Source organism: Nitratidesulfovibrio sp. 1201_IL3209 (assembly GCF_036763125.1).
GTDB lineage: Bacteria > Desulfobacterota > Desulfovibrionia > Desulfovibrionales > Desulfovibrionaceae > Cupidesulfovibrio.
This window is the reverse complement of the sequence record NZ_JBAIYT010000020.1, coordinates 1-57,671: the sequence shown is the minus strand read 5'-3', so window position 1 is coordinate 57,671 and position 57,671 is coordinate 1. Positions and strand designations below refer to the sequence as shown.

Sequence of the window (57,671 nt, the reverse complement as noted above, 5' to 3'; positions counted from 1 at the left end):
CTGTGCAGCCGTTCCGCCGAAACGTGCAGCCCCAGCGGGCGCGGGAACAGGTGGTAGTCGGTGGGCACCACGGTGAACAGGTTGCGGTAGGCCTCCATGTGCATGTCCGAAACCAGCGCGCCGTTGAGGTGGATGTCGCCCGTCTGCGGCGTGTACAGGCCCGAGAGCACCTTCATGAACGTGGACTTGCCGGAGCCGTTGCCGCCCCGGATGAACACCAGTTCGCCCTTGCGCAGCGTGAATCGGTCCACCCGGATGCCGAAGACCCGCATGCCGTTGGGGTCGTGGTAGTCGAAGCGGATGTCGCGCATGGCCAGCGATTCGAAGCCCGGCACGTCCGGGTCGGCGTGCTGCCAGCGCGCCTCCACGCCCTGCCGTTCGAAGGGTTCGGTCACGGCGTCCAGCCGGGCCTCCACGCTGGCCAGTTCCTGAAGGTTCATCTCCACCTTGGTCATCAGCGGCACGAAGGTGACCAGGCTGATCAGCGGGCTGAGGCTGAACATGCACAGCACCAGCAGGGTGGAGGTTTCCTCCGGCTCGATGCCCAGGAAGCCGGGCATGAGGAACAGCACCAGCCCCAGGATCAGCAGGTTGAACATGGCGAAGAACGAGATGCCGAGGGCGTGCCGTTGCTCGGTCCGGGCGCGCGCGTCCGAGGCGGCGTCCAGGCCGGGGATGATCTGGCCGCCGAACAGGTCGGTGGTCTTGGGCTTGTGCACCTTCAGTTGCTGCAACCCTTCGTGCAGGTCGCGCAGGCTGCCGCTGAAGCGCATGTCGGCCTGCATGGCCGGGCCCATTTGGGCCTGCACGCTGTTGATCAGCCGCAGGAACACCAGCAGCCCCATGGTCATGAAGGCGAACACCCCCAGGGTGCCCGCCAGGGACACGGTGGCCATCTTGACGCAGGCCACCAGGATCATGACCGTGTTGGCGGCAGAGGCCATGAGCATGCGCGCGGCCTCCACCACCATGTCCCGCCCGTCCAGCAGGGCGGCCTGGATGCGGCCCTTGTCCAGCCTTTCGTATTCCAGCAGCGGGATGCCGCGCAGCTTGGTGGCGATGCGCATGCGCCATTCCATGATGCCGCGCAGGGCGATCTGCGCCGAACGGCCGGTGATGTACCGGAACAGGAAGTAGAACGACCCCAGGCAGAGCAGGAAGGCCAGGAAGGTGTGGAAGCGTATGCCGTCGCCGGACAGCTGTTCCAGCCCATGCAGGACGGTGAACACGGCCAGTCCCTGCATCACCCCCGAGGCCAGGCACGCGGCGACGAGCCTTGCGCCCTCGTCGCCGGCCTGCGTCCAGAGCAGCTTCAGAAAGTGCGATTCCTTCAGTTGCAGCATGAAGTCCGTAAGCCTTGGGGTTCAGGTGCGTGCCGTCCGGCGTGGCGCGGCGTGCCGATGCCGGCGGATGCCGGGCGCGGCGACGGGCTCCGGGCATTGCCGTTCCGTGGTCCCGGCCTGGCCGGACCATGCGGAAAAGCCACCGGAAGGGCGGGCCGCCCGCCCTTCCGATGCTCTTTCAGAATCCCGTTCTGAAAAGGCTACGCGGGCGAAGCCGCCTGCTCTTCAGCCGTGGGCGTCCCGGTCGCTTCGGCCGCTTCCGGCTGGCCCTTGCCGATCTTCTGCTTCATGCGGCCCACCAGGTTCTTGCCTTCGTCCATCTTGGTCTTGAAATAGGCCTTGGCTTCCTGCGAGTCGAAGTTCTTCAGCGTGCCGCCGTTGCGGAAGTGGCGGTCGAACACCCAGCCCAGCGCGTAGGTGGAGGCCCCGCCCATGATGCTGATGGTGGCCGCCCCCGCCGTGAAGCCGATGATGGGAATGCTCTTGAACAGCGAGGCCGCCAGCGGCACGCTGGCCGTGGTCAGCACGCCCCCGCACAGCGAGGAGATGATGGACTTGACGCGCTCCTTCCTGAATTCCACGCCGTGCGCCTTGGACAGGGCATGGATCAGTTCCAGCTGCACGGCGGTCAGGCCCGCGAAGTCCACCAGCGGCACGGGAATGAAGCCGATGCCGACGGCCGCGTACACCCGCTTGCGGATGATGGCGTCGATGTCGCATTCCGGGGGGCAGCCGCGGGGGGCGGCTTCCACCGTTTCCGCCGTTTCGGCGGCTTCCGCAGCAAGGGCTTCCTGCCCTTCAACACCATCAGTCTGGGCATCCATGGTCTTTTTAGCCATTGTTCTCGCCTCGTTGTGATCGGTTGCAGGGTTTGTGGAAAATCTACCGGGGCATGGCCGCGTTGTGCGTGCCGACGAGCGTGGCGTCGAATATCTCGTCGGACGAAATGAGCAGCAGCAGGGGGATGTCCATGCCGAGGTTGTTTGCGGTGACGAGGTTGAGCGTGATCTTGGGGGTGTAGGCTTCCCGCTCCAGTTCGGCCGTGGGGGGCAGCAGCCCCAGCCGCTGGGCCATGCGGTCGGCGTAGAACCTGCCCAGGGGCACGTAGTCCAGGGTGGAAAGCCCCATCAGCGCCCCGCGCCGCACGTGCACGCTGCCGTCGCGGGCAAAGGTCCTGATGCCGTGGCTGGCCAGGGCGTCGAACATGGGCTGGGGGTTTTCCCGCGTCCAGTCGAAGCAGTTGAGCGCGGAAATGTAGAAGGCGTCTATGCCCCGGCCCAGCAGTTCGTTCACCCCCTGGGCGCAGGTGGCGCCGCTTTCCGCCTTGTCCAGGCGGGGATACTCCACCAGGGTGAAGCCGCGCTCGCGCGCCACTTCGCGCGCCTCGTGCACGTTGGAGTAGGAAAGCCCCTCGGGGCTGTCGTGGTACATGATGCCCAGCCGCTTGAAGGGCAACGCCTCGTGGAACAGCGCGAAGACCTTGTACCACTTGTCCCTGACGTAATGGATGGTGAGGTTGGGCGCCGTCCGGCCCGTGCGCGCGTCCACGATGCCCGCCCCCACCGGGTCGGCCACGTCGATGGACATGATGGGCGTCCTGCCGTTGTTTTCCGCCAGCAGCGCCTTGGTGGCGGCGGTGCCCATGCCCAGGATCACGTCCACGGACGGGTCCCGCATCAGCGTGCGGGCCGCGTCGCGGTAGGCGTCCTCCGTGGCGTCCCAGCCGGGGCTGATGTGCAGGACTTCGGGAAAGTCGATGCGCTCCAGCACCCCCCGTTCCTTCAGCGCCGTGATGATCTGCTCCCGCAGCAGGGAAAATTCCCAGTACGGACCGGCTTCGAGGTAGGCCGCCACCTTTCGGGGCGGCCGGGGGCCGGGCCGCGCGGCGTCCTCCGTGGCGCCGGCGGCGTGCGCCGGCCAAGCGGCCAGGCACAGCAGCAGGGCGCAGCCAAGCGCCGCGACGGCATGGAGAAGGGCACTGATGGTCCTGTTCATGGGCGGATACGGTTTCCGTTGCAGGTGCAGGCCGCGTCTCGCGGTGGGCTGCACGCAGGGTAACAGGATAAAAGCATTATCGTCCATACCCGGCCCCGGCCCCGCGTGGCCGACGGGCGTGGCGGGCCGCTCATGCCGCATCGTCTTCCACCAGATGCGCCGCGACGGGCAGATGCGCCGCCCGGGCCGCGACGCTGCACTGGTAGCCCGGCCCGGCGTCGATGTCGCGGGTGGTCCATGCCGGGGCGCACTCCTGTTCCGCGCGGCGTTGCGCAGGCGCCGGGGCCGCGTCGTCCCCCGCCTGCGCGTCTTCGCATGGCAGGGACACCAGCCAGTCCGCGCCCATGGCCCCGGTGTGCACCTGAAAGCCGTGCAGCGGCAGGCTCAAGCCCCTGCCCAGCGCCTTGAGCACGGCCTCCTTCCGGGTCCAGCACCGGTAGAAGGCGGCGGCGCGCTCCGTGGCGGGTAGGGCGCGGATGGCGTCGCGCTCGCAGGGGTGCAGTTGCGCCGCCAGTTCCGTCAGTTCTGCCAATCCCGCCAGATCTGGCCGGTCTGGCCAGTCTGGCCGGTCGGGCAGGACGCGCGTCTCTTCCACGTCGATGCCCACGCACCCGGCCCGGCAGAATGCCGCCCACACCATGGCCCCGGCGTGGGAAATGGAAAAATCGATGACGGCCGGTACGCCGTCCGCGTCCCGTCCGTCTTCGGCATGGCGGGGGGGACAGACCGGCTTTCCCCACCGGGTGCGCGGAAAGTCGCCGTCCACCGCCAGCGCGCGCCGGTCCGCCATCAAGGTGCGCCGGTCCGCCATCAACGTGCGGCGCACGATGGCCCTGCCCACCAGATGCCTGGCGGCGTCCACGGCATGCACGAAGCGCCCGGCATGGGCGCGCTCGCGCTCCGTGGTGAAGGGCGCCGCCGCAGCGATCCATTCCGTGGCGTCCCCGTCCATCCGCACCCCCACGCAGACCAGCGCGGCATCGTCCACCTGCGGCAGGCGGCAGCGGGAGAATGCGCGGGGGGCCGTCATGCGGCCGCCGCGCCGCAGGCGTGGGCGATGCAGGACGCCAGACCTTCCCAGTTGTCCTGCAAGTAGAAATGGTTGCCCTGGAAGATGCGGACGCGCAGTTCCATCGTGGTCAGCCGCTGCCACTGGCGGGCCATGTCGTCGGTAATGACGTCCCGGTGCCCCCTGAACACGGTGACGGGCACGGGCAACGGCTCCATGGGCGCGGGCAGCCAGGCTTCCAGCGCGGTGAAGTCGGCCCGCAGCACCGGTTCCAGATACCGGCGGAATTCGTCCGATGCGGCGATGCCCTGCGGCACCCCGCCGATGCCCACCACGCATTCCCAGAGCTTGCGGGGCGACAGCGACGCCACCGGAGGCACCGGAGGCCGTTCCCGGCAGCCGGGGGGCGAGGCGGCGGAAATGAACAGCGCCCTTGGCAGCGGCATGCCGCTTTCCCGCGCCCGCGCCGCGCACAGCAGGGCCAGCAGCGCGCCCATGCTGTGGCCGAACAGGGCGTAGGGGGCTGTTTGCGCCACGGGCTGGATGTTCCGGAAAAGGTCGTGCGTCAGCGCTTCCATGCTGGTGTGCGGCGCTTCGCGGTGGCGGCGGCCCCTGCCGGGCAGTTCCAGGGGGCGGAAGGCCACCGTTTCCGGAAGGCATTGGCCGAGCCTGGCGTAGTAGGCGGCGCTGCCCCCGGCGTGGGGAATGCAGAACAGCGTGGTGGCGTCGTGGGTCGCGGGCGCGTCCGCCACGGGGTGCCCCGTCTGCGCGGCGCCGGACGGGCAGGCGCCGGACGGGCAGGCGCCGGACGGGCAGGCGCGGGCGGGTTCCGCTCCGTCGGCCCGCCGGGTGCACGGCCTGCGCCCGGTCACAGCGTTACCCACCCGGCGTTGTCGTCCAGTTCCTGCATGATGATGCGCGAAGCCTGGTCGTCGTGCCCGGAGCGGGCGTGGATCTGCTTGAGCACGATCCGGTCGCCGGACATGCCGCAGATTTCGAGTTTTCCGACGTCGTGGCCGATGATGTACTTGAAGCGCTTGCCGTAGCCGTTGAGCCTGGCCCTGGCCCGGTCCACGATGTCGATGCCCTGGCGGAGGGGAATCTGGAAGTGGTGCCGCACGCGTGAAACGGGCATGCACTGGTAGAGGTAGTACGGGTTCACCCCGATGCGCAGCAGGCCGTTCATCAGTTCCACGATGCCGTCGGCGGTGTCGTTGACCCCGCGCAGCAGCACCGCCTGGTTGTTCACGGTGGCCCCGCAGTCGCGCAGCCGCCGGATGGCCTCCGTGGCGGTGGGGGTTATTTCACGCGCATGGTTGAAGTGCGTGGCGATGTACAGGGCCTTGAGGCCGTTGAAGCCGCGCAGCAGGTCGATCAGCCCGTCGTCGAAAAGGCGCAGCGGATAGGTGACCGGGGTGCGCGAACCGATGCGCACGAAATCCACGTGGCCGATGTCGGCCAGCCCTTCCAGCATGGCGCGCAGGGCCGGGGTGGAAAGCATCAGCGGGTCGCCGCCGGACAGGATGACGTTGTTGATCTCCGGATGATCGGCGACGTACCGCAGCGCGCCGGAAAAGTCGCCCCGCGCGCTGCCGTCGGGCCGCCCCACGATGCGCCTGCGGAAGCAGTGGCGGCAGTACATGGCGCAGCATTCGGTGGCCACGATGAGGGCGGTGTAGTCGTACTTGTGCAGCACGCCGTTGCCCTTGTCGTGCTTGTCGTCGCCGTAGGGGTCGGCCGTGGTCTCCCCCATGGCCCCGGCGACGACCAGTTCCTCGGCGCTGGGAAAGCACATGCGGCGGATGGGATCGTCCGGATCGGACCTGTCGATGAGGCTCAGGTAGTAGCGGGGGATGTTGACGGGATGGACCTGCGCGACCTCGCGGATCGCCGCCTCCTCCCCGGGGCCGAAGGCCGCGTGCTCCAGAAGCTGGTCGATGCTGACGACGCTGTTGGCGAGTTCCTTCTTCCAGTCGAGCTGCGTCCAGTCGATGTCGGCATGCATCATGGATTCCTCGTGTACCGGGCACGTGAGGTCGGCGTCGCGGTGTCGTGGTGGAATATCGGCTTGGGGGAATGTATGGTGCGGTGACGTACCTGTACCGAAGATGTCTGTTGTCTGTCCGGCGGAAGAAGCTCCGGGGCCGGATGGCGCGGCGGAGCGGGACCGGCGCGGACTTGCGGCTGGCGCATGGGGGGCTACCCCCGTATCCGCTGTGGCGCATGCTCCTGCCGGTGGGGCTTCCTCCCGTGAGCATTCACCTTTTCGTATCGCCGTATGGATACATCATAGGTGGGGGCAGGTACAGCCCAAAGTGATAGGTTAACCTTGCCAACAAGTTGGGAGGTGGGGTAGTTCTCGCATCATAGAGAGGTTGTTCATGAAAGACACCGTGATGGATGACGGGCTGGTAGAGATCGTTCCGCTTACCGGTTGCCAGAAGGAACTCTGGCTGGCTTGTCGGACATCACTGTCGGAGTATGCGGAAGTGTCCATCCGGGGCAGTTTTCCCATCGCCAATGCCGTCTGCCCGGAACGGCTGCGCGAGGCCATCCGCATCGTGCTGCGGCACACCCCCCTGCCGGGCGCCACGCTGTGCGAGGACGGCACGGACGGCGACGAGCCGCATTTCATCGTCGGCGGGGCGGAGAACGTGGATTTCCGCTTTCTGGACCTGCGCGACGCCGCGGATCCGGAACAGGCCGCCGGGGACTACGCGGACGCCTTTTTCGAGGAGCCCGTGGACAACCCTCTCATGCGCTATGCACTGCTGCGCACGGGAGAGGCGGAAAGCCTGTACCTGGTCAAGAGTTCGCACCTTGTCCTCGATGGCCTGGGCTTCTTCTACCACACCGCGTTCGTGGCCGAGGTGTACACCGAGCTTGCGCAGGGCCGCACGCCGGGGCCGTATGACCGGTGCCCGTGCAGCGAGGAATACCGCGCCGATGCGGAGCACGCCGCCTCGCCCCGTTTCGCCAAGGACATGGAGTTCTGGGAACGGCACCTGGAACGGCTGCCCGAAAAGCGCATCTTCCGGGCGCTGCCGGGCCGCCCCGACGTGCTGGGGAACACGCGGTACAGGAAGTACCTGCTGTCGGAGGAGACCTCTCGCCAGGCCGGGGAGTTGCAGGCCAGATACGGCGTGAGCCCCGCCGGGCTGTTCACGGCGCTGCACGCGCTGGTCCTTTCGTACATGTGCGACGAGAAGGACATCGTGGTGCAGACGCCCCTGGCCTTCGGCGAGCGCAAGGCGTTCCGCAAGCGGCAGGGGGCGCACATCTGCATGCCCCCCACCTGGCTGGACATGCGCCGGCACGAGACGTTCGCCTCGCTGCTGGCCGACGCGGGCGCACAGAGCGCCGCGTTCTTCCGGCGCGCCCGCACGCCGTTCCAGCTGGCCATGCGCAACTTGGGCCACAAGAACCTGGCCCACATCGCCGACACGTTCATCAACTACCTGCCCAACGCCCCGGAAGGCTCGCCGGATTTTCGCATATGCGAAGCCGTGCAGCACCACAGCGTGCACGAGCCGGTCCTGTTCGGCGCGCTGGTCATGGAGGAATGCCACACCCGGCGGCTTTCCCTGACGGTGCGCAGTTGCCGCAACCACCTCAGCGAGCGGGACGTGGACCGGTACGTGCGGCGCGTGGAACATCTGGTGGGCCAGTTGGCCTCCGGCGCGGACCTGCCGCAGCTCGACTACCTGCTGGAGGAGGAGGCGCGCGAACTGCGCGCCTGGCAGCGCGGTGACGAGCGGCCGTACCCCGTGCGGTCCATGCCCGGCCTGTTCGACGAGAAGGCGCGGGAGTTCGCGGGGCGCGACGCCGTGCGCGACGGGCACGGGGCGGCGCTGACGTACGCGCAACTGCGCGAAAACTCGCTGCGCTGCGCCGCCTGGCTGGCCGGGCAGGGGGTGGGCAAGGGCGACGTGGTGGCCGTGCTGGCCCGGCGCACGCTGCGCCTGCCGGAAATCGTCCTGGGCATACAGCGCCTTGGCGCGGTGTACCTGCCCGTGGACCCGGACGCCCCGGCGGAGCGCATCGCCTTCATCATGGCCGACGCGGGGGCCGCGCTGACGCTGGACGCGGACGGCGACGCGCACCTCGCGGCCCCGCCGGAAGACTGCCCGGCGGCGCGGGGCACGGAACCGGACCCGCGCGACGGGGCCTACCTGATCTACACGTCAGGCTCCACGGGCAGGCCCAAGGGCGTGCTGGCCCCGCACGGCGGCTTCGTGAACATGATCCTGGGGCAGATAGAGATATTCGGCGTGGGGCCGGACGACCGCGTGCTGCAATTCGCGCCGCCCGTGTTCGACGCATCCCTTTCCGAAATGTTCATGGCCCTGTACGCCGGGGCCTGCCTGTACCCGGTCAGCGACGCGTACCGCAACGCGCCGTGGGACCTGAAGGGGTACATGGCGGACAACGGGGTGACCGTCACCACCTTTCCGCCGTCCTACCTGCGCCTGTTCGACGGCGAGCCGTTCCCCGGCCTGCGCGTGCTGATAACGGCAGGGGAGCCGCCCGTGGCCGCCGACGCGCTGCACTATGCGGGCATGCTGCGCTATTTCAACGCCTACGGCCCCACCGAGACCTGCGTGTGCGCCTCCATGAAGCGCGTGGCGCCCGACGAATCCCTGCCCATCAGTTCCGGACGGCCCGTTCCCAACGCCGCCGCGTACATCCTGGACTCCGGGCTGCGGCCCCGGCCCGCGGGCATGGTGGGCGAACTGTGGGTGGGCGGGGCCAGCGTGGCCCTTGGCTACCACGGCAACCCGGAACTGACCGGGCGGCGTTTCCGCCATCTGCCCGGCCATCCGCCGGGCCTTCTGCCCGGTGGGGACGGGGGCGTGGCCTATGCCACCGGCGACCTGGCCCTGTGGTCCGAAACGGGCGAAATACTGCTGGTGGGGCGTGCCGACGACCAGGTGAAGGTGCGGGGCAACCGGGTGGAGCCGGGCGAGGTGGCCTTTCTGCTGGAGCGCTGCGAGGGCGTGCGCCAGGCATCCGTCCTGGCGGTCAAGGACGGCGACGGGCAGACCGAACTGGCGGCGTTCGTGATGCTGCACCCGGATGCGACGCAAGAGGCCGTGGCCCGCTGGAGCCGGGGCAACCTGCCCCCGTACATGGTGCCGTCCATCTGGCGGGTGCTGGACGCCATGCCGGTGACCCCCACGGGCAAGGTGGACCGCAACGCGCTGCGCCGCATGGCCGAGGCCCCCGCGCAGGCCCGGCACCGCGAACGCCCCGTGGACGGGCGGCTGCTGGATGCCTGCCGGCGGACCATGGGCGGCCCGTACGACCCGGAGGCCAACTTTTTTGACCAGGGCGGCAACAGCCTGAAGGGCATGCTGCTGCTGCGGGAAATCCGCAAGGTCTTCGGGGTGGATGTGGCCTTCCGCGACTTCGTCGCCTGCGAGACCCTCTTCGACGTCGAGGAGGTGTTGCGCCAACGGGGGGAGCAGGCCGCGCCGCCGCCATCGGCCACGGTGCCCCTCAGCCGCGCCCAGTACCGGATCTGGGCGTACCAGCAGGCCAACCACGGCACGGTGGACTACAACATGCCCCTTCTGCTGGAGGTGCGCGGGGAGAACGCGCGGCCCTTCACCGATGCGCTGCGCCGGGCACTGGGGGATCAGGAATTGCTTCGCAGCCTTGTCGGGGGCGACATCGACGCCCCGCATCTGCTGGATGGCGGCGGGGCCATTCCCGTGCGGGAGGAGGCGTTCGCGGACGATGCGGCGGCCATGGCGTTCCTTGACGGGCAGATCCACACCCCCTTCGACCTGCGGCGCGAGGCCCCGGCGCGCATGGCCGTGGCCCGGATCGGGGACCGGTTGCAGGTGCTGGTGGTGGTGCACCACATCGCGGGTGACGGCGAAACCCTGGACATCGTGCTGCGCAACGCGCTGGAATACCTGCGCGGCGGGCAGCCGGAAAGGGGAACGCTGGCCGTGCAGGCGCGGTTCTGCCACAGGGAGGCGGAATACCTGCGTTCGGATGCCTGCCGGGACGATGCGGCGTACTGGCGGGCGGTGCTGACCCCGCCGGTTCCGCCGGTGTCCACGTCCATCGCGCGCATCGGGGCCATGGCCGAGATCGGCCTGCCGCCAGCGCTGGCCGAAGGGCTGGACCGGCTGGCCGGGCGGTCGGGCGCCACGGAACTGACCTGCTTCGTCACGCTGCTGGCGCGCTTCCTGTGCCGGACCTGCGACAGGCCGGAAATGCTGGTGGCCGTGCCCGTGGGCCTGCGCGAGACGCAGGAGGAGTTCCGCACGGCGGGATTCTTCGTCAACACCGTGCCCCTGCGGCTCGCGCCGTCCCCGGCGGCGAGGACGGAGGAGGAGGCACGGGCCACGGCGCGCCAACTGCGCGAGGCCGTGGCGCACGGCCGCTACTGCGACATCCCGGCGGTGCCCGACTTCCTGGCCACCCACGTCCACGCGGAGCCTTTCGATGGGCCGGGTCTGACGGTGCGGCGGATGCCCCTGCAACTGCGGGCCAGCAAGTTGGCGGGCAGCTTCACGCTGGTCACCGGGGAGGAGCCACGGATCATCCTGGAACACGACGCGGGCTTCATCCACGACGGCGCGGCATTGCTCGCGGCGCTGCTGCGGGACATGGCGTCCGCGCTGGGCGGTGGCGGCATGGCGGACGCCACGGGCACGGCCGCCTTCGCCCTTGCCGCGCCCCCGGTCGTGTCCCCTGACGTGTCCCTTGACGTGTCCCCTGATGTGTCCCCTGACGCTCTGCAAGCGGGCGACGCCGCGCCACGGGCCACCGCGCCCAATACCACGGTAGCCATGGCCGCCACGGCCGCCGACCGGCCCGCACCGTCCGCCCCCCGCGAAGCGCTGGCGCGGGCCTGGGCCTCGATACTGCACGCCGAAGCAGGGGACTCGGCCGATTTCTTCCGCGCGGGCGGCGATTCCATCAAGGCCATCCAGCTCACGGGCATGCTGCACCGAAGCGGCGTGACGGCCCTGTCCGCGCCCGATTTCCTGCGCACCCCCCATTTTTCCGACCTGTGCGCGCTGCTGGATGAGGCGGATGCCGAACGGGCGGACTCCGGCCTGGCGGGCGCGCGGGGCGATGCCGATGGCGCCGGGGCCAGCGGCCATCCGGTCCATCCCCCGCTGGCGGCGGGGCAGACAGCGCCCCTGCTGCCCGTCCAGCAGGCCCTGCTGCGGGACCACCCCGACCACTGGACCTCGTTCCACATGCTGCTGCCGCTGGAACTGGCCCCGTCCATCGCGCCGGAGACGGTGCAGGCGTGGCTGGAAAGCCTCCCCGGCAGGTACGAAGCCCTGCGGCTGGCCTTCACCCCGCGCGGGGCGGAAGTGCTGGCGGTCCCCCGGCTCGTGGCGTTGCGGCGTTTCGACATGCCGCCAGGCGCCAGCCACGCGGACGCCCTGCGCCACATGGTCCGGGAGGTCACGGCCGGGCTGGACCCGCAAACGGGGCACACCCTCGGTGCGGGGCTGGCGGACTGCGGCGGGGCGCGGCTGCTGGCGCTGGTGGGGCACCATCTGGTGCTGGACGCCGTCTCGCTGGACATCCTGCTGCGCGACCTGAGGGCCTTCGTCGCCGGGGCGGACGGCGCGCACGCGGGCGAGGGCTGCGGCCCTGCCGTCCGCTCGGCGGCCATGGAACGGCTGGTGGAGGAGGGCGTGTTTCCCACCGCCGAAGACCGCGAATTCTGGCAGGGCGTGTGCGGCACGCCCGCCGCGCCGCTTGATGCCCTGCGAAAGGATGGCGTTCCCATCGTTCTCGATGACGCTCTGCAAGCGGGCGGCGCGGACATCGCCGCCGAACGCGTCACGGCCCGCGCCAGCGTGCGCGGCTTCCGCCCCGGATACACCCGGTCCGTTCCGGCGGACCTGCTGGCCGCGCTTGCCGCCGCGCTGCACGGGCAGGGGCAGCGCGCCACCGTGTTCGTCACCCTGGAAAGCCACGGCCGCGACAACGTGGCCCCCGGCTGCGACCCCAGCCGCAGCCTTGGCTGGTTCACCGCCGTCTGCCCCCTGCCGCTGACGCCCGCCGCCACCGGCGCGCAGGCCCGCCGCCATCTGCTGCCGTGGCTGCGCGACGCCTTCACCCCCCGCAACTGCAACGCCTACGGCTACCTGCGCCGCGCCGACCCGCATCGGTTCGGGTACGCCGCCCAGATCGGCTTCAACTACCTGGGCGCGGCGGGCGATGCCGGAGAGGGCGGTATCACGCCCCTGCCGTGGCTGGCGGCCCCCGGCGAGGTGCCCGGCCTGCTGCACCCGCACTACCGGCCGGACGCCCCGCTGGACCTTTCCGCATGGTTCGACGCCGACGGCGAACTGCATCTGCTGGCGTGGTTCAGCCCGCAGGTGCTGGCCCCGGAATGGGCCGCCGCCCTGCTGGAAGGCTGGGCCGCCGCGCTGCGGACGCTTCCGGCGTACAGCCCGTCCGTCGATGCCGAAACCCGCGCCGCCATCCTGGCCGCTTGCGGCTGCGCGGAAGAGGATGTCGAGCGCATCGCGCGCCCGGACCCCGGCCACGAGCCCATGCTGTACCAGCACCTTGCCTCGGGCCACGGCGTGTACACCCAGCAGGTGGAGTTCCACTTCGGCGGCGAGATGGACGAATTCCGGCTCATGGCCGCATGGAACCGCGTGGTGGACCGGCACGAAAGCCTGCGCTCGCTGTTTCCCATGCCGCACCACGGGGAATTCCACCGCGTGGCCCTGCGCCGCGCCCGCACCGGCACGGAATACCACGACCTGTCGCCCCTGCCCCCGGACGCCGCCCGGACCGAGGCCGACGCGCTGCTGCGCGAGCGGCGGGGCAGGGCGTTCGACCTTGCGCGGGGGCCGCTGCTGCACGCGCAGTTCTTCCGGCTGGACGCACGCACCCTGGTCATGAGCTGGTGCTTCCACCACCTGCTCATGGACGGCTGGTGCATCGGCGTGCTGCTGCGGGAACTGTTCGATACTTGCCGCGATCTTTCCGGGCGTCCGGGCGAGCCGCTGCCCGCGCCCTTCCCGCTGCCGGAGTACGAACGGTGGCAGGCGGACTTCGACGAGGAGGCGGCGCGGGAATACTGGGCCGCGCTGCTGGACGGGTATGGCCCGCTGGCCGGGGTGGCCCCCGCCCCGAACGCGCGTTCCGCCGCCCCGCCGCCGTCCGGCGGCGAGCCCGAAACGGTGGAACTGACGCTGGACGGCCCGCTCGGCGACGCCCTGCGGCAGGCCGCCGCGTCGCACGCGGTGACCCTGTCGGCGCTGACGCAGGCGCTGTGGGCCGTGGTGCTGGGCGTGCGCAACGGCCACCGCCGCGACGTGGTGTTCGGCGTGGTCACCTCCGGCAGGCCCGCGGAAGTGGACGGCATGGACCGGGCCGTGGGCCTGTTCATCCGCACGTTGCCTCTGCGGGCGCGCTGGGGCGAATCCGACGGCATCGCCACCCTGCTGGCCGACCTGCGCGAGCAGGGGCTGGGGCAGATGCACCACGGGTACCTGCCCCTTGCCGCCATGGGCCGCGACCTGCTGGACCACCTGATGGTCTTCGAGAACTATCCGGCCGACGTGTCCTTCGGCGGGTCCGGCCTGCGCCTGCTGGACGTGCGGGGCTACGAGAAGATTCCCTACCCCCTAGGCATCACCGTGATTCCCGGCGTGGAACTGCGCTTCCGCTTTCTGTACGACCCCGCCGTGCTGGATCGGGCCGACGTGGAAAACCTGCGGGACAGGCTGCACGCCGCCCTGCGCGCCGTGGGCAGGGACGGGGATATTGCCTGCCGGACCCTGGAAGCGGCGGTGGCCGCCGTGCCCGTTTCCGGAGAGTCCGTCCCGGCGGGCGCGGAGTCGGAGGACACCGAACGGGCGGCCTTCGCGCCCGCGCCGCACGGACAGGCGCGGGAACAGGCAGCCGCGCCGTCCCGCCCGCACCCGGACGACGGGCCAGATGACGGGCCAGATAACGGGCTGGACGACGGCCTGGACGACGCCATCCGGGACATCTACGCGGAAGCCCTGGGGCGTTCCCCGGTGGCGCCCGACGCGGACTTCTTCCTGCTGGGCGGCCACAGCCTGTCGGCCATGCGCGTCATGGCCCTGCTGGGCAGGCGGCTGGCCGTGCAGGCGGGCATCGACGACATCCTGTCCCACCCCAGCCCCCGGCAACTGGCGGCGCGCATCCGGGCTCTTGCGCACGGCGGGACGCCTCCGGACCACGCGGCGCGCATTCCGCGCGTGGCCCCGGAAGGGGTGCACCCCCTGTCCCCGGCCCAGCAGCGCATCTGGTTCCTGCAACGGCTGCACGAGGACGGGCGGATCTACCAGATTCCGTTCGCGGCGCGGCTGCCCGGCGACGTGGACGCGGACGCGCTGCAACAGGCCCTGCTGCTGCTGGAAGGCCGCCACGACGCGTTGCGGCTGCGCGTTTCCGCCGATGCGCCGGAACAGCGGCTGGCGCCGCCCGGCGGCCTGAGGCTGGAACTGCGGGACGGGGTCTGCGCGGAACAGGACCTGGAACCGGCCCCCATGGACTTCGGGTTCGACAGGCCGCTGGTGCGGGCGACGCTGTTCCGCGAAGGAGCATCCGGCTGCGTGCTGCTGTGCAGCGTGCACCACATCGTGTTCGACGGCTGGTCGTCGGAAATCCTGCTGCGGGAACTGAACGAAGCCTATGCGGCGGTGCTGCGCGGGTCCCGGCCCGCATGGCCGCCGCTGGAAACGGACTACCTCAGCCACGTGGCGTGGGAGCGGGGGCGGGAACCGCAAGGGCTGGATGAACTGAAGGCCGCGCTGCTGCCCCTGCCGGAACGGCTGCGCCTGCCGCTGGATTTTCCCCGGCCCGCAGTGCAGGGGCTTGCGGGCGGCGTGGAGGTGTTCCGGCTGGACGCGGCGCGCGGCCGCGCGCTGAAGGCCCGCGCCCGCGACGCGGGCGTGTCGCTGTTCCCGGTGCTGCTGGCGCTGGTGGGGACCTTCCTGCACCGGCACACCGGGCAGGACGACCTGGTCGTGGGCTGCCCCGCCGCCAACCGGGAACTGGAGCAGACCCAGGACCTGATCGGCCTGTTCGTCAACACCCTGGCCATCCGCATGCCGTTGCGGCCGGACGGGGACTTCGACGAACTGGTCCGCACCGCGGACGCGGCGTTCCGGCGCGCCCTGGCCACCCAGTCCTGCCCCTTCGAAAGGCTGGTGGACGCGCTGGGCGTGGAGCGGGACACCTCGCGCAATCCGTTGTTCGACGTGTTCGTGGCGCTGGAAGACGCCGCCTGGCACGATTTCGGGCGGGAACCCTTGTGCATGCGGCCCCTGCCGCTGCCGCACCGCCACAGCAAGTTCGACCTCAGCTTCTATTTCCGCGAGACGGAGCCCGATGCCTACGAGGTGCACCTGGAATACCGGACGGACCTGTTCACCGCCGCGACCGCGCGCAACCTGTGCGAACGCCTGTCCACCCTGCTGGACGCCGTGCTGCGCCGCGACGGCACGCCCCGAAGCGTCCCCCTGCACGCGCTGGACCTGATGCCGGAGCGCGAACGGGAGCTGCTGCGCCGCTTCAACGACACGGCGGAAGCCTTCGACATCGAACGGGACGCGGACGGCCTGTTCCGCGAACAGCTGGCGCGCACACCCGGCCATGTGGCCGTCATCGACCCCGCCGGGCGGCCCTGCACCTATGCGGAATTCGACGCCAGGGTCGCGGCCATGGCCGCCTGGCTGGCCGGGCAGGGGGTGTCGCCGGGCGACCACGCCTGCGTCTGCTTCGAACGATCGCTGGAAATGATGGTCTGCGTCTTCGCGGTGCTGCGCGCGGGGGCCGTCTACGTGCCCGTTGCGCCGGGCCTGCCCGAAGCGCGCCTGCGCGCCATGTTCGAAGACCTCGGAACGCCCGTGGTCCTCTGCGACCCCCGCTTCGCGTCCGCGTTCGACGGGTGCGGCGGGCGCGTGCTCGCGCCGGACATGCTCGCCCCGGACACGTTCGCGCCAGACACGTTCACGCCGGACACGCGCGGGCTGCCGCCCGCCGGGGCGGCGGAGCGGACCGGCATCGCACCGGATTCCCTGGCCTACGTCATCTTCACCTCCGGCTCCACCGGACGGCCCAAGGGCGTGCAGACGGAGCACCGCAGCCTGTGCAACCGCCTGCTGTGGATGCAGTCGCGCTTTCCCATCGGGCCGGGCGACGTGGTGTTGCAGAAGACCACCGTGTCGTTCGACGTGTCCGTCTGGGAACTCTTCTGGTGGTCGTGGTGCGGGGCCGGGCTTGCGCTGCTGGAACCGGAAGGGGAGAAGGACCCGGCCCGCATCGTGGAGGCCATCCACGCGCGCAAGGTCACGGTGCTGCACTTCGTGCCGTCCATGCTGCGGGCGTTTCTGGACTACCTGGAAGCCGTTCCGGACGAAACGTCCAGGATTTCGACCCTGCGCCACGTGTTCACCAGCGGAGAGGCGCTTTCCCGCGAACTCGTGAGCCGGTTCAACGCGCTGCTGCCCGGCAAGTTGCACAACCTGTACGGCCCCACGGAAGCCACCATCGACGTCTCGTGGTACCCGTGCGCGGAAACGCCCCCCCACGCGGTGCCCATCGGCAGGCCCGTGGCCAACACCGGGCTGCACGTGCTGGACGCCCGGATGCGTCCGGTGCCGCCCGGCGTGGCCGGAGAGATATGGATCAGCGGCGTGCAGGTGGCGCGGGGCTACGTGAACCGGCCGGACCTGACGGAGAGCCGCTTCGTGGCGGACCCGTCCGTCCCCGGCGGGCGCATGTACCGCACCGGCGACCTTGGCCGGTGGCTGCCCGACGGCAACATGGAATACCTTGGCCGCAACGACGACCAGGTCAAGATTCGCGGGCACCGCATCGAACTGGGCGAGGTGGAGGCCGCGCTGGCCCGCTGCCCCGGCGTTTCGCAGGCGGTGGCGCGCGCCTGCCGCATCGGCGGGTACGACGCGCTGGAAGCCTTCCTGCTGCCGCACGCCGGAGCGGCCCTGTCGCTCCGCCACATCCGGGCCGCGCTGGCGGACATCCTGCCCGAGTACATGTGCCCGGCACTGTTCCACACCGTGGACGACATTCCGCTGACCCCGTCCGGCAAGGCGGACCGGGGACGGCTGGCGGGCGCGCCGCTGCTGCCCCCCGCGCGCAGCGTCGAAAATCCGGAAGCATCCTCGCTGCTGGACGAGGTGCGCGCCCTGTGGCGGCAGGCCATGCCGGAAGTGGACGTGCGGGACGCGGACCTCGGCTTTTTCGAGGCCGGGGGCAATTCCCTGCTGCTGCTCCAGTTGCACGGGCTGCTGGACAAGCGCTGGCCGGGCGTGTTCACGCTGGCCGGACTGTTCTCGGAAAGCACCATCCGGGCGCAGGCTGCGTGCATCGACCAGGCGCGCGGCGTGGCGGTCCGCCGCGAGGCCACGGCCGCGCCCGATGCCCCGGTGGCCATCATCGGCATGGCCGTGCGCCTTGGCGACCACGCGGACACCGAACGGTTCTGGCAGGACCTGGCCAGGGGGGCGGACCTGAACGTGCCGCTGCCGGAAGCGCGGCGGCACGAGGTGCGGCAGGTGTTCGAGGCCGTGGGCTTTCCCTTCGACGAGGCCCGGCTGCGCGAGGCCGCATACCTTTCCGACGTTTCCTCCTTCGATCACAAGCGGTTCGGCCTTGCCCCCGGCGACGCGGCCTTGCTGGACCCCCGGCAGCGGGTGTTCCTCGAAACGGCCATGCGGGCGCTGGATGACGCGGGCTACGGCGGCACGGCGCTGGAAGGGCGCAACGTGGGCACCTTCGTGGGGGCCAGCCCGTACCGGCTGTTCCAGGACGCGGTGACCAGGGCCTTTCCCGACCAGGCGGAGCAGATCTACCTGCTGAACGTGCCCTCCAACGTGGTGGCGCGCCTCAGCTACCTGAAGGACTGGAACGGCCCGGCGGCCACCGTCGACACGGCCTGCTCCTCGGTGCTCAAGGCCGTGCACGACGCCTGCCGCAGCCTGCGCGCGGGCGAAAGCTGCGTGGCGCTGGCGGGCGGGGTGCACCTCATCGACCTGCCGGTCAAGGCCGACCGGGCGTTCACCATCGAGGCGTCCTCCGGCCTGACGCGCACCTTCGACGCGGCGGCCGACGGCGTGGGCGCGGGCGAGGGCGCGGCGGTGTTCGTGCTCAAGCTGCTGGACGAGGCGTTGCGCGACAACGACGCCATCCATGCCGTCATCGCGGGCAGCGCGGTGAATCAGGACGGCCGGTCGTCCAGCATGGCCGCGCCCAACCCCGACGCGCAGGCCGAGGTCGTGGCGCTGGCGGCGCGGGGGGCGTCCGTGGCGCTGGAGGACATCAGCTTCTTCGAGGCGCACGGCACGGCCACCGTGCTCGGCGACCCGGTGGAGATCGAGGGCCTGACCCGTGCCTTCGCCCGCGAGGGGGCGCAGCCGCACGGGAAGATTCCCATCGGTTCGGTAAAGGGCAACCTGGGGCATCTGGACGCCGCCGCCGGCGCCGTGGGGCTGGCCAAGGCCGTGCTGTGCCTGGAAAAGGGCATGGTGGCGCCGCAGCCGCACTTCGAACGGCCCAACCCGCACATCGACTTCGACGCCGCCCCCGTGCGGGTGGCGCAAACGCTGGAAGCGCTGCCCGAAGCGCACCGGCCGTGGCGGTGCGGGGTGAGTTCCTTCGGCCTCAGCGGGGTGAACACCCATGTGATTCTGGCCGAGCACACGGTGGACGCGCACGGAACTTCCCTGCCATCCGCGCCGTCCGCCGGACCATCCGCGCAGGACGGTGACGGCGCATGGTACTGCGTGCCGTTTTCCGCCCAGGGCGAGGCCGACCTGCGCGCTTACTGCCGCAGCGTGCGGGACGCGGTGGCCCGCAACGCCCGCTGGCCCCTGCACGCCATTGCCGCCACGCTGGCGGCGGGGCGCGACCATCTGGACGTGCGCGTCGCGGTGGCGGCGCGCACGCGGCAGGAACTGCTGGACGCGCTGGACGGCGACATCGCCCCGGCAGCCTGCCAGACACGGCAGGCGAGCGGCGGAGCCGCCGGAGCGGCGGGGACCGTGGACGCCGTGCACGCCACGCGGGAAGCGGCCGACGAAGCCGCGCGGGCGTTCCTGGCCGGGCAGCGGCCAGTCTGGCCCGCAGACCGCCCCCTGCACAGAGTGCACCTGCCCGCCACGCCGTTGGCCCGCGTCCCGCTGTGGCCGCGCTTCGCCACGCCGTTCCTGTCCGCCCCGCTGGCCACGCCTTCCGGCAGCGCCTTTGCCGTGGCGCTGGACCGGTCCGACTTCTGGCCCGTGGCGGAGCACCGCCTGAACGGCGTGCCCACGCTGGTGGGCATGGGCATGCTGGATGTCATCGGCAAGGCAGTTAATTGGGGCAAGCCTGTGGACCGCCTGCCGCTGTGCATCGAAAACCTGCGCTGGCGCAGGCCGGTGACCATGGCTGGCGACAGCCGGGCCACCCTGCTGGTGGAGCGGCGCGGCCACGGGCACGCTGTGGAACTGCACCACCTGCGCGACGGGGCGTGGAGCGTGGCGGCCAGCGCCCTGGTGCGGGATGGCGGCGAGTCCGCGCCCCCCGCAGCACCTCCCGCTACGCCCCCCGCCGCACTGGACATGGCGGCCCTGCGCGAGGGCCTGCATCCCTTCGAGGCGCAAGGCGAACAGACGCTGGTGAGCATCAGCGGGCGCTGGCTGTGCCGCGAGGGAATGTGGATTTCGGATGGGGGCGACCGGCTGCTGGCGCAACTGGCCCTGCCGGACGCATACCGGCACGACCTGCACACCTTCAAGTGGCACCCCGCCATGGCCGACGTGGCCGCCAGCCTGGCCCTGCACGGCGTTTCCGGTTTCGTTCCGGCCAGTTGCGGCACGGTGCGCCTGTACCGCGCCATGCCCGCCAAGGCTCTTGCCCACGTGACCATAACCGACCGGCAGCAGGGCGTGATCACGGCCAGTTGCACCGTGGCCGATCGTTCCGGCAACGTGGTGCTGGAGATGGAGGATTTGACCTTCCTGTCCCTGGCGCAAGCCCGGCCCGTGGCGGCCGATGCCGTCAGGCCCGCCGTTGCCGGGGGGCCGGACGCACGGTCGGAGCTGGAACTGTATGCCGTGGAGTGGGTACGGGCCGAACTGCCGCCCGTCGTATTGGCGGAACCCACGGCAAATGGCGGCCTGATGCTGCTGGGCGGGGGCGGCGGCCCCCTGCACGACGCGCTGGCCGGGCGCGCCAGCCTGCGGCGTGCGCTGCCCGCGCGGCTTGAGGAACGGCAGGCCCTTGCCGGGGAAGTCCTGGACCGGGATATCCGGCACATCGTCTACCTGCCGTCGCCCGGCGACGAGCATTGGGCGTTCTGCAACCAGCTTCAGGAATTGTGCCGGGCTCGGCTGCGGCACCCCCTGCGTATCACCTCCGTGGGCGGGGACGCGGTGCCGGATTCCGGCGGCGCGCTTGACCAGGCCCTGCTGCTGGGGCCGCTGCTGTGCCTGCATCAGGAGGAACCGCTCATCTCCTGCGCCCACGTGGATGTGGATTCGCCGGAGCCTGCGGCGGTGAGGGCATTGGCGGACAGCCTTGGCCGCATCGACGGGCCGTACCGCATCGACGGGGACGGGCACCTTCTCGTGCGGCGGCTTGGTGCGCTGGCCGCGCCTTCCGTCACGGACTTGCCCGGAAGTGCGCCCGCCCTGCCCGCCATTGCCCCGGAGGGCTGCGTGGTGATCAGCGGCGGGCTGGGCGGCATGGGCCTGACCCTGGCGCGCAGCATCGCCGAAACCGGCGGAATCCGCGTGGCGCTGCTGCACCGCAAGGCCCATATCCCGGCGGACCTTCCCTTCGCCGCCTACCGCTGCGACGTCACGGACGCCGAGCAGGTGGCGGCCGCGTTCGCCGCCATCCGGCGCGAGGTCGGTCCCGTGCAGGGCGTCATCCATGCCGCCGGGGTAGCGGGCGACGGCTACCTGCTGACCAGAAGCCGCGAGGCGTACGAGGCGGTGCTGGCCCCCAAGGTGGCCGGAACGTGGAACCTGCACCGCGAAACGTTGAACGATGATCTGCGTTTCTTCGTGCTGGCCTCGTCGCGCACCGCCCTCACGGGCGCGCCGGGGCAGAGCGACTACACGGCGGCCAACGCCTTCCTGAACGCCTTCGCGGGCTACCGCCGGTCCATGGGGCTGCCCGCCCTGGCCGTCTGCTGGAACACCTGGTCGGGCGTGGGCATGGCCGCGCGCCACGGGGCGGACAAGGGCGCGTTCACCCTGGCCCCGGAGCAGGGCCTTGGCGTGCTGGCGGCGGCGCTGGCCAGCGGTTTGGACCTTGTGGTGGTGGCCATGCCCGGCGAGGGCGCGGCGGAGCATCCGCTGGCCGCCTTTGCCGGGGCGGAGCGCGCGGACGGCGGCGAGCCGGGGCGACCCGCCAAGCCGCAGGACGTTCCCGCTGCGCGGCCCGTCCCGGCCGCCCCGGCGAACACCGCCGCAACGGACGATGGCCTGGAAGCGCAACTGCTGGAAATCTTCCGCGATTGCCTGGGCTACGACGCGGAACTGACCCGCGAGGACGATTTCTTCGACCTCGGCGGGGATTCCATTGCCGGAACGCGCATCGTCAGCCGCATGGACCAGGCGCTGGGCATCAAGGCCAGCGTGGTGGACCTGCTGGAAAGCGACAGCCTGGGCGACTTCGTGGACCGGGTGCTGGCCGGGCGCGAGCGGGCGGCACCGGCGGCGCGGGGCGTGCAGCCCGCCCCGGCGCGGGACACGTATCCCGTGGGCCGCGAACAACTGGCCATCCTGTACGCGGACATGCTGAGCGAAGGTCACCTGGGCTTCAACCTTCCGGCCTTCCTGAAGCTGCCGCGCGACCTGGACAGGCGGCGGCTGGAAGAGGCCATCGCCACGCTGGTGCAGCGGCACGACGTGCTGCGGACCTCGTTCCGCGACTTCGAGGCCGAGCACCCCACCATGGTCATCCACCCCTTCGCGGGCTTCACGCTGGAAGAGACGCGCCTGCCGGACCTCGCGCACAAGGACGCCCTGATCACCCCCTTCGACCTGAAGAAGGAACCCGGTTTCCGGGTCCACCTGCTGACGCTGGACGACGGGGAGCACGTCCTGTTCTACGACATCCACCACGCGCTGGCCGACGGCAGGACCATGTCCCTGCTCAACGCGGAACTCTACCGCCTGTACCACGGGCTGCCGCTGGAGCCGGTACGCGCGCAGCAGAAGGATTTCGCGTGGCGCCAGTTCACGCAGTCCAATGCCGAGGACAAGGACTACTGGCTGGCGCTGTTCGGGGACGGCCTGCCGAAGCTCGACCTGCCCGCCGCGTACCCGCGCCCCCTGGTGCAGACCAACCGGGGCGGCATGTACGAGTTCGAACTGCCGGACGGACTGGTGGCGGGCATCCGCGAACTGGCCCGGCGCGAGGGCGCGACCAACTACCACGTGGTGCTGGCGGCGTGGAGCCTGCTGGTCCACGCGTACACGGGCGACGAGGACTTCGTCATCGCCATATCCGTGGACAGCCGCGACGGGCACCTGAACACGGCGGGCATGCTGGCCTCGCTGCTGCCCCTGCGGCTGCGCGTGGACGGCGGGAAACCGCTGGGCGCGCTGCTGCGGGACACCCGCACGGCCAGCAACGAGGCGTTGCGCCATCGCGGCTACATCCTCGGCGACCTGCTGGCCGACCTGAAGCCGCCGGTGTGCCTGGACCGGTCGCCATTGTCGGAAGTGATCCTGTCCTACATGAACTTCGAGTTCGCGGCGGAGGGCGGCCAGCTGTTCGAGCCGTTGCGGTTCAGCAAGCACGCCAGCAAGACCGACCTGTCCATCTTCGCCAGCGACACCGGCAACGCCATCGGCTTCGCGCTGGAATACTACGCGGACCTGTTCAGCCCGCAGGACATCGAAGGGATGGCGCGGGACCTCACGCGCATCCTGCACCTGATGACCACGGGCAACGCCGACGAACCGGTGGGCTTCGCGCATGCCCCGCCGGCGCCGCACATGGAGGCGCAAGCGCCGGGCGTCACGGGCACGCTGCGGCGGGAACTGGGCGTTGGCCTGTGCGATGGCATCCGGGGGCTGGCGGAGCGCAAGGGCGTCTCCCCGGCCTCGGTCATGCTGGCCACCTACGCGGTGCTGCTCGGCCGGGCCACGGCGCGGCAGGACATCGCGGTGGACGTGACGCCGGGCGGACCGCTGCGGCTCGCCATCGACGACGAGACGGAGTTCGACCACCTGCTGGCGCTGGCCCAGGCGCACCTGTCACGCAACGGGCAGGGAGCGCCGACGCCGCGTGGCGAGGACCCCGGCGGCGCGCCGCGCATGGCCTTTGCCTGGGGGGCGGCGGAAACGGGATCGAACGCCGACGGGCCGGGGCGGTACGATCTGGTGTGCCGCGCGCTGGATCCCGGCGGCGGCGACGCCATCACGGTGCGGTTCGAGCATGACCCGCTGGCCATCGACGCCGAAACGGCCGGAACCTGGCTGGAATACTACGAACGCTTTCTGGACGGCGCGGCCGGGGGGAATGGATGATGAAGATAGCAGACTTCAGGTTCGACATGCCCGCCCCGGCGGCCCCGCGCACGGACGCCGCCCGGCCCGGAGACGTGAGCGTTGACGGCGGGAGTGCGGACGCACCCGGCGTGGCGGACGGGGTGGACCGGGCGGACGGGGCGGCCACCCTGGAAGCCCTGTTCCGCCAGGTGGTGGACCGCGACCCCGGCGCGGTGGCCCTGACCGACGACACCGCGTCGCTGACCTTTGCCGGGCTGGACGAGTTCTCCATGGCCGTGGTCGGGTTCATCCTGGCCCGGGGCTACGGTCCCGAAGCGGCCGTGGGCGTCCTGTGCAGGCGGGGGGCGCACTACCTCGCGGCGGCCCTTGGCGTGCTGCGGGCGGGCGCGGTGTACGTGCCGGTGGAGCGCGACCTTTCGCCCGCCCGGCAGGAGGCCATGCTGCGGCCCGTCAGGATGATCGTCACCGACAGCCACTGCCTGCGCGAGGCCGAATACTTCCGCTACCGCAATCCCGGCATCGGGCACGTGCTGTGCATCGACCTGCCGGACACCGGCGGCTTTCTGGAAAAATCCACCGGGCTTGGCAGCACCGCCTACTGGGAAGGCGTGGCCGATGCGGGCAGCGACCAGGGCTGGAAAGGCTGGTTCGACGGGCAGCCGCTGCCGGCAGACGTGCTGGAGGGCATGGCGGCCGGCATCCTCGCGGAAACGGGGCTGGCGGACAGGCCCCGCAGGCGGGTGCTGGACGTGGGCAGCGGTTCCGGCGCGGTGGCGGCGGCGCTGGCCGGTGCGGCGGAGCGGTACACCGCCGTGGACCTTGCGCGCAACGAACTGGACCGGGCCGGACGCCTAGGGCCGCCCTCCGTGGTGCGGGTGCACCAGATGGAGGCCGTGGATATCTGCTTCCTGGCCGGAGAGGAATACGACCTCGTCTGCCTGAACGGGGTGGTGGAGAACTTTCCCGGCTACAACTACCTGCGGCGGGCGCTTGACCATGCCGTGCGGCTGCTGGCCGACGACGGCACGCTCTTCGTGGGCGCGGTGCGCGACCTGGACCGCAGGGACACCTTCCGGGCGGCGCTGGTGGAACACGCCGGGCGCACCGGCGAGAGCGCCGGGCTGCTGCGGCTGGACTCCGGGCAGGAACTGTTCGTCCCGGAGCGGTTCTTTGCCGAATGGGCGGCGGAAAGCCCGGTGGGGGTACAGGTTTCCGTCTCCCGGCGCGGCGTGGCGCACCGGGATTTCGTCCACTGCTACGACGTGGTCGTCCGCAGGGCCGACCGCAGGACCGACCGGGCGGCCCCGCCCGTGGAGCGCGGCCTTTACGGCATGGACTGCGCGCGGGAACTGCCACGGCCGCAACTGCCCGCCTGCGCGCCGGAACAGGCCGCGTACATCGTGTACACCAGCGGTTCCACCGGGATGCCCAAGGGCGTCGTGGTGGAGCACCGCAACCTGCTGCACATCATCGCGGCGCTGCGGGAGTATTCCGACGGCTGCCGCAAGGCGGCGCTGGTGGCCCCGCTGTCGTTCGACGCCTCCATCCAGCAACTGGCGGTGTCGCTGTTCTGCGGCAAGCCGTTGCACGTCATGTCCGACGCCGCCCGCAAGAGCCCGGAACAGTTCTGCGAAAGCGTGCGCAGGCACGGGGTGGACCTGTGCGACATGACCCCGGCCTTCTTCAACGTGCTGGTGGACCACCTGCACGCCCGGCGCGAACCGCTGGCGATGGCGCGGCTGCTGCTGGCGGGCGAGGTGCTCCGCCCCGACGCCATCCGCAAGTTCTACGCCATTCCCGGCAACGAGGGCGCGGTGCTGTTCAACGTGTACGGTCCCACGGAATGCACGGTGGACAGCAGCGCGTTCCGCATCGACCACGGCAACCATGCCGCGTATTCCGCCTATCCCATCGGCAGGCCGCTGCCGGGGGTCGAGGTGACCATCCGCGACCGGGACGGCAACCCGCTGCCGGATTCCGTGACCGGCGAACTGTGGATCGCCGGGGCCGGGGTCTCGCGCGGCTACCTGAACGGGGAAAGTCCGGGGGCCTTCGCCATGGCCGAAGGGCGGCCCTGCTACCGCACCGGCGACTACGGTCACGCCCGCGACGGGCTGCTGCACTACGCCGGGCGCGAGGACCAGCAGGTGAAGATACGCGGCAACCGCGTGGAGATCGGCGAGGTGGAGAACGCCATCGCCGGTTTTCCGGGGGTGCGGCAGGTGGCGGTGGTGGCCGACACCTTCAGCGCCCAGGAAGGCCGGAGCCTTGCGGCCTACGTGGTGGGCGACGTGGACGCGGCCGCGCTGCGCGTCTACCTGGAAGGGCAACTGCCCCCGTACTGCGTGCCCGCCCATTACGTGCCCATGGTGGAACTGCCCTTTTCCGTCAACCGCAAGGTGGACAGAAGGGCGCTGCCGTCGCCGCTTGCCGTCGGGCGGACCGTGGAGGGACGCAGGCCGGAGGGGGCCGTGGAGGAAAAGCTGGCGGCCGTCTGGAAACGCCTGCTGGGCGTGGACGTGGCCGATGCCGACGCCAGCTTCTTCAGCCTGGGCGGCAACAGCATCATGGCCATCCGCCTCGTGGCCATGGTGGAAAAGGAACTGGGCGTCCACGTGGCCGTCAGCGAACTGTTCACGCATCCCACCATCGCGGGGCTGGCCGGGTTCATCGCGGGCAAGGGCGGCGCGCAGGACGGCCCGGTGATCCGGCTGTGCCATTGCGAGGGGGGAAAGAACCTTTTCCTGTTCCACCCGGTGGGCGGCAGCGTGTTCTGCTACAGCCACCTCGCGGAGATGCTGGGCGGCGTCTGCTCGGTCTACGCCGTGGAGGCGGCGGGGTTCCGGGCGGAACGGACGGCGCTGAACACCGAACTGCACCGGGTGGAGGACCTTGCCGAATACTACCTGGGGGAAATCCTGAAGGTGGAGACCAGGGACATCGTCTTCGGCGGGTGGAGCTTCGGCGGGCTGCTGGCCTACGAGGCCGCATGCCGGTACGCGGCCATGGGCAACGATCCGGGGCCGGTGCTGGCGCTGGATTCCGTGGCGGACAACAGCCGGGCCAGACGCATCGCGGCCAGGGACGACGTGGAACTGCTGAAGATCCTGTTGCGGGACGCCCTGGCCTTCGACGAGGACGTGTTGCGGTCGCTCCCGCGCGAGGGAAAGCTGTCCTACCTCGTCCAGTGCGGCGAGCGCACCGGGCTGCTGCCCGCCGGGTTCAGCGCCGTGCAGATGGACAACCTGTTGCAGACCTACTGGGGCAACGCCATCGCCACGGCGCGGTATGACCGGCCCACGCCGTCGGACCTGCGGGTGCTGCTGGTGCGAGCCCTTGATTTCGCGGGCAATCCGCAGATCGTGCCCGATGACGAATACCAGGGCTGGAGCCGCTTCCTGCGGCGGGAAAACATCACGCTGCGCTGGACCGAGGGGACGCACGAGAGCATGCTTTCCCCCGGCCTTGCGGGCAATGTGGCCAGACACATCCTGGAGTATCTCGGCCATGCGTAGCGTTCCGGAATCCCGTGGCGTTCCCGCCCCGGCGCTTGTCCTGGCGCTTGTTCTGGCGCTGTGCGCGGCGTGCGGCAGCGCCCATGCCCGCCATGACGCGGAACGCATGCGCCGGGTCGTCACGGAACTGGGCGGCAGGGCCGCCGCCGACCCCGCCGTTCCCGGCCTGTCCATAGCGGTGCTGCAAAAGGGCGGGGACGACCCGGTGGCGGTGGCCTTCGGCGCCGCGTGCATCGAGAACGCCACCCCCATGACCACGCAGTCCCGCTTCAAGATCGGGTCGGTCACCAAGGTGTTCACCGGTGCGCTGGTCCATCGGTTCATCGAGGAAGGCAGGCTGTCCTACGACACGACCATCGACCGGTTTTTCCCCGGTTTTCCCGACGGCGGGGCCATAACCGTGCGCCACCTGCTGGAACACACCTCCGGCATCGCCGACATGCTCAGGCTCGCGGAGGTGCTCGCCAATCCGGCCCGGCAATGGACCCCGGAAGAACTGGTGGCCCTGGTGGAAAAGCAGCCCCTGGCGTTCCGGCCCGGCACGCGGCAGTCCTACAGCAACACCGGGTTCCTCATGCTTGCCGTCATCTGCGAGCGCGTTTCCGGCAGGACGTACGAGGAGTTGGTGCGAGAGACGTTCACCGAAGGGCTGGGCATGAAATCCCTGCTGCCGGGCAACGACACCGCCATCGTCCCCCGCCTGTCGTGCGGCTATGCCGGCGGCCCCGGCAACGCGGACAAGGGGGACAAGGGGGAGTTGCGGCTTCCCGTGCCGGTCAGCCTGACCACGGCAAAGGGCACGGGCAACCTGCAGGCGGCCCCGGCCGACGTGGTGCGGCTGGTCAACCTGGACCGGCTGCTGCGGAACGACGTGCTGGATACCGTGGCGCTGGAACCGTTGCGGTTGCCGGATGGGCAGGTTGCCCTGAAGCCCGACCGGAGCGGGGCCTTCAGCCTGGGTGAACTGGACGGCTGTTCGCTGCTGCTGTTCCGCGATCCTGAGCTGGCGCTGGTGGGCAAGCTGGGCCTGTTTCCGGGGTTCGGAACGGCATATCTCTACGACCGCCGGACCCGGATCGCCGTGGCCATCAGCGTGAACAACGAGGGGGCCATGACCGGTATCGTGGAACTGGGGGCGGCGATACTGAACGCGCTGCGGGACTGACCGTCCGCGCGAGAAGGGGCGCGGCGGCGCTACGGCTCCTGCTTGACGGCCAGCGGGGCGCCCGCCTGCCCGGCGTAGAAGACGATGATCTCGGCGGGCTCGCTGCCGGGGTTGAAGCCTTGATGCGGGGTGTCCACCACCTCCACGATGGGATCGCCCGCCGCGAGGCGCAGTTCCCCGCCGTCCTCCGTGACCACCACCAGTTGCCCGCGCACCAGCACCCCGGCGTTGATCACCGGGTGGCGGTGCAGCGGCAGGCGCGCCCCGGCCGGAATGGTGATGCGCAGGATGGTGACCTGCGGCTGTCCCTGCGGATAGGCGGGCAGCATGGCGCCGTCCCAACTGCGCTCCGACTGGACCAGTTGGACGGTGCGCACGGCCTGGGGGTCGGCTTGGGCGGCGGCGCCGGGAGACGGCTGCGGAGATGGCTGGGCGTCCGCCTGACGCGCCGCACAGCCTCCGGCCGACAGCAGGGTGGCAAGTAGCAGGGCGGCAAGGACGACGGGGCCAGGGAAGGAAGCGAGGGGGGTACGCATGCTGCTCCCGGATGTACGTTCAGGTGCTGGCGCGGAGCGTGGAACCGGCGGACGGTCGCCTGCCACGCCGGGGCCGTGAAGCCGCCGGGACCGCCCCGGAGGTGGTCAGGCGGCAGTCGCGTCCGCCTTGAGGTGTTTCTGCCGTTTGCGGTCGTACATCAGGGTGTCGCACCGCTTCAACAGGGCATCGACGTCTTCGCCGTCGCGCGAGCAGGCCAGCCCGTAGCTGAAGGCCACGCGGTACGGCCTGCCGGAGGCCGCATCCTGCGCCGCCAGGGTGCTTTCAAGGGTGCAGAGCTTCTCGTAGAGCGCGGTGGGGTCGTTGTCGAACTGGACCACGGCGAATTCGTCGCCACCGAAGCGCATCACGCGGAACCCTTCACCGAAGGTTTTCCGCAGTCCTTCCGCAAGCGTCAGCAGCGCCAGGTCCCCGGCCGCGTGCCCGTGCCTGTCGTTGATGGATTTCAGGCCGTCCATGTCCAGCAGGGCCACGCACATCTTCAGTTCCCGCATGCGGCGGGCCTTTGCGATGGCGTTGCGGTACGCTGTCCTGTTGGCCAGCTTGGTCAGTTCGTCGCGCTCGGACGAATTGATGAAGACGGTCACCAGCAGGATGATGCACGAGATGGCCCAGCTGCTCCACATGGTAAGAACTATGAAATATTCCAGCTGGAAGGCCGCCGTGATGGCGGGCAGGGCCAGGGCCGTGGCGAACAGGGCCGTTTCTTCCGTCCTCAACCGGTTGCGCTGGCGGATCAGGAAGCCAGCCGCCAGGGCCAGGTAGCCGTAGAACATGGCCGGGGATACGGCGAACCACGGCCCGCGCGAGTAGGTGTTGTCGGGGGCGATGGAGAACAGGAGGCCCGCGTCGTAGCTGAGCACGGCCAGCACCGCGTTGCCCGCGAGGGGAAGCGCCCGGGACAGGGCGGACGATGCGGCAAGGCGCACGCCGGTCCAATGGTGCAGGAACGTCCACGTCAGGAAGGCGGGCACGGGCACCAGCAGAAAGCCGATGCTGTTCACCAGCTTGCCGAAGGGGACAAGCTGCGCGCTGTCGCGGATCGTGTCGTTGAAATTGGAATCCAGCACGACACTGGAAACTTCAAGCACCAGCAGCGTGAAGACGCTGGCCATGACGGCAACGAGATGCCTGTGCGCGGAGATGCTTCCGTCAAGTTTCAGGACCGCCATCGCAAGGGCGGGCAGCAACGCGAGGCACATCAGGATATCGACGTGGATCGTGGTCAGGTACGTCATGGAGTGTGTGTCTGTTGTGCGTACGGGGCCAGGTTTCGCTTGCGGGGCCAGACAGTTGTCGCAGGAGGGGCAGCCTTGCGGTGGTCACCCCGCAAGACCTTGGGTGCCGGAGTGTCGGCTTCTTCCGGCATGCGCGCCTCCGTTACACCCGCACCTTCTTCTCGTACAGGTCGGGCAGGTCGTTTTCCAGCAGCACGGCGTCGCCGGGGCCGATGTTGGCGGCCAGCCAGGCGCGGGCGGCGGCGAAGTCGGCGCATTCCACCACCAGTTGGTCCGGCCCGGCGGCGGCGCGGAAAGCCGCCACCAGGGTGGGGATGCGGGCCGGGGCCACGGCCAGCAGCACGTCGGCGCAGGCCGCGGCGCGCGCGCCGAGGTCGGCGTGGGCGCTGTCGTGCAGGGTGCCCAGTTCCACCATGCCGGGGGTCACCAGCACGCCGCGTCGCCCGGCCCTGCGGTACAGGTCCAGCAGGTCGAGGGCGGATGCGAAGCCCGAGGGGTTGGAATTGTAGGCGTCGTCGATGAGCACGGAGCCGTCGGGCTGGGGCTTCACCTCCAGCCGGTGGGCGATCTGCGGCAGGCTGCGCAGGGCGCTGACCACCCGCTGCGGCTCCACGCCCACCCCGCACGCGGCGGCAAAGGCCAGGGCCACGTTGTCCACGTGGTGCATGCCGTGGATGGGCGCGCGCACCTCGTATTCCTGCCCTTGGTACAGCAGGCGGGCGTGGATGCCGGAAAGGTCCTGCCCGGCCTCCAGCACGCGCACCGAGGGGGCCGCGCCGTCTGCCCCGTCTGCCCCGTTTGCCCCATCTGGCGCGGCGGGTGCGTTGCCGTCCGTACCCGTGCACAGCAGCACCGCGCCCGCGTTGGCGGAGGCGAAGTCGCGCGCGTGGTCGTATTCCAGCAGCGCGGCGGGCAGCACCACCCGGCCGCCACGGGCCACGGTGGCGTGCGCCAGTTCGAACTTGGCCCGCACCACGGTGGCCAGGTCCTTGAAGCGTTCGTAGTGCGCCGGACCCACGTTGGTGATGATGGCGAAATCGGGCGGGGCCAGCCTGCACAGCCGTTCGATGGAGCCGATGCCGTAGGCGCCCATTTCCGCGATGAAGAAGCGGTGCGCGTCGGTCAGTTTTTCCCGGATGATGCGCGAGATGCCCATGGGCGTGTTGATGCTGCCCGGCGTCATCAGCGTGGGGTGGTAGCAGCCCAGCACGTGGGCCAGGATGTGCTTCACGCTGGTCTTTCCGTACGAGCCGGTGACCGCGATGACCGTGGGCGCAAGGCGCAGCAGCTTCTGGTGGGCCTCGTTCCAGAAGCCCTGCTGGATGCGCGCCTCCACCGGGGCCAGCGATGCGTTGGCCGCCACCAGCGCCAGCGGCAGCGCCTGCACCCCCATGATCCAGAACGGCAGCAACGCAGCGGGCGCGGCCGGGCACAGGGCCAGGGCCACGGCGTACGCCGCCGTCAGCGCCAGCGCCACGGACAGGATGCGCTTGACCCGTGCGGTGAGCACCAGCTTCTTCTTGGCCGCCCGCAGCGGGTTGTCCTCCACGGCGGCCACGCTCAGCAGGACGAGGCCCGCCGCCCATGCGGCGTAGGCGGCGTGTCCGGGCGCGGCCAGCGCCGCGCCCCAGCAGGCCAGCAGGGGCAGGGTGGCGCGCTTGTCGAAGGCGCGGGCGGCGGCCATCCAGCGGAAGAAGCGCGGGCCGTCGTATTCTTCCTGCTGGAAGATGTGCAGGTAGGTCAGGCAGCGCCGCACGGCGAACACAAGGAACGCCGCGCCGAGAAACAGGGAGCTAGCCACCGAAGGTTTCCTCGCAGAAGGTGTCCAGGGCGTACACGGCCTGATGGCCGCCCGCCGTGAGAATGTCCAGATGCCCGAAGCGCGGCAGCACCTGCAACCGTGCGTGCGGCAGCAGCCGGACGAAGTCCTGCCCCATGGAGGGCGGGGTTTCCGTGTCGTTTTCGCCGTACAGCAGGTGCACGGGGCAGGCCACGCGCGCGGCCACGCCGGACAGGTTTTCGTTGACCACGCTGACGAACACCGGGCGCAGTTCCCCGGCGCTGGCGTAGTCCGCACTGCCGAAGAAGCGGCGCACCCGCTCCGCGCCAAAGCCCAGCCAGTGCAGGTGCTTCAGCGTCTTGAACGCGGCGATGCGGCACCCCCGCGTGAACCGTTCCATGGGCGTGCGGCGGCGGGGCAGCCCGGCGGCGGCCATCAGGAACAGCCCGTCCACCAGGTCCGGGTGGCGGGCCGCCAGTTGCAGGCCCACCCGGCAGCCGAAGGAATGCCCCACCCATACCCGCCTGCCGCGCGGCAGGGTGCGCAGCCACGCGGCGGCGTGGTCGGCGTAGTCCTGCGTGCCCCAGGTGGCGGGCGGCATGCCGGAGCGGCCGAAGCCGGGCATGTCCAGCAGGTAGTTGTCGCGCCCGTGGGTGCAGGTGGCAGCCAGCGGCAGCAGGTTGGCGTGGGTGTGCATCCAGCCGTGCGCCCAAATGATCTGGGGGGCGATTTGCGGGACGGCGGGTGCGGTGGGGGCGGCGGCCCCGGCGTCCGCGTCACCGCCGTCGGCCGGTTTCCGGCGGGCGGGCGCGGCATTGGGCAGGTGCACCACGTGCATGTACGGCCCCGTGGCGGGGGAAGGGGCGGATTGCGGGGTGGCGGTCTGGGGGGCGGAATCCATGCTGGCCTCGAAGTGGTGTGTTCGGCGTGGCGCGCCCCGTGGTGTACACCGGGGGCGCGCGAAGGGGCAAGGGGCGGGCGGGCAAGCGAAACGCGCGCCGCCCGATGGGGACGGCGCGCGCTGCATGCGGGTGAAGGCAGGGGGACACGTATGTCCCAGGCAGTGGCTACCGGCGGGGGAACAACCGGGCAGCCTCGGGGGTCGGATCCTCCGGGCAGGCGGTGTGCCGGGCCATGGCCCGCGCCTCGTCGATCATCAGCGAGAGCAGCCGGGTGAAGCGCACCGGGGTTTCCGCCGCCTCCCACAGGAAGAAGGCAAACGAGCCGGGGATGGGGTTTACCTCGTTCAGCCACACCTCGTCGCGGGCGGCGTCGTACATGAAGTCCATGCGCGGTGCGCCAGTGCCGTCGAAGGCCGCGTAGGTGCGCACGGCGAAGTCGCGGATGCGGCCTTCCAGGTCGGCGGGCAGGTCGGGGTTGATCTCGCGCGTCAGCGAAAGCATGCCCGCGCTGCCGGAATCGCCCGCGCTCTTGGCGCCGCCGCCCGCCCCGCCCATTCCACCGGTCTTGGCGCCTCCCTTTCCTCCTGCGGACAGGTACTTCTGGCGAAAGTCCAGCAGTTCGCTGTCGCGCTTGGGCCGCTCGATGGCCGAGGTCGCGTGGCCCTCGCCGTCGCGCCGCACCGAAATGTTGTATTCCACGCAGCCGTCCAGGTACGGCTCCACGATGGCCACGGTGTCGTTTCTGAACAGGCCGGGCAGCACCGCCTCGATCTCCTCGATGGAGTCCACCTTGGCCACGCCGATGCTGCTGCCGAGGTGCGCGGGCTTCAGGCAGCCGGGCAGGGTGATGCCCGCCAGCGCGGCCTCGATCTCGGCGCGCGGGGGCAGCAGGCCGCCCACCGGCTTGCGCAGCACCGCGCAGGGCAGCATGGGGACGCCCGCGCCGGAAAGGGCCTGCTTGGTGGCCGCCTTGTCCATGAAGATGGCCGAAGCCAGCACGCGCATGCCGGTGTAGGGAATGCCCGCGGCCTCGAACAGGCCCTGCATGTCGCCGTCTTCGCCGTAGGGGCCGTGGAAGGCGGGGATGGCCACGTCGAAGGGGATGCGCCTGGGCTTGCCGAACAGCCTGGCCGTTTGCTCCACCAGCATGCCGCCCTTGCCGGGGGCGATTTCCAGCGACACGGCGGGCAGGCCGTCGGCGTCGCGGGCGGGGATGTAGGTGGCGCGGTCGAGCAGTTTTTCGCCGGTGCGCCAGACGCCGCAGCGGTCCACGTAGACGGGCACGGGTTCGTACAGCGCGGCGTCCAGGGCCTGGATGACCTGCAACCCGGTGACGATGCTGACGTCATGCTCGGGCGAACGCCCGCCGAAGAAGACCGCGACGCGGATTTTGCCGTTGGACATGGTGGTTTCCTGGTGGGTTCCTGTATGGTTTGCGGGCGCGGCGCGTGGCCGGGCGGCCCGCCATGTGGATGATGACTATGATGACGATGGTGACGGCGCTGATGCCCGCGCGCGGGACAGCGCGGGCGCCGTCATGGTTGTAGCGCCGGGACGCTCCCTTAACAAGGGGATGGCGCATCCCGAACGGCTGCGGGCAGACGGCTGCGGTGCGGACGGGTGGCGGGCGCCCGGAGGGAAGGAGAGGGCGGCTACGCGGGGCACGGGGCCGCTTGCCCCGCCGGGCGGGCTGTGCCATGAACGGGACTGCGGGCGCGCGGCAGGGCACGCCCCGTTCCGGCCTTCGGGCCGCCATCCGGGGGTTGCGCCACGGGATGGAACGACATGATCCGCACATCAGTCCGTGCCAGCGGCGCTGCTTCGGGGCGCGCTTCCGGCCATGAGGACGGCGAGACCTCCGGCGAGAAACGCATCATCACCAGTTGCACCCGCGACTGCCCCAACAGCTGCGGCCTTGTGGCCACCGTGCGCGACGGCCGCCTGGTCAGGCTGGCGGGAGACCCGCACCACCCGCTGACGCGAGGCAGGGCCTGCGTCAAGGCGCAGCGCTACGTGAAGCGGGTGTACAGCCCGGAACGCATCGTCCACCCGCTGGTGCGCGACCACCGCCACCAGCCCTGGCGGCGCGCCACGTGGGACAAGGCGCTGGACCGCATCGCCGCGCGCATGGCCGCCATCCGCGACGAATCGGGCACCGAGGCCATCCTGTACTATCAGGGCTACGGCGAACGCACCGCGCTCAAGCTGCTGAACCGCTACTTCTTCAACCTGTTCGGCGGGGTGACCACCCTGCGCGGCTCGTTGTGCGGCGGGGCGGGGCAGGGCGCGCAAAACCTCGACTTCGGCCAGCGCGTCTCGCACGACCCGCTGGACCACCACAACAGCAATTCGCTCATCCTGTGGGGCCGCAACCCGGCGTCCACCCAGATCAGCCTGGTGCCGATCCTGCGCGAGATCCGCAAAAGGGGGGCCACGGTGGTGCTGGTGGACCCGGCCCGCAACCGCTCGGCTCCGCTGGCCGACCGGCACATCGCCCCCCGCGCGGGCGCCGACGCCTTCCTGGCCATGGCCGTGACCAGGCTGATCCTGCGCGCCGGGGGCGAGGACCGCGAGTTCATGGATCGCCATGCCGAGGGCGCGGCCGAATACCTGCGCATTCTCGAACGGTACGCGGTGGACGACCTGTGCGTCCGCTGCGGCGTACCCGTGGCCGACGCGGAATTTCTGGCCCGCATGATGCTGCGCCAGCGTCCCACGGCCATCCTGCTGGGCTGGGGCATGCACCGGCACGAGGCGGCGCATCTGTCCATCCGCGCCGTGGACGCGCTGGGGGCCATCAGCGGCAACATCGGCGTGCCGGGCGGCGGGGTGAGCCAAGGCTTCGAGGAATACGGCCCCTACGATCAGCAGTACTGGGGCGACGGGCTGAACCCGCCCCGGCGCACCCTGCTGCTGCCCGAGATCGGCCGCGAGATCCTTGCGGCGCGCGATCCGGAAATCCGCATGATCATGGTCACGGCGGGCAACCCGGCCTGCATGGCGGCCGATGCCGGGGCCGTGGCCCGCGCCTTCCGCACGGCGGAATTCGTGGTCTATTCCGGCCACTTCATGGACGACACGGCGGACCTGTCCCACGTGTTCCTGCCCGCCACGACCTTTCTGGAAGAGGACGACGTCATGGCCAGCTACGGCCACAACTACGTGGGGCCGGTGAACAGGGCCATCGAGCCGGTGGGCGAGTGCCGCCCGGAATTCATGATGTTTCATGACCTCGCGGCGCGCTTTCCCTTTGCCGACAGGTTCCGGCGCGGCGTGGACGAATGGCTGCGCGACCTGTGCGCGCCCATATGGGCACAGGGCTGCACGCCGGAGACGTTGCGCGGGGGGGCCTTCCGGCTGGATGCGCCCATGGTGCCCTACGTGGACAGGACCTTTCCCACGCCGTCCGGCAGGTTCCGGTTCATGACCGACTTCGACCCGGCCGGGCTCGGCGCGACGGACCCGGACTACCCCTACCGCCTGCTGACCATCGCCCCGCACGGGTACATCTGTTCCGAGCGCACCATGGCCGAGCACGACGCCCTGCCCGAGGTGGCGCTGGCCGCGTCCGAGGCCGCCCGCCTGGGCCTGGCCGACGGCTCGGTGGTGCGGGTGGAAAGCGCGGTGGGCGCGGTGAAGGCCGTCCTGCGCACCGGGGACGGCCAGCGGCCGGACATCCTGGTGGCCGAGCGGGGCGGCTGGAACAAGGCCGGGCACGGGCTGAACCTGCTCACCCGCGCCCTGTCCAGCAGGGTGGGGCGCGGCACGCCGTACTACGAGACCTGCGTGCGGGTGGCCCCGTGGCCCGACGACGGGCTGACCGGCCTGCGCGTGCTGGTGGTGCAACACAGCGACGATGCCCCCTGCGGCAACTTCTGCAAGGAACTGGCGCGCTGCAGCGCGGTGCTGACCACCCTGCGACCGGGGCATGGTGATGTTTTGCCTGCGGCGGGGGACACCCTGCCGTCTCTCGACGAAGCCCTTGCCGGGTACGACGCGCTGGTGGTCCTGGGCGGTCCGCAGCACTGCTGGGACGACGAAGGCTCGCCCCATTTCCCGCACCTGATGGACATGCTGCGCGCCTTCGACGCGGCGGGCAGGCCGGTGGCGGGCATCTGTCTGGGGGCGCAGCTGCTGGCGCGCGCCCACGGGGGCAGGCCGTGGACCATGGACGCGCCGGAGTTCGGCTTCGTGGCCTTCACGCCCACCGACGCGGGCCTGGCTGATCGGGTGCTGGGGCCTGCGCTGTCCTCTGCGCTGCCCCTGCCGCGCCTGATGTCCTTCCACGAGGACAGCTTCGACCTGCCGGAGGGGGCCACCCTGCTGGTACGGGGCGACCGGTGCCGCAACCAGTGCTTCCGCATCGGCAACGCCTCGTACGGGTTCCAGTTCCATCTGGAGGCGGATTCCGCCATCGTGGAGGACTGGGTGGACATATTCCGCAAGGAGCGCATGGGGGAAGACACCGCCTGCCGGGAACAATTCGACGATGCGTACTTCAAGGACCTGGCCCGCGACCTGCCCTTGCTGGTGGAGCGGTCGGAGGCGTTCTGCCGCAAGGTGGCGGCGGCGTGGCTGGCCCTTGCCCGGCGGGAAGAGCGTTGAGGCCGCCCCGGCGGCATGGTGTGCGCGCCGTGCGCGCGCACGACGCACAAGGCCCCCGGCGTCAGCCGGGGGCCTTTCCGCGTGGCCGTGCAGGGATGGCCCGCGGGACAGGAGGATGCATCAAGGAACGGATGCATCACGGATACTCCGGACGGCATTCCGCCGGGCGCGGGATGCAGCCTGCGCCGCCGGACCGCCGGGCCTCCGGAGCCATGGTGCGCGCCCGGCCGGTGGGGCCGGGCGGACTGCGCGCTACATCTTCAGGCCCAGGGCCTTGGCCACGCCCGCGCCGTAGGCCGGGTCGGCCTTGGCGCAGTTGCCCACGTGGCGGCGCTTGATCTCTTCCGGCGCGTCGCCCATGGCGCGGGCGGTGTTCTGGAACAGCGCGTCCTGCTGTTCCGGGGTCATCAGGCGGAACAGGCGGCCCGGCTGGTCGTAGTAGTCGGCGTCGTCCTCGCGGTAGTTCCAGTGCGCGGCGTCGCCCTTGATGGCCAGGGGCGGCTCGGCGAAGTCCGGCTGTTCCTGCCATTCGCCGTAGCTGTTGGGCTCGTAGGCCAGGGTGCTGCCGTGGTTGCCGTCCACGCGCATCATCCCGTCGCGGTGGTAGCTGTGCACCGGGCAGCGCGCGGCGTTGACCGGGATCAGGTGGTGGTTCACGCCCAGGCGGTAGCGGTGCGCGTCACCATAGGAGAACAGGCGGCCCTGCAACATCTTGTCGGGCGAAAAGCTGATGCCCGGCACCACGTTGGCGGGGTTGAACGCGGCCTGCTCCACTTCGGCGAAGTAGTTTTCGGGGTTGCGGTTCAGTTCCAGCACGCCCACCTCGATGAGCGGGGCGTCCTTGTGGAGCCACACCTTGGTCAGGTCGAAGGGGTGGTAGGGCAGCTTTTCCACGTCCTTTTCGGGCATGACCTGCACGTACATGGTCCACTTGGGGAAGTCGCCGCGCTCGATGCTGTCGTACAGGTCGCGCTGGTGGCTTTCGCGGTCCTTGGCCACGATGGCTTCGGCCTCGGCGTCGGTCAGGTTCTTGATGCCCTGCTGGGTGCGCAGGTGGAACTTCACCCAGTAACGCTTGTTGTCCGGGCTGATGAAGCTGAAGGTGTGGCTGCCGAAGCCGTGCATGTGCCGGTAGGTGGCGGGAATGCCCCGGTCGCTCATGACCACGGTGACCTGGTGCAGCGCCTCGGGCAGCGAGGACCAGAAGTCCCAGTTGTTCCTGGCGCTGCGCATGTTGGTGCGCGGGTCGCGCTTCACGGCGTGGTTCAGGTCGGGGAACTTCAGCGGGTCGCGCAGGAAGAAGACCGGGGTGTTGTTGCCCACCAGGTCCCAGTTGCCCTGCTCGGTGTAGAATTTGACGGCGAAGCCGCGGATGTCGCGTTCCGCGTCGGCCGCGCCGCGTTCGCCCGCCACGGTGGAAAAGCGCACGAACAGGTCGGTCTTCTTGCCGATTTTCGAGAAGAGCTTGGCCTTGGTGTACTTGGTGATGTCGTGGGTGACGGTGAAGGTGCCGTACGCGCCGGACCCCTTGGCGTGCATGCGCCGCTCGGGGATCACCTCGCGGTCGAAGTGGGCCAGCTTTTCCAGGAACCACACGTCCTGGAGCAGCATGGGGCCGCGCGGCCCGGCGGTCATGGCGTTCTGGTTGTCGGGTACCGGGGCGCCCGCATTGGTGGTGAGCTTTTGCTTTGTCATGGGATCCTCCTGTTGGGGTGGCCTGTTGGGGGAAGGGTGTTGTGATTGATGATAAAAATACTTTTGTAATAATCATTATCCACGAGAGAGGGAATCTGTCAACGAAAATGCAAAGGCCCGGCGAGACCGGGCCTGATTTTTTGTGAAAGAACACTGAAAACGTAGGTATGTTGCCTGGATGCGCGATTGGGCGCGGTCGGGACGCGGCCGGACTCCGCAGGGGGGTACCGGTCATGCGGCATGATGACGCGGGCTGGCGGTCAGCAGGGGCGGTGGCGCCCCGCGCAGGGGACGGCGGCCCGCGTTTCGTCCCGTGCCCCGTCTTGTGCCTCGTTCCGCGCCTCATCCCGTGCCTCGCTTGGGGGGCGTCCGGCCTTGGCGCGGCAGGCCGGGCACAGCCCGAACATGTCGAAGCGGTGGGTGTCCACGGAAAAGCCGGTTTCCGCGGCCATGCGCGCCACCAGTTCGTCCAGCCCCTGCGGCGGATAGTCGGCTATGACGCCGCAGCGGGTGCAGATCAGGTGGGGGTGGGGCTCCGGGTGCCTGCCGTCGTAGCGGCTGCCCAGTTCCCCGAAGCCCAGTTCCAGCACTTCGCCGTCCTCCTTGAGCATGGCGATGGTCTTGTACACCGTGGCCAGGCTGGTGGTGGGAAAGTCCGGCAGGATGGCCTGGTGCAGTTGTTCCACCGTGGGGTGCCCGTCGTGCTCCACCAGGGCGCGGATGATGGCCACGCGCTGGGGGGTGAGCCGGTGCCCGTTGTCGCGCAGGCGGTCCAGCAGGGTGGCGAGGCGGGTGTGGTTGTCCATGCGGGGTTCCAGATATTGCGGTGCCGGACCGGTTGTTGCGGTATGGTGCCGGGAACGGGCCGGGGTCCGACCCGCAACGGCCCGCCAAAGGGAAAATGGTTGTTTGCGGATAAAAGATATTCCGGGGAGGTGGGGCTGTCAACGAGGGCATGAGGGCGGGGCAGGGCACGCGTGCGCGCGGGCGTTCGGCAATGGCGGAAGGTGACGCCGCCATCTCATTGCGCAATGTTTTGCACCATGCGGGAAAAAAACGCATTTTGTCTTGCGTGACAGGGCGTCCCGGACTATAGCGCTAGCAACGGGGACCGTATTGCGCCGGCGGGCGTCCTGTGCGCCGCGCCTCGCCACCTTCAACCGTCGCAGAAGGATGTCCGTTCGATGAGGTACTTGTTGCTGGCCATCATCATTCTCACCTCGGCCCTGTTCACCTTCGTCCATGCGCAGAACGAGGTCGCGCGCGGCGCTGCCGCATCCGCGCCCTTCGCGGCCACGCAGGATCGCTGAGCCAGCCGGCGTCCCACGCCGGGCGTGCGCGCTGATCGGCCCTGGTGGCCGGTCGGCGCGTTCCGTTTTTTCCGGGGCGGGGAAGCGCGCCGCGCGGGGCGACGTGCCGGCTTCGGCAACCGGTCACGCCATTCGTTCCTGGCTTCCGGCCCTGGCAGTCCGGTTGAAGTCGGGCGGGCAGGTGTACTGCGCGCCCATCCGAACGCAAGATAATTCATGCTGTTGTGCGAAACCGGCGCGGAGCGGCGCGACGCCGGAAAAACGTTGCGCACCGGGGCTTGCATTGCCCGCAGGATGATGTATATTGAAACCGTTGCGTCCGAAAAATTTTCTTCGTGAAACAGACGCACTTCGTCACCAGCAGATGAACAAGGAAGCTCCCATGCGTTTCGTCACCCTTTCCGTCCGCGCCACCGCATTCACCGGCTCCGACCGGTCCTTTGCCCGTGGTGAACGCGTCACCGGGACAGGGGGGGGCGCATAGCGGCAGCATTCCGCACGCACACGCGACACGCGGCCCCGTCCACCACCCTGGTAGACGGGGCCTTTTCTTTCACCCCACTTACCCCATTTACCCAACTGGCCCCAAGGGGCATCCGGCGCATGGCCGCCCCTCGCGCACCGCGCGGGCAGGGCCGGGCCGCGCCGAAGGAGGACCGAGATGCGCGAAGAAACCATTGCCGTGGTACGGCGCAGACTGAAGCAGGAAATCCGCGACCTGCGCGAAGCCCTGGACCGCTGGCGCGGCCTGCAGGGCGTGGAGGACGCCAGCGATCCCGAAGGGCTGCCCGACGTGGAAGGCATGACCTACCGTTCGTGGAAGCAGCGCACCGAGGCGCGCCTGCAGGTGCTGCGCGCCACGCTGGAACGGCTGGACGACGAGGACTTCGGCTATTGCGACGACTGCGGGAACGAGATTCCCGCCGCACGGCTGCTGGCCGTGCCCACCACCACCCGTTGCGTGCACTGCATGTCCGCGCGCGAAGAGCGCGGCGCGCAGGCCCGCCCCGTGGTGTTCTGATAGGGGCTCCGCGCACGCGGAGCCCCCGCCGGGGGCATTGTTGCGAGGGGCTCCGCCATTGGCGGGGCCCCTTTTGCATGGGCGGCCGCGCCCGCGCCCGCGACGGCCTTCCGTTTCGTTGCGCGGAACCGCCCCCGCCTCCGCCTTTCCTGCCCGTCCCGCATTTCCCGCCCGTCCGGCGTTGCCTCGCCGCCCCGCCCCCTGTTACAGCGGAACCACGGCATCCCCGCGCTTCCGCCATCCCTCCCATTCCCGCCCCTTCAGGAGGCCCCATGCTCGACGCCATCATGTTCCTGTCCGGCACCATGGTCATGGTGCTCGAAATGGTGGGGGCGCGCCTGCTGGCCCCGCACCTGGGCACCTCGGTCATCGTCTGGACCAGCCTCATCGGCGTGGTGCTGGCCAGCCTGAGCGCGGGCTACTGGCTGGGCGGCCGCCTGGCCGACCGCACCCTGTCGCGGCGCACCCTGTCGCGCATCCTGGCCGGGGCCGCGCTTTCCGTGCTGGCCGTGGCCCTGGCGCACGGCAGGATCGTGGGCTGGGTGGCCGGGGGGCTGGATTCGCTGTACGTGGCCGCCGTGGTGGCCGCCGTGGTGCTGTTCGCCGTGCCGGGCGTGCTGTGCGGCATGGTGTCGCCCTACGTGGTGCGGCTGGCCCTGTCGGACATGGACACCTCCGGCGCGGTGGTGGGGCGGCTGTACGCCGTGTCCACGGCGGGCAGCATCCTGGGCACCTTTCTGGGCGGCATGGTGCTGGTCTCGTGGTTCGGCAGCACGCTGATCCTGCACGGGGTGGCGGCCTGCCTGCTGGGGGCCTCGCTGCTGGCCCACCCCCGCGCGCCGCTGGCCCGGCTGGCCCTGCTGGCCGGGGTGGGCGGGCTGGCCTGGGCCTCGCACGCCTACGCCGCCTTTGCCGAGCGCTATTACGGCGTGCGGGTGACCGAGACCCCGTACAACCACATCCGGGTCTACGACGCCACCCAGGCCGGGCGGCCCCTGCGCCTGCTGGCCACGGACCCCGGCCGCTACCAGTCCGCCGCCTACCCCGACGACATGGCCGAACTGGCCCTGCCGTATACCCGCTTCTACGCCCTGGGCCCGGCGCTGGCGCCCGGCGCGCAGCGGGTGCTCATGCTGGGCGGCGGCGGGTATTCCGTGCCCAAGTGGCTGCTGTCGGGCCGGGCGGGGCTGGATGCCGGGGGACTGCGGGTGGACGTGGTGGAACTGGACCCCGGCATGACCGAGGTGGCCCGCCGCCACTTCGGTCTTGCGGACGACGCGCGGCTGCGTATCTTCCACGAGGACGCGCGGGCCTTCCTGAACCGGCGGGCGGCGCGGATCGGGGCGGGCGCAAGCGGGAAAGAGGGCGGCGACGGCCGCTACGACCTGATTTTCACCGACATCTTCAACTCATACTACTCCGTGCCCTTCCACGTGGGCACGGTGGAGGCGGCCCGCCACATGCGCGCGCTGCTGGCCGACGACGGGGCCGTGGTCATGAACATCATCTCCGCCGCCGGGGGCGAGGACGGGCGGCTGTTCCGGGCCATCCGCGCGGCCTTTGCCGCGTCGTTCGGGGACGTGCGGGCGTACGCCGTGGCCACGGCCGATTCGACGGACTACGTGCAGAACCTGATGCTGGTGGCGCGCCCGGTGGCGGGGCTGCCGGAGGTGCCCGCCGCGTTCCTGACGCCGGAGGTGCGCGAAATGCTGGCCCGCCGCCTGAACCTGCCGGATGTTGCCCGTGACGGCGTGCCCCCCCTGACCGACGAATACGCCCCGGTGGAGCGCTACGCGCTGGGGCTGGTGCGCTGGCGGTAGGGATACCCTACAGTCCGGAAACGGCCCCTGCGGGTTCGGGACGCCCGCCTTGCCGCGTCCCCGGCCTTGCATCATCCGCGGGATGCGTTATCCTGAAAGCTGGTTGCGTTCACCCGACGTCACGAAGCCCAAGGAGCATCGCCATGCACCCCCGTACCCGCACCGTCCGCCCCCGCGCCGTGGCCGTTGCCGCCACCCGCGACGACACCCTTTCCTCCGTCCTGTTTGCCTCCGTCGTCCTGCTTCTGCTGCTGGGCATGCTGGCGCTGGCCGCGCCCGCGCGCGCCGACGACAGCGAGGTGGGCTGCGTGACCACCGAATGGAAGCTGCTGGGCGCCAACCATCAGGTGTGCGTCTTCGCCTTCCAGGACCCGCGCATTCCCGGCGTGTCGTGCTTCATCAGCCAGGCCAAGACCGGCGGCATCAGCGGCAGCCTGGGCCTGGCCGAGGACCCCTCCAACTTCTCCGTCTCGTGCAGCCAGACCGGGACCATCGTCATTCCCGACAAGCTGCCCGCCAAGGAAAACGTGTTCAAGGAATCGACCTCGGTGTTCTTCAAGGCCACCCGGGTCACCCGGCTGTGGGACAAGGAGCGCAACACCCTGGTCTACCTGGCGGTAAGCCGCAAGATCATCGACGGCTCGCCGTACAACTCCGTTTCCACGGTGCCCGTGCGGCCGTAGGGCCGTAGCGCCTTATCCGGCCATACCTGCGAAAAAAAGCCCGTCGCGCAAGCGGCGGGCCTTTCGTCGTTCACGGGCATGGGGGCAGGGGGGCGGGAGGGGAAGGGGCGTCGCACGGCGGCGGGCAAGCGCAACACCAAAGGCCGGGCGACGACGCCCGGCCTTTGAAATGTTCACTGCATGCGGTCAGAACCGCGCCTTGCGCCCAACGGGCGAAAGGACAATTTGGAAGCAGTCCCTAGCGGGCTTCCATCACCAGGATGCGCGTGCGCCCGGTGTCGGACTCGCGCACGGTGATCTCCACGGTGCGGGCGTTGTTCTTCACGGCGTCCACCATCAGCGTGGCCGTCTCCTTGGTATCGCAGTCGTACACGTCGATGATCTCGCCGCGCATGGGCACGGCATCCACATCGACTTCCACGAGATGGCCCGATTCGGTGTCGAAACCGTCCCAGGCCATGGCGGCGCAGGGCAGGGCAAGGGACAGCAGCGCGGCCAAGGCGAACGGGCGGACGAGCGGGCGGATGGTGTGCTTCATCCGGCCCGTGTAGCAGAGCCGGAACGGGGCGGCAAGTGCCTATTGTCCCACGTGGTTACGGAAGCATTTTGAGGAAATCCCCGTATCCCTCGGCCTGCATGGCCTCTCGCGGGACGAACCGCAGCGCGGCCGAGTTCATGCAATAGCGCAGCCCCGTGGGGGCGGGGCCGTCGGTGAACACGTGCCCCAGGTGCGACCCGGCGATGCGGCTGCGCACCTCGGTGCGCACCATCCACAGGGTGCGGTCCACGTGTTCGGTCACCGCGTCCCGGTCCACGGGCCGGGTGAAGCTGGGCCAGCCGGTGCCCGAATCGTACTTGTCGGACGAAAGGAACAACGGCTCGCCGGAGACCACGTCCACGTAGATGCCCTCGCGTTTTTCGTCCCAGTACTCGTTGCGGAAGGCGGGTTCGGTGCCTTCCTTCTGGGTGACCTCGTACTGTAGCGGGGTAAGGCGGGTGCGCAGTTCCTTGTCCGCGGGTTTGGCAAAACCTTGCCATGGTGCGGGTGCGGTCATGGCGGTATCTCCCGTGGCCCCTGGCGCGCCGGGGGCGGCGGAGCCTTGCGTCTGGAGGGTTGCGGCGTCGGTGCCCGATGGGCCGGATGTGCCCGATGTGCCGGATGTGGCTGACACACCGGACGCATCCGGCCCGGCAAAGGTCGGCTGCCCGGCCAGCAGGGCGAACAACAGTACGGCCAGCACCAGCCACAGCAGGTCCGGCAGGCCGTCTCGTCCGCGAATGCGGCGGTATCCGGCGCGTGGTGCGGGCGGGGCCGCCGGTTCCGCCGGTTCCGGATGTTCGGGGCGGGGCCGCCGGGCGTGCGGCAAGCGGGCGGCAACACGCGAGAGCAGGCGGGGCAGGGCGCCCGGCGTGCGGCAAACGCGACCCGCCGCCGAGCGGCACACGCGAAACGCGCTGAAACGTGGAATGGGCATGGCGACCTCCCGGCGGCGCATGTGCGCCGCCTCCGGATGCCCGCGCGCGGTCCGGTGACGTACTCCCGGACCGGTGACGTACTCCCGGACCGGTGACATACTCCTGGAAGGGGCGGGCCTCTCCGAAACAGGTAGAGCCTGCGGAGGGCGTGTCAAGACGGACAGGCGGGCGACGCCGCATGCGGCCGGGGCGTTTCGTCGCGTGCCGGGCGGGAAATGCGCCGGGATGGTTCACAGGGGCGCGGAACATGGTTACCGTAACCTTCCGGACCGGAGACGGACCACCCGGAGCGGAGCCGGTCCGGTGCAAGACCTTGCGCAGGAACCCCGGTCATTGAAGGGGGCCGCCAAGGGCGCTAGGGTGATTTTCAACGGGTGCACTGTCCGCCGGGACCGCACCCCCTTCACGTTCCACTCAGGAGAACGCATGACCGCCGATTTCGACCGCGAACTGCAACGCCTTGAGGGCAAGCTGAAGGCCCTGCGCAGCAAGGAATACATCCCCGACGCCCTGCTGGAGATCGTGGCGCGCACCGCCGCCATCCAGATGGAGGCCCGCGCCGCCGCGCAGGCGGACCTGCCCGCCGGGTTGGCCGCCGAACTGGCCGCCGGGCTGGCCACGCCCGAGGCCCACGCCCAGGGCGCGCCGCTGCTCCAGCGCGACGCCTTCACCTACGACCGGGCGCGCACGGCGGCCACCTTCGGCCGCCTGCTGGCCATGATGCGCGCCGCCGGGGGCAGCCTGGGAGCCGCCGCCGAAGTGGTGCGCGAGGCCATGGAAAAGGGCGAACTGGCCGTGGAGGACGCCTGCGACGCGGCCCTGCGCGACGACGTGGCCTGGTTCGACGCCTGGGCCCTGCGCCTGAACGACGCACCCAGCCTGGTGCGCTTCCTGGCCATGGGCAGCGTGGTGCCCTCGGTGGAGGCGCTGGCCTCGGCGGTGGCGGCGGAACACGCCCGCCGCACGGGCGCGGACCAGCCGGGGGCCACCCCGGTGGTCTGGCAGCACGGCCACTGTCCGGTGTGCGGCAGCGCGCCGCTGGTGGGCCGTCTGGTGGGCAAGGAAGGGGCGCTGCACCACACCTGCTCGTTCTGCCGCCACGAATACCGCGCCAAGCGGTTGCAGTGCCCGTTCTGCCTGGAGAACGAGTCGAAGAATCTCGAATACTTCACCGCCGACGGCGAGCCCGGCTTCCAGGTGCACGTCTGCAAATCGTGCAAGGGCTACATCAAGGTGGCGGACTTCCGCGAGTTCGATCGCATTTCCATCCCGGTGCTGGACGACCTGGAGTCGTTGGCGCTGGACATCGTGGCGCGCCAGCAGGGCTACGCGCGGCCCACGGCGTCGGCCTGGGGGTTCTGATGAGCGGGCGCGACGCGACGCAACTGCCAGATGGGGCAGACAGGGCCGAAGGGGCCATGCCGCGCCAGGTTTCCGTGCGCCGCTACAAGGACGCGGCCTGGGGCGACGTGGACGACGTGCTGAGCCGCGAGGTGCCGGTGCGCGTGGAATGGCGGCCGGAATCGGGTGATGCGAACGCGGCGGGCATCGCCGCCGGGGCCACCCGGCTGTGGGCCTGGCCGCACGGCCTGGCCGACCTGGCCTTGGGCCACGTGCTGCTGGACCGGGTGCACCCCGCCGTCACCGGGCAGGAGCCGGGGGCGTGGGGCATCCGCCACGCGGGCACGGTGACCGGCATCGGCACGGACGCAAGCGTGGACGCCAGTGAAGGCGGCACCCTTGCCTTCCGCGTGGCCTTGCGCGCGTCGCCTCCCGCCTCCGCGCCGCAGCCGTCCGCCACCACGGCGTCGCAGCCGCCCGTGCCCATGCGGGCCGCCGTCCTGCTGGACGCCATGCGGGCCTTCATGGGCGAGGAAGGACTGTGGGACGGCACCGGCTGCTTCCACCGCGCGGGCGTGTACGACCCCGTGCAGGGCCGCCTGCTGCGCCGGGCCGAGGACATCGGCCGCCACAACTGCATCGACCGTCTGGCCGGCTGGGCCGCGCGCGAAGGGGTGGACCTGGCCCCCCGGCTGCTGCTGGTTTCCGCGCGGGTGACGGCCAGCCTGTTCGCCAAGGCGCGCAGGGCGGGCTTTTCGTTCATCGTCAGCCGTTCGGCCGTGACCACCGCCTCGGTGGACATGGCCACGGAGCAGGGCGTGACCCTGGTGGGCTTCGCGCGGGACCGCGAGGAGCGCTTCACCGTGTTCGCCGATGCCGGGGGCAGGGTGCTGGAATGAGTCGCCACCGGGTCACGGAGCACGCGGCGGGCATGCCGGGGGAAGGGGCGGACGCCGCTCCCGGCGCGTCTGCGGACGTGGCCGTGGCCGAAGCCCACGGGGACGCCGCGCACGGCGTCATCGGCGTGGTGCTGGCGGGCGGGCTGTCCACCCGGCTGGGGCAGGACAAGACCCGGCTGCATCTGCACGGCGAGACCGCGCCGGGCCTGCTGGCCCGCACGGCGAAGCTGCTGCGCTCCGTCACCGGCGAGGTCTGGATATCCTGCCGGAGCGGCCGCCCCTGCCCGGTGGCCGAAACGGGCGTGGACGGCCCCTGCTACCGCCTCAACGACGAGGTGGAGGGCATGGGCCCGTTCGGCGGGGTGATCACCGCCCTGCGCGTGGCGCAGGGGCCGGTGCTGGTGCTGTCGTGCGACCTGCCGTTCATGGAGCGCGCCGTGCTGGAACGGCTGCTGGTCCACCGGACCATGCGGCGGCCGGGCACGGTGATGACCACCTTCCGGCAGGTGGAGACCGGGTTCATCGAATCGCTGGTGGCCGTGTACGAATTCGAAGCCCTGCCGCTGTTCCGGCAGGCGCTGGAGGACGGGGAACGCAAGCTGAGCCGGGTGGTGCCGCCGGACCTGCGCGAGCACATTCCCTACTCGGTGCGCGAAGCCTTGCCGTTCTTCAACATCAACTATCCCGCCGACCTCGAGATGGCCCGGCGGATCATCGGCGCGCCGTAACCGGTGCGCCGTCCGGGCAGGGGGCGCCGCACGGGCCTTCCCCGGCAAACGTCATGCACGGCGCCGCCGTGACCGGAAATGCCATGACCAGAACCCCCGTGATGACCCCGGACGCTATGCCCACAGACGCTGACGCCCCCTCCGGTATCGCCGCGCCCTGCTCTGCGCCCGGTCCCGCTCGGGACGCGGCGGCGGACCGCGCCAGCCTGACCGACGCGCACGGCCGCAGGGTGCGCTATCTGCGCCTGTCCGTCACCGACCGCTGCAACCTGCGCTGCTCGTACTGTTGGGGCTGCACCGAAATGCGCTTCATCCCCCACGACGACGTGCTGCGCTACGAGGAAATGGCGCGCATCGTGGACGTGGCCGTGGAAGAGGGCGTGGAAAAGGTGCGTCTGACCGGGGGCGAACCCTTCGTGCGCAAGGGGCTGACCGGGTTCGTGTCCATGCTGCACCAGCGCCACCCGGCGCTGGACATCCGCATCACCACCAACGGCACCCTGCTGGCCCCGCACGCCGCCGAACTGCGCGGCCTTGGCGTGAGCACGGTGAACATCTCGCTGGACACCTTCCGGCGCGACCGCTTCGCCGCCACCACCGGGCGCGACATGCTGCCCCTGGTGCTGGAGGGCATCCACGCCGCGCTGGACGCGGGCCTGGCCGTGAAGATCAACGCCGTGGCCCTGAAGGGCGTCAACGACGACGAACTGGCAACCTTTCTCGATTTTGCACGAACCCATCCTGTTGACATGCGGTTCATCGAATTCATGCCCATGGGCGGCGGCACCAACTGGACCGAAGACCAGTTCTGGGGCGCGCCGGACATCCTGTCGGCGGCGGAACGGCTGGCGGACCTGGTGCCCCTGGCCCCCGGCGAGCGGCGCAAGGGCCCGGCCAAGCTGTGGGGCATCGCCGGTGGGCTGGGCCGCTTCGGGCTCATCACGCCCCTGTCCGACCACTTCTGCGGCGACTGCAACCGCCTGCGCGTGACCCCCGACGGGCGGCTGCGCACCTGCCTGTTCTCCGACCGCGAATACCGCCTGCGTCCGCTGCTGCGCCACCCCAGACTGGGCATGGACGCGGTGCGCACGGTGCTGCGCCTGGCCAACCGCCGCAAGCCCCTGGGCTACCAGCTGCTGGCCAGGGTGCGCGCAGGCCAGCTGGCCGAACTGCGCGGAGCGGGACAGGAATTGCCCAACGCCCCGTGCGAGGGCGGCACCGCCGTGGCCAATCGCCGCATGAGCGCCATCGGCGGGTAGGCGAATCATCGTTTTTCCCGTCGTCTTTCCAACTGGCGACGGACGGCGAAAAGGCGGGGCCCTTGCGGACCCCGCCTTCGCGTTTTTCCGGAATGGAACGGGCGGTTCCGGTTACGCCGGGGACGCCTCGAACGCCTTGCGCTTGGACAGGAACAGGATCAGCGATCCGGCGGCCACGGCAAGGCCGATCCATGTGGAGACGTTCAGCGGCATGCCCAGGCCGATCTTGGCGTAGCACAGGTAGGTGGTGCACACCGAGGTCATGAAGGTGGCGGGCGCGCTGGCGATCCAGTGGAACATGCCGCGCCGCACCAGGTAGGCGGCCGCCGCCCACAGCACGATGGTGGCCAGGGTCTGGTTGGCCCAGCCGAAGTAGCGCCAGATGATGTCGAAGTTCATCTGCGACAGGATGGCGCCCACCACGAACAGCGGCACCGCGATGACCAGCCGCTTCACGTGTTCCACCTGCGAGAAGTTCAGGAAGTCGGCGATGGTCAGGCGGGCGGAACGGAAGGCGGTGTCGCCCGAGGTGATGGGCAGCACCACCACGCCCAGGATGGCCAGGATACCGCCCACTGGCCCCATCAGTGAGATGGAGACGTCCTTGACCACCTTGCCCGGGCCGCCGGCGGCCAGGGTGGCGTCGAGCGCTTCGGGGCTGGAGTAGAAGGTCATGCCCAGGGTGGCCCAGATCAGGGCGATGACGCCCTCGGCGATCATGGCGCCGTAGAAGATGGGCCGGCCGCAGTTTTCGTCGGGCACGCAGCGGGCCATCATGGGCGACTGGGTGGCGTGGAAGCCCGAGATGGCGCCGCAGGCGATGGTGATGAACATCAGCGGCCACAGGGGCAGGCCCTTGGGGTGCTGGTTGGTCCACTGGGCGGCGGGGTAGAAGTCGAAGCCCTTGACGAACAGCATGGCGGTGAGGCCCACGGCCATGATCAGCAGGATCACGGCGAACAGCGGGTAGATGCGGCCGATGATCTTGTCCACCGGCAGGATGGTGGCCAGGAAGTAGTAGGCGAAGATGATCACCACCCATACCAGCAGGGTCCAGTCGGTCATGCTGGCCAGCAGCGCCGCCGGGCCGGTGACGAAGACCACGCCCACCAGCAGCAGGAGCACCACCGAGAAGAAGCGCATGAACTGCTTGAAGCCGTTGCCCAGGTTGTAGCCCACCACGTCGGGCACGGACTTGCCCGCGTAGCGCACCGAAAGCATGCCCGAGAAATAGTCGTGCACGCCCCCCGCGAAGATGGAGCCGAGCACGATCCACACCAGCGCCCACGGGCCGTACAGGGCGCCCAGGATGGGGCCGAACACGGGCCCCAGGCCCGCGATGTTCAGCAACTGGATGAGGAATATCTTGCCGGGAGACATTTTCACGTAGTCAACGCCGTCGGCCATGGTGCAGGCCGGGGTCTCCTTGCAGTTGTCGGCCCCGAAGAACCGCTCGACCACACGGCTGTACACCATGTAGCCGATGATGAGCGCTGCCACGCTTATGATGAAGTACATTACCGAAGGCATGGTCTTCTCCTTTCGTTGTTCCGCCGTGTCATTGTCGTGCGTTGACGGAATGTCCTTGCAGCCCGTTTTTGCGATGTTTAGCGTTTGTGATGTGTGTAATGCATGATATATTATGTTTTATTTTTTTATTTTTGCGTTGTATTTTTGTTGACCGATTTGATTTTATTGGAGTGCATAGAGAAAGTATGTGACAGTTATGAATGTTCTTATGACGCATTGTTTGTTTTTGTTCTTGTGCAGTATGGTTGAAAAATTTCTTGTGTTGCATTTTTAATGATGTCTTTGGCGCTTCGCAAAGTGAACCATGATGGTCTTGGATGGGCGTGTTGGTAATACGTTGTGGATTAATTTTTCAACTGCGATCGCCGTGTTTGTCGTTTTTCCTTCCCGAACGGTATTTTTTCCCGCCTGGATGGGTGCGGGCGGGCTGGGCGCCAGGGGAGGCGGGCCATTCATGGTCCGGCTTGCCGGCCCGGCCGGCAAACGTGTCTTCCGGTCAGCCGACGCGAAGCGCCCCGCCTGCGTATGCAGGCGGGGCGCCGGCTGGTCGTTGGGCGGGGTGCGGCGTCATGCCGCATGGCCCGTCGCGGGAAGGGTGCAGGTCAGGCGGGCGACGCCTCGAACGCCTTGCGCTTGGACAGGAACAGCCCCAGCGACCCCACGGCCACGGCGATGCCGATCCAGGTCGAGATGTTCAGCGGGATGTTCAGGCCGATCTTGGCGTAGCAGATGTAGGTGGTGCACACGGCGGTCATGAAGGTGGCGGGCACGGTGGCCATCCAGTGCAGCATGCCGCGCCGCACCAGATAGGCGGCCGCCGCCCACAGCACGATGGTGGCCAGGGTCTGGTTGGCCCAGCCGAAGTAGCGCCAGATGATGTCGAAGTTCACCTGCGACAGGGCGGCGCCGATGACGAACAGCGGCACCGCGATCATCAGGCGCTTGCCGTTTTCCACCTGCGAGTAGTTCAGGAAGTCTGCGATGGTCAGCCGGGCCGAGCGGAACGCCGTGTCGCCCGAGGTGATGGGCAGCACCACCACGCCCAGGATGGCCAGCACGCCGCCGATGGGGCCCATGAGGGTCATGGAGACGTCGTTGACCACCTTGCCGGGGCCGCCGGCGGTCAGGGCCGCGTTGAGCGCCTCGGGGGTCTGGTAGAAGGTCATGCCCAGGGTGGCCCAGATCAGGGCGATGACGCCCTCGGCGATCATGGCGCCGTAGAAGATGGGGCGGCCGCAGTTCTCGTCGGGGATGCAGCGGGCCATCATGGGCGACTGGGTGGCGTGGAAGCCCGAGATGGCGCCGCAGGCGATGGTGATGAACATCAGCGGCCACAGCGGCAGCCCGGCGGGGTGCTGGTTGGTCCACTGGGCGGCGGGGAAGAAGTCGTAGCCCTTGACGAACAGCATCGCGGTGAGGCCCACGGCCATGATCAGCAGGATGGCCGCGAAGACGGGGTAGATGCGTCCGATGATCTTGTCGATGGGCAGGATGGTGGCCAGGAAGTAGTAGGCGAAGATGATCACCACCCACACCATCAGGCCCCAGCCGGTCAGGTTGTCGAGCAGCTTGGCCGGGCCGGTGACGAAGACCACGCCCACCAGCAGCAGGAGCACCACCGAGAAGAAGCGCATGAACTGCTTGAAGCCGTTGCCCAGGTTGTAGCCCACCACGTCGGGCACGGACTTGCCGTCATAGCGCACCGAAAGCATGCCGGAAAAGTAGTCGTGCACCGCACCGGCGAAGATGGAGCCGAGCACGATCCACACCAGCGCCCACGGGCCGTACAGCGCGCCCAGGATGGGGCCGAACACCGGACCCAGGCCCGCGATGTTCAGCAACTGGATGAGGAAGATGTTTTTGGGGTTCATCTTCACGTAGTCCACGCCGTCCGCCATGGTGCAGGCCGGCGTTGCCCTGCAGTTGTCAACGCCGAACATCCGTTCCACCACACGGCTGTAGACGACGTATCCACCTATCAGGGCGGCTAGGCTGAGCAGAAAATACATGACAGATGGCATTTCAGTGCTCCTTTTGCTGAAAGTTGCAGATGTCTGTCTTTATGTTTTTCATGATAGTTGCGATTCATGAACTGAAAATATCGTGTAATTGAAGTATTATAATTATCTAAATACATTGAAATAATATTCAAGTATCAAGTCATATGCTGAAAGCATGAATATTTTTTGTAAATATTTTTGTATAGATGCAGTCATGAACGATGATGTGATTCAAAAAATATGGAAAGCAGACGCATATTTTCAGTTTATCGTCATATAATGACACTCATGAAAGAGAAATTGTCTGATTAATCAGAAAATTTCATGCATGAGTTTCTTCATGATGCTTCTACTACGCTGTTTTATGGGTAAGGCAATGATCCGGCAACGAGATGTAGTATTTTGCGGGTGAAACGTCTATTTGCCGGTATGGGGGACATGGGGGGTGCATTGAGATGCGCTGTGCGCACAGGGCGGAAAAAAAGGTGCGCCGCCCGGCGGTATGCCGGGCGGCGCAAGAAGAAATGCGGCGGAGGTGGACTCCGCCGCGCGGTTTCAGGGGGCGGCGTGCCGCCACGGCCTCGGGGTGCACGCGGGCAGCGGCGGCGGACGGAAGAGAGCGCACCGCCGCAAGGAGGGAGCCCGGCATTTCCGGGCTTCCTCCTTGCGGCAGCCGATGGCGTGCGGGGGGGAATCAGGTCTTGCGGCGGCAGCGGGACAGGAACAGGGCCAGGGCCAGCACTGCGGCGGCGGCGCCCGCCCACGACGAGGCGGCCAGCGGCAGGTTCAGGCCGATGCGGGCATGGCAGATGTAGGTGGCGCACACGGCGGTCATGAAGGTGGCGGGCAGGGTGGCCGGCCAGTGGAACACGCCCCCCCGCGCCAGGAAGGCCGCCACCGCCCACAGCACCAGGGCGGCCAGCACCTGGTTGGCCCAGCCGAAGTAGCGCCAGATCACCTCGAAGTTCACCTGCGACAGGGTGGCCCCCAGCGCGAACAGCGGGACGGCGATGAGCAGGCGGCGCCTGCGTTCCCGCTGCGGTATGCCGAGCACGTCGGCGATGGTCAGGCGGGCGGAGCGGAAGGCCGTGTCGCCCGAGGTGACGGGCAGCACGATGACCCCCAGGATGGCCAGGATGCCTCCCGCCGGGCCCATCAATTCCATGGAGACGTCGTTGACCACCTTGCCCGGCCCCCCGGCGGCGATGGCGGCCTGCAACTTCGCGGGGTCGGGGTACAGGGCCATGCCCAGGGTGGCCCAGATCAACGCCAGGGCACCCTCGGCGATCATGGCCCCGTAGAACACGGGCAGCCCGCTGCGTTCGTCGGGCAGGCAGCGCGCCATCAGGGGCGACTGGGTGGCGTGGAAGCCGGAGATGGCCCCGCAGGCGATGGTGATGAACAACAGCGGCCACATGGGCAGGTCCGCCGGGGGGGCGGCCCAGGCCAGGGGGGCGCCGGTGGCGTGCCCCTCCACGAACAGCGCGGCCGTCAGGCCCACGGCCATGACCAGCAGCGAGCCCGCGAAGATGGGGTAGACCCGCCCGATGACCACGTCGATGGGCAGGATGGTGGCCAGGAAGTAGTAGGCGAAGATGACCACCACCCAGGTCATCACCGGTATGGCGGTCATGTCCGACAGCAGGCGCGCCGGGCCGGTGACGAACACCACCCCCACCAGCACCACCACCACCAGCGAGAATACCTGCATGAAGCGGCGCATGGAGGCGCCCAGGTGGTCGCCCACCACGTCGGGCAGCGAAAGGCCGCCGCGCCGCACCGAAAGCATGCCCGAGAAATAGTCGTGCACGCCCCCCGCAAAGATGGACCCCAGCACGATCCACACCAGCGCCCACGGCCCGTACAGCGCGCCCAGGATGGGGCCGTACACCGGCCCGATGCCCGCGATGTTCAGCAACTGGATGAGGAAGACGCTCTTGGCGGGCATCTTCACGTAGTCCACCCCGTCGGCCATGGTGCAGGCGGGGGTGGGACGGGCATTGTCCGGGCGCATCAGGCGCGTCATGACGCGGCCGTAGAGAAGGTAGCCGCAGATGAGGGCGGCAAGGCTTATGAGAAGATATGCCCCGGGCGGCATGGGTGCTCCTTGGAGGGTGATGGCGCGGCCGGTCGCGGGGAGCCGGCGACCGGGTGGAAAATACCCGCAACCGCCGCGCATGGCAACGCGGAGTGCGGGGGGCGAAACGAGGGAAACGGCAATGGCGGGCGTGGGGAGCGCGGCCGCGGGCGGCGGTCGTGCCGTCCGTGGTCCCTGGCGACCGTGCGCGGGGGGCGCGCGTGGACAGCGGCGGAAACGCGGCAGGGCGTCCTGACCGGCGCTACTGCAACTGCTGGCGGGGAATGCGGAACGAGACGCGCGTGCCCCGGCCGGGTTCGCTGTCGATGCGCATGGCGTACGAGGGGCCGTAGAGTTGCACCAGGCGCTGGTTGCAGTTGCGCGCGCCGATGCCGTCGTTCAGGCTTTCGCCCGTGACGTCGGCACAGGTCTGGCCGGGGTGCGGGCCGGTGTGCAGGTCGGGCGGAGGCGCGGGGGGCGCGTAGGGCGAAAGGTCGCTGGCGGCGGGGGCCAGGATGGCGTTGCGGGTGTCGTCGTCCATGCCCGCGCCGTCGTCTTCCACGGTCACCAGCAGGTGGTCGCCCTCCGCGTGGGCGGACAGGCGCACCAGCCCGCCCTCTTCGCGGGCGAGGATGCCGTGGCGCACGCTGTTTTCCACCAGGGGCTGGATGAGCAGGGGCGGGACCAGCCAGTCGGCCGTGCCGGGGGCCAGGTCGATGTCGGCGCGGATGCGGTCGCCGAAGCGGGCCTGCTCGATGACCAGGTACGAGCGCACCTGTTCCAGTTCTTCGGACAGGCGAATGGCCCCCCGGCTGGAATCGAGGTTGCGGCGCATGTACCGGGCCAGGTCCAGGATCAGGTCGCGCGCCTGGCCGGGCGCGGTGCGGCAGAACGAGGCCACCGTGTTCAGCGAGTTGAACAGGAAGTGCGGGTTGATCTGGGCCTGCAACCGCCGGATTTCCGCGCGGGCGATGAGCTGGTTCTTGATGCCGATCTCCTCCAGTTCGATCTGGGTGGAGAACAGGTCGGCCAGCCCCTTGGCCAGTTCGAAGCGGGTCTGGTCCAGCGGGCGGTTCTTGACGCCGTACAGCTTGAGGCAGCCGAGGATGTCCCCGCCCTTGCGCAGCGGCACGATGATGGCGTCGGTCAGCGGGCAGCCGGGCTGGCGGCAGCCGATGGATTCGCGGTCGCGCACGAAGAGCGGTTCGCCCGTTTCCGCCACCTTGCGGGTAGCCATGGTGCGCACGTGGAATCCGGCCAGGTGGTGGTCGGCCCCGGCGCCCACGTGGGCCAGCACCATGTCGCCCCCGGTCAGGGCCACGGCGGCCACGTGGGTCTCGTCCAGGATGATTTCCGCCGTGGCCTGGGCGGACGAGCGCGTCAGGCCGGAGCGCAGGTGGGTCAGGGTCTGGTTGGCGATGGACAGGATCTGCCGGGCCTGGGTGGAGTCGCGCAGGTCGCGGAAGTGCAGTTGCAGGCGCAGGGCCTGCACGAACAGCGCCGCGCCCATGGCGTTGATGAGGATCATGGGCAGGCTGATCACCCGCACCAGTTCCACGGCCTCGGTGAAGGGCACGGCCAGCCACAGCACCAGGCCCATGTGGTAGGTTTCGCCCACCAGCCCCAGGGCCAGCGCCGTGGCCCAGTCCAGCCGCCGGTCCGGAAAGCGCCACGCCACCAGCCCCGCCAGTATCCCCTCGCTGAGGGTGGCCAGGCCGCACGGCAGCGCGCTGAACCCGCCCACGTCGATGAGGTAGCGGTGCCCGGCGGCGATGAGCCCCGCCCCCGCGCCCACCACCGGCCCGCCGAACAGCCCGGCGGTGATCACGCCCATGGCGCGCAGGTTGGCGAACGACTGGAACACGAAGTTGCCGGTGTAGGTGCCCAGGATGCCGAACAGGCCGAACATGACCACCAACAGGGCCGTGGCCCACAGCGGGCGCGAACGGCCCGGCCCCACCTTGTCCAGCGGGGCGAAGGTCATGATGGCGAAGCCCCCGGCCAGCAGCAGGCCGAAGCGCTGGGTCAGGGTGATGAACAGTTCCGGGACGTGCGGGGAAAGTATCGGGTCCATGCGGCCCTCTCGCTAGGGGCTGTTTCCAAATTAGGATGGCTCTAGACCATCAGGCCAAGCCCTGATAGGCTAGAATCATGTTTAAAAACAGCAAATTAAGCCGCTACAAAATCGGAAAAATTGCTGAATGCTTTTGCATCGATATTGAT

General features: G+C 69.6%; 31 protein-coding genes and 1 pseudogene (1 of these 32 running past the window's edge). 13 read left to right on the top strand and 19 right to left on the bottom strand.

What is annotated here, in order from left to right; genetic code table 11:
• The 6 genes from V6B97_RS10655 to V6B97_RS10630 all read right to left on the bottom strand — a co-directional run.
• A protein-coding gene (locus V6B97_RS10655) for a cyclic peptide export ABC transporter (protein WP_333506488.1) crosses the window boundary here: on the bottom strand, window positions 1–1,343 show its 5' portion. 412 nt of this gene lie to the left of the window's left edge; 1,343 of the gene's 1,755 nt are visible here — the first part of the coding sequence; its start codon is at window positions 1,341–1,343; the stop codon falls past the left edge of the window.
• A gap of 200 nt (window positions 1,344–1,543) precedes the next feature.
• Window positions 1,544–2,182: a YcjF family protein gene (locus V6B97_RS10650; RefSeq protein WP_333506487.1), complete on the bottom strand. Its 639-nt coding sequence runs from the start codon at window positions 2,180–2,182 to the stop codon at window positions 1,544–1,546.
• Window positions 2,183–2,225: 43 nt separating this feature from the next.
• Window positions 2,226–3,338, bottom strand: a complete 1,113-nt coding sequence (locus V6B97_RS10645) for an ABC transporter substrate binding protein (protein WP_333506486.1) — start codon at window positions 3,336–3,338, stop codon at window positions 2,226–2,228.
• Between the two features lie 130 nt (window positions 3,339–3,468).
• Entirely contained in the window at window positions 3,469–4,368 is a 900-nt protein-coding gene (locus tag V6B97_RS10640) for a 4'-phosphopantetheinyl transferase family protein (protein ID WP_333506485.1), read from the bottom strand.
• Window positions 4,365–5,231, bottom strand: coding sequence for a thioesterase II family protein (locus tag V6B97_RS10635; RefSeq protein WP_333506484.1), 867 nt, complete (start codon window positions 5,229–5,231; stop codon window positions 4,365–4,367). The genes V6B97_RS10640 and V6B97_RS10635 overlap by 4 nt, the downstream gene beginning before the upstream one ends.
• Complete coding sequence (locus V6B97_RS10630) at window positions 5,216–6,355, bottom strand: KamA family radical SAM protein (protein ID WP_333506483.1); 1,140 nt, start codon at window positions 6,353–6,355, stop codon at window positions 5,216–5,218. The genes V6B97_RS10635 and V6B97_RS10630 overlap by 16 nt, the downstream gene beginning before the upstream one ends.
• 373 nt (window positions 6,356–6,728) lie before the next feature.
• Here V6B97_RS10630 and V6B97_RS10625 point away from each other — a divergent pair, with 373 nt between their 5' ends.
• The 3 genes from V6B97_RS10625 to V6B97_RS10615 are packed head-to-tail and all read left to right on the top strand — an operon-like array spanning window position 6,729 to window position 28,529.
• The gene (locus V6B97_RS10625) at window positions 6,729–23,867 is read left to right on the top strand and encodes an amino acid adenylation domain-containing protein (RefSeq protein WP_333506482.1); all 17,139 of its coding nucleotides are present in this window, start codon (window positions 6,729–6,731) and stop codon (window positions 23,865–23,867) included.
• A complete protein-coding gene (locus tag V6B97_RS10620) occupies window positions 23,864–27,364 on the top strand; it encodes an AMP-binding protein (RefSeq protein WP_333506481.1) in 3,501 nt (1,166 codons plus the stop codon). Before V6B97_RS10625 ends, V6B97_RS10620 begins: the two co-directional genes overlap by 4 nt.
• Window positions 27,357–28,529 (top strand): serine hydrolase domain-containing protein, encoded by a 1,173-nt coding sequence (locus V6B97_RS10615; RefSeq protein ID WP_333506480.1) that lies wholly within the window; start codon window positions 27,357–27,359, stop codon window positions 28,527–28,529. Before V6B97_RS10620 ends, V6B97_RS10615 begins: the two co-directional genes overlap by 8 nt.
• Before the next feature lie 29 nt (window positions 28,530–28,558).
• Here the strand turns inward: V6B97_RS10615 and V6B97_RS10610 are convergent, their stop codons facing one another.
• From V6B97_RS10610 to V6B97_RS10590, 5 genes are all read right to left on the bottom strand, one after another.
• Window positions 28,559–29,065 carry a cupin domain-containing protein gene (locus V6B97_RS10610; RefSeq protein ID WP_333506479.1) on the bottom strand — a complete coding sequence of 169 codons (507 nt, stop codon included), beginning with the start codon at window positions 29,063–29,065 and terminating at the stop codon, window positions 28,559–28,561.
• Window positions 29,066–29,170: 105 nt separating this feature from the next.
• Window positions 29,171–30,322, bottom strand: coding sequence for a GGDEF domain-containing protein (locus V6B97_RS10605; protein ID WP_333506478.1), 1,152 nt, complete (start codon window positions 30,320–30,322; stop codon window positions 29,171–29,173).
• Between the two features lie 142 nt (window positions 30,323–30,464).
• Window positions 30,465–32,123 (bottom strand): UDP-N-acetylmuramoyl-tripeptide--D-alanyl-D-alanine ligase, encoded by a 1,659-nt coding sequence (locus V6B97_RS10600; RefSeq protein ID WP_333506477.1) that lies wholly within the window; start codon window positions 32,121–32,123, stop codon window positions 30,465–30,467.
• Window positions 32,116–33,003 carry an alpha/beta fold hydrolase gene (locus V6B97_RS10595; protein ID WP_333506476.1) on the bottom strand — a complete coding sequence of 296 codons (888 nt, stop codon included), beginning with the start codon at window positions 33,001–33,003 and terminating at the stop codon, window positions 32,116–32,118. Before V6B97_RS10595 ends, V6B97_RS10600 begins: the two co-directional genes overlap by 8 nt.
• Before the next feature lie 166 nt (window positions 33,004–33,169).
• The gene (locus V6B97_RS10590; RefSeq protein WP_333506475.1) at window positions 33,170–34,408 is read right to left on the bottom strand and encodes a D-alanine--D-alanine ligase; all 1,239 of its coding nucleotides are present in this window, start codon (window positions 34,406–34,408) and stop codon (window positions 33,170–33,172) included.
• A gap of 381 nt (window positions 34,409–34,789) precedes the next feature.
• Here V6B97_RS10590 and V6B97_RS10585 point away from each other — a divergent pair, with 381 nt between their 5' ends.
• On the top strand, window positions 34,790–37,609 hold the full coding sequence (locus V6B97_RS10585) for a molybdopterin-dependent oxidoreductase (RefSeq protein WP_333506474.1): 2,820 nt from the start codon (window positions 34,790–34,792) through the stop codon (window positions 37,607–37,609).
• A 252-nt stretch (window positions 37,610–37,861) separates the two neighbouring features.
• Here the strand turns inward: V6B97_RS10585 and V6B97_RS10580 are convergent, their stop codons facing one another.
• A complete protein-coding gene (locus tag V6B97_RS10580) occupies window positions 37,862–39,304 on the bottom strand; it encodes a catalase (protein WP_333506473.1) in 1,443 nt (480 codons plus the stop codon).
• A gap of 260 nt (window positions 39,305–39,564) precedes the next feature.
• A complete protein-coding gene (locus tag V6B97_RS10575; RefSeq protein ID WP_333506472.1) occupies window positions 39,565–40,110 on the bottom strand; it encodes a Fur family transcriptional regulator in 546 nt (181 codons plus the stop codon).
• Between the two features lie 378 nt (window positions 40,111–40,488).
• Here V6B97_RS10575 and V6B97_RS10570 point away from each other — a divergent pair, with 378 nt between their 5' ends.
• From V6B97_RS10570 to V6B97_RS10555, 4 genes are all read left to right on the top strand, one after another.
• Window positions 40,489–40,614, top strand: coding sequence for a hypothetical protein (locus V6B97_RS10570; protein WP_333506471.1), 126 nt, complete (start codon window positions 40,489–40,491; stop codon window positions 40,612–40,614).
• 661 nt (window positions 40,615–41,275) lie between these two features.
• Window positions 41,276–41,635, top strand: coding sequence for a TraR/DksA family transcriptional regulator (locus tag V6B97_RS10565; RefSeq protein WP_333506470.1), 360 nt, complete (start codon window positions 41,276–41,278; stop codon window positions 41,633–41,635).
• 272 nt (window positions 41,636–41,907) lie between these two features.
• Window positions 41,908–43,455 carry a fused MFS/spermidine synthase gene (locus V6B97_RS10560; protein ID WP_333506469.1) on the top strand — a complete coding sequence of 516 codons (1,548 nt, stop codon included), beginning with the start codon at window positions 41,908–41,910 and terminating at the stop codon, window positions 43,453–43,455.
• 143 nt (window positions 43,456–43,598) lie between these two features.
• Window positions 43,599–44,138: a CreA family protein gene (locus V6B97_RS10555; protein ID WP_333506468.1), complete on the top strand. Its 540-nt coding sequence runs from the start codon at window positions 43,599–43,601 to the stop codon at window positions 44,136–44,138.
• A gap of 238 nt (window positions 44,139–44,376) precedes the next feature.
• Here V6B97_RS10555 and V6B97_RS10550 read toward each other — a convergent pair whose 3' ends face one another.
• Together V6B97_RS10550 and msrB are read right to left on the bottom strand one after the other, a co-directional pair.
• Window positions 44,377–44,676, bottom strand: coding sequence for a DUF5334 family protein (locus V6B97_RS10550; protein WP_333506467.1), 300 nt, complete (start codon window positions 44,674–44,676; stop codon window positions 44,377–44,379).
• Between the two features lie 55 nt (window positions 44,677–44,731).
• The gene (gene msrB / locus V6B97_RS10545) at window positions 44,732–45,613 is read right to left on the bottom strand and encodes a peptide-methionine (R)-S-oxide reductase MsrB (RefSeq protein WP_333506466.1); all 882 of its coding nucleotides are present in this window, start codon (window positions 45,611–45,613) and stop codon (window positions 44,732–44,734) included.
• 427 nt (window positions 45,614–46,040) lie between these two features.
• Between msrB and V6B97_RS10540 the strand changes: the two genes are divergently transcribed.
• From V6B97_RS10540 to moaA, 4 genes are all read left to right on the top strand, one after another.
• On the top strand, window positions 46,041–46,976 hold the full coding sequence (locus V6B97_RS10540; RefSeq protein ID WP_333506465.1) for a formate dehydrogenase accessory protein FdhE: 936 nt from the start codon (window positions 46,041–46,043) through the stop codon (window positions 46,974–46,976).
• A complete protein-coding gene (locus V6B97_RS10535) occupies window positions 46,976–47,854 on the top strand; it encodes a formate dehydrogenase accessory sulfurtransferase FdhD (protein ID WP_333506464.1) in 879 nt (292 codons plus the stop codon). Before V6B97_RS10540 ends, V6B97_RS10535 begins: the two co-directional genes overlap by 1 nt.
• Complete coding sequence (mobA, locus tag V6B97_RS10530) at window positions 47,851–48,582, top strand: molybdenum cofactor guanylyltransferase (RefSeq protein ID WP_333506463.1); 732 nt, start codon at window positions 47,851–47,853, stop codon at window positions 48,580–48,582. The genes V6B97_RS10535 and mobA overlap by 4 nt, the downstream gene beginning before the upstream one ends.
• 83 nt (window positions 48,583–48,665) lie before the next feature.
• A complete protein-coding gene (gene moaA, locus V6B97_RS10525) occupies window positions 48,666–49,841 on the top strand; it encodes a GTP 3',8-cyclase MoaA (protein WP_333506462.1) in 1,176 nt (391 codons plus the stop codon).
• 111 nt (window positions 49,842–49,952) lie between these two features.
• Here the strand turns inward: moaA and V6B97_RS10520 are convergent, their stop codons facing one another.
• The 4 genes from V6B97_RS10520 to V6B97_RS10505 all read right to left on the bottom strand — a co-directional run bounded on the left by V6B97_RS10520 (window position 49,953) and on the right by V6B97_RS10505 (window position 57,522).
• On the bottom strand, window positions 49,953–51,371 hold the full coding sequence (locus V6B97_RS10520) for a carbon starvation CstA family protein (protein ID WP_333506461.1): 1,419 nt from the start codon (window positions 51,369–51,371) through the stop codon (window positions 49,953–49,955).
• A gap of 602 nt (window positions 51,372–51,973) precedes the next feature.
• Complete coding sequence (locus tag V6B97_RS10515) at window positions 51,974–53,392, bottom strand: carbon starvation CstA family protein (protein WP_333506460.1); 1,419 nt, start codon at window positions 53,390–53,392, stop codon at window positions 51,974–51,976.
• 673 nt (window positions 53,393–54,065) lie between these two features.
• On the bottom strand, window positions 54,066–55,469 hold the full coding sequence (locus V6B97_RS10510; protein ID WP_333506459.1) for a carbon starvation CstA family protein: 1,404 nt from the start codon (window positions 55,467–55,469) through the stop codon (window positions 54,066–54,068).
• A 241-nt stretch (window positions 55,470–55,710) separates the two neighbouring features.
• Window positions 55,711–57,522, bottom strand: coding sequence for a LytS/YhcK type 5TM receptor domain-containing protein (locus tag V6B97_RS10505; protein WP_333506458.1), 1,812 nt, complete (start codon window positions 57,520–57,522; stop codon window positions 55,711–55,713).
• A gap of 77 nt (window positions 57,523–57,599) precedes the next feature.
• Between V6B97_RS10505 and V6B97_RS10500 the strand changes: the two are divergent.
• Window positions 57,600–57,671, top strand: a pseudogene (locus tag V6B97_RS10500) (IS1595 family transposase); the annotation flags it as partial.

Bases quoted from the DNA above. Each gene is read 5' to 3' on its own strand.
- V6B97_RS10575 (WP_333506472.1), bottom strand. From the start codon at position 40,110: ATGGACAACCACACCCGCCTCGCCACCCTGCTGGACCGCCTGCGCGAC.
- V6B97_RS10585 (WP_333506474.1), top strand. From the start codon at position 34,790: ATGATCCGCACATCAGTCCGTGCCAGCGGCGCTGCTTCGGGGCGCGCT.
- V6B97_RS10590 (WP_333506475.1), bottom strand. From the start codon at position 34,408: ATGTCCAACGGCAAAATCCGCGTCGCGGTCTTCTTCGGCGGGCGTTCG.
- V6B97_RS10515 (WP_333506460.1), bottom strand. From the start codon at position 53,392: ATGCCATCTGTCATGTATTTTCTGCTCAGCCTAGCCGCCCTGATAGGT.
- V6B97_RS10570 (WP_333506471.1), top strand. From the start codon at position 40,489: ATGAGGTACTTGTTGCTGGCCATCATCATTCTCACCTCGGCCCTGTTC.
- mobA (WP_333506463.1), top strand. From the start codon at position 47,851: ATGAGTCGCCACCGGGTCACGGAGCACGCGGCGGGCATGCCGGGGGAA.
- msrB (WP_333506466.1), bottom strand. From the start codon at position 45,613: ATGCCCATTCCACGTTTCAGCGCGTTTCGCGTGTGCCGCTCGGCGGCG.
- V6B97_RS10605 (WP_333506478.1), bottom strand. From the start codon at position 30,322: ATGACGTACCTGACCACGATCCACGTCGATATCCTGATGTGCCTCGCG.
- V6B97_RS10520 (WP_333506461.1), bottom strand. From the start codon at position 51,371: ATGCCTTCGGTAATGTACTTCATCATAAGCGTGGCAGCGCTCATCATC.
- V6B97_RS10505 (WP_333506458.1), bottom strand. From the start codon at position 57,522: ATGGACCCGATACTTTCCCCGCACGTCCCGGAACTGTTCATCACCCTG.
- V6B97_RS10550 (WP_333506467.1), bottom strand. From the start codon at position 44,676: ATGAAGCACACCATCCGCCCGCTCGTCCGCCCGTTCGCCTTGGCCGCG.
- V6B97_RS10630 (WP_333506483.1), bottom strand. From the start codon at position 6,355: ATGATGCATGCCGACATCGACTGGACGCAGCTCGACTGGAAGAAGGAA.
- V6B97_RS10555 (WP_333506468.1), top strand. From the start codon at position 43,599: ATGCACCCCCGTACCCGCACCGTCCGCCCCCGCGCCGTGGCCGTTGCC.
- V6B97_RS10565 (WP_333506470.1), top strand. From the start codon at position 41,276: ATGCGCGAAGAAACCATTGCCGTGGTACGGCGCAGACTGAAGCAGGAA.
- V6B97_RS10540 (WP_333506465.1), top strand. From the start codon at position 46,041: ATGACCGCCGATTTCGACCGCGAACTGCAACGCCTTGAGGGCAAGCTG.
- V6B97_RS10610 (WP_333506479.1), bottom strand. From the start codon at position 29,065: ATGCGTACCCCCCTCGCTTCCTTCCCTGGCCCCGTCGTCCTTGCCGCC.
- V6B97_RS10620 (WP_333506481.1), top strand. From the start codon at position 23,864: ATGATGAAGATAGCAGACTTCAGGTTCGACATGCCCGCCCCGGCGGCC.
- V6B97_RS10650 (WP_333506487.1), bottom strand. From the start codon at position 2,182: ATGGCTAAAAAGACCATGGATGCCCAGACTGATGGTGTTGAAGGGCAG.
- V6B97_RS10645 (WP_333506486.1), bottom strand. From the start codon at position 3,338: ATGAACAGGACCATCAGTGCCCTTCTCCATGCCGTCGCGGCGCTTGGC.
- V6B97_RS10595 (WP_333506476.1), bottom strand. From the start codon at position 33,003: ATGGATTCCGCCCCCCAGACCGCCACCCCGCAATCCGCCCCTTCCCCC.
- V6B97_RS10615 (WP_333506480.1), top strand. From the start codon at position 27,357: ATGCGTAGCGTTCCGGAATCCCGTGGCGTTCCCGCCCCGGCGCTTGTC.
- moaA (WP_333506462.1), top strand. From the start codon at position 48,666: ATGACCAGAACCCCCGTGATGACCCCGGACGCTATGCCCACAGACGCT.
- V6B97_RS10510 (WP_333506459.1), bottom strand. From the start codon at position 55,469: ATGCCGCCCGGGGCATATCTTCTCATAAGCCTTGCCGCCCTCATCTGC.
- V6B97_RS10560 (WP_333506469.1), top strand. From the start codon at position 41,908: ATGCTCGACGCCATCATGTTCCTGTCCGGCACCATGGTCATGGTGCTC.
- V6B97_RS10640 (WP_333506485.1), bottom strand. From the start codon at position 4,368: ATGACGGCCCCCCGCGCATTCTCCCGCTGCCGCCTGCCGCAGGTGGAC.
- V6B97_RS10535 (WP_333506464.1), top strand. From the start codon at position 46,976: ATGAGCGGGCGCGACGCGACGCAACTGCCAGATGGGGCAGACAGGGCC.
- V6B97_RS10625 (WP_333506482.1), top strand. From the start codon at position 6,729: ATGAAAGACACCGTGATGGATGACGGGCTGGTAGAGATCGTTCCGCTT.
- V6B97_RS10580 (WP_333506473.1), bottom strand. From the start codon at position 39,304: ATGACAAAGCAAAAGCTCACCACCAATGCGGGCGCCCCGGTACCCGAC.